The organism is Arthrobacter gyeryongensis, assembly GCF_039543785.1.
Taxonomy (GTDB): Bacteria; Actinomycetota; Actinomycetes; order Actinomycetales; family Micrococcaceae; genus Arthrobacter; species Arthrobacter gyeryongensis.
This window is the reverse complement of record NZ_BAABKK010000006.1, coordinates 338068-384625: the sequence shown is the minus strand read 5'-3', so window position 1 is coordinate 384625 and position 46558 is coordinate 338068. Positions and strand designations below refer to the sequence as shown.

The following is a 46558-nucleotide window of genomic DNA, read 5'->3' as shown; positions in this document are numbered from 1 at the left end:
CGTCGTTAACGGGTGGGTCCCCGACGCGCAACGGTCCGGCTCACAATCGCCAGGCACCCGCCGCCGTAACGAGAAGTTGGCTTCGAATTAACCGCTTGAAAGTCAGCTACCTGCCGGTAATGTTTGATCCACCATGTTCACGCTGACCATCAACCAACGCGACAGCCGCGGCGACGGAGACCTCGTACCGCAGCTGCTCAAAGACCTGCGCCACATCCCGGCGTGCTTGGACTTTGACCGCTCGGTGGAGGACGAAGTCCAGGGCATCGTGGAACTCCCGCATCAGGCCGTGGATTCGGCGCTCATCGCCTTGCGGAGCGGACAGTGGTACGTGGGAATCGGCGTCGGACCGGTCAACGAACCACTGCCCAGGCAAATCAAAGACGCCTCCGGACACGGCCTGGTCTACGCACGCCGCGCCGTGGACCGCTTGCGGAATGGCAAAGAGCGCGTCCCTGTGGCCGTCGAGGGGCCGATCGCTGCCCTCGCTGCCGAATCGGAGGCTGTACTTCGGCTCCTTGGGCACATTGTGCAGCATCGGAGCATCGCCGAGTGGCGTGTCCTGGACCTGCTGACGCCGGGCGTGCGTGGACAACAGAAGGCCGTGGCCCAGGAACTGGGGATCAGCACCCAGGCCGTGAGCAAGGCCCTGGCCCGCGCCCAATGGGTGGAGGAGCACGCCGCCAGGCCCGCCGCAGCGCGCTTGCTGCAATTGATCCTCGAGGTTTACTGATCTTGCGTCGGCACGCCTTCAGCCATCTTGTCCTCGACACACCCATTCCTCCCGGCCTACCTTGACTCCATGATCTCCAAGCAAAAGCTTGGGCGGCTTCTTCCCGCTCTCAGGCAGGCTGTCACAGGCCACCGCCTCCTGTTTGCCGCAAAGACGGCCGTCGCGGCCGGGCTGGCTTGGTACCTTGCACCGCTGATGCCCGGGACAGCCGCTTCCTATCCGTACTACGCGCCCTTGGGTGTCTTGGTCAGCATGCACCCCACCGTCGCGGCTTCCGCCAAGCACGGGCTGCAAAGCCTGCTGGGACTCGGATTGGGCATTGCCATGGCCTTCGCAGTGACCACAGTCACCACCCCGAACGCACTGGCGGTGGCCGTCGTCGTCGGCCTGGGCGTGGTGATCGGCGGCCTACCAAGGCTTGGAAGCGCCTCCGAATGGGTTCCCATGGCGGCGCTGTTCGTCTTGGTCCTGGGTTATTCGAATGCGCAGGGATTCTCTTTCGCGTACGTCCTGCAAATGGCTATGGGCGTGGCGGTCGGTTTCGCGGTGAACTGGCTGGTCTTTCCTCCCCTGCATCTTGAAGGCATCGATCCCGCCATCGACGGACACCAGCGGGCACTGTCAAAACAACTCAGGGACATGGCCAGCGCCATGACGGAGTCATGGCCGCCGAACCATGAGGATTGGGCTAGCCGCAGCGGCGAGCTCGCACGCACCGCGACCGCGGTACGGACGGCCGTCCAGGCGGCGAAGTTGAGTGCCAAAGCGAACCCGCGATCCCGCCGTCGAGCTAGGCGCCTGCCCGGTGACCTGGCCGGTTTGCGCACAGTGGAACGACTGACATTCCACGTCCAGGACGTCACTGACGTCCTGGCAAGCGTGATCTGGGAAGAGAACGCGGGAACGGTCATTCCGGAGGGTGTCCCGCCAAATTTGGCTGAGGCACTGGAGGACGTTGCGGCAATGATCCGGCAATGGAGGCATGGGGACGCCGAGGATTTCAAGAGCGCCCTGGCCGAAGCCCGGGACAGTGTGGCAAAACTAAGTGACACCGTCACCGAGGCGGCGTCCGGCAACGCGCCCGTTAACGCCACCGCGTCGGTGGCCATGAGCTTGCGGCGTATGATCACCGCGGTCTCCGAGGCCGACTGAGCTGCGACAAGCGGCCGCCGCGGCCGGACCGCCGCGCGGGTCTGTTACAGCAAGCGACCCAGGATGAGGGCAGCGCCGTCGTCGTACACCGAAGCGGTGACCTCATCCGCGACGGCGATGACTTCCTCAGGCGCCTGGCCCATGGCGACACCGCGCCCGGCCCAGCTGAGCATTTCGATGTCATTGCGGCCGTCCCCTACTGCCACCGTATGGCGGGGGTGCGTGCCGAGCCGCTGGCGCAACTGCTCCAAGGCGCTGGCCTTGGTGACCCCGGCGGCGGCGATATCCAGCCAGGCCGTCCAGCCTACCGAGTAGGTGACCCCGGACAGCCCGATCTTGCGAATGGCTGTGGAAAATTCTTCGGCCGTGTTCTCGCTGCTGAACACCACGACACGCACCGCAGTGGCATCGAGCATCGTCTGGAAATCGACGCCGATTGCCTCAACGCCGAAGCTGGCGTCCTGGAACCGCTCGGTGGAGAGGAAGTTCCCGTCCTCGTCCTCGAGCGCGTACTTGGCGGACGGAAGCTGCTCGCGAAGTGCCATCAATGCCGGAGCGGGATCGAAAGTGGCTTTGTGGATGATCTCGTAGCCTGTGTCCAGCTGGGGGTCGAGCCGCAACGTCACGCCGCCGTTGCAGCACACGGCATAACCGCTTTCCAGTCCGATCTGCTCAATGATGGGCAAGGTGGCGTTCAACGAGCGGCCGGTGGCGATCAGGACGTCGTGTCCGTGGGCGACGACTGCCCGTGCGGCGTCGCGGACACTTGGCGACATGTGGCCATCATGATCGACGAGGGTTCCGTCGACGTCCAACGCGATCATGAGTTTGTGATTCAAATTCCGCTGGTCATCGATGCCAGCGACTGAGGTACCAGTCAAAATAGTCATGCCTCCAGTGAAGCAGACCCCACACGACCCCAGCTAGGACGCAGACCACAGCAGCGGATTAACACGCGGTGAATACTCCCACGTTTGTCCACAGTGTGAGTGTTAACCTGAAGCCCTGGCGCGAGGCCGCAGTCCGGCGCGCACGAGCTTCCGCCGAAGACGGCCTGGCTGCTCCAAATCCGCCCAATTCCACCTGACGACGGTGAACCCCAGTGCACGGATGCTGTCCTCACGCAGCTTCTCCCGATGCACGACCTCTTCCGCGCTCCAATCCCCCCGCACGTCCTCGTCCGAGTACTTTTGCTTGCCATCGAATTCGCCCGCGATCCATTCCTCCGGCCACCAGAAATCGGTCCGGGCAACAAACTGGCCGGAATCAACAATCATGTGCTGTTGGAGCGGTTGCTCAAAGCCCAGCAGCTCGATGACAGCCCTGCTGAACGACTCCCCTGCCGATTCGGCCTTCGTGTTAGCCAAGCTCGCAATCCGGACGGCCCGGTGCTTGGTCGCATCAGCCACGATCCCGTCCAGCGCCAAGGCGATCCCAGGGTGTTCGATCAAGCAGGCATCCTGCCCTAGCAAACCCTGTTCCCAGAGCATTCGTGCGATTCCGTCAGCTACAACGAGCGCGCGACTGAAGGACGAGGAACACATGACATCCATGGCCGTCTGCACCGGACTTGTGCAGGAAAACTGGCCGGAAACTACGGGCTGCGCGTCGCGTCGAAGGACATAGCGCATGGGATGGTTGCCTGCATTCCGGGCCTTTTCGGCAAGCGCGCTGTTTCCGTGGACCACAAACGTTGCTGGCCGCCGTCCCGTGATCCGCTCCGAGGAAGTGGCTAGATCGACGAACTCCGGGGGGCGAAGTGTAGGAACGCCGAGCATGACGGCCGCGGACTCACCGCAAAAGACGGGCCGGTCGAATGCCAGCCCGACCGCTGCTGCGGACCACTCGAACCTCTGGGCAGGCGTCGCTTCCACCCAGGTGGAGGTTTTCACGTAGAACCCGCGCCTCAGCCGGACGAGGCGTCCTGCCCTGAACGGCCGGTGAACCACGGCCGTGGAGCCGGTGAGAGCCAGCCGCTCGGCGGAGACAATGAGCTGCGGAGGGATGTCCATGGAATTACTATCCGTGGATCGTTCCGCAGCGTCAGCCGCGCTTTGGCTCTATGTGGACAAGCCCGGCTGTGGAGGACGCGTCCGCACCAGTAGGCCGGTTACAGAACGGGGAGGACCTCGAGGCCGCCGATGTACTTCTGGAGCGCCTTGGGGACGTTGACCGAGCCATCCGGGTTCTGGTGGTGCTCGAGGATGGCAACGATCCAGCGGGTGGTGGCCAGCGTGCCGTTGAGGGTGGCGACGGCACGGGTGCCCTTCGCTACGCCGTCTTCATTGACCGCACGCTCGCGGATGTTGAGGCGGCGGGCCTGGAAGGTGGTGCAGTTGGACGTCGACGTGAGCTCGCGGTACGCGTTCTGGGTGGGAACCCAGGCTTCGCAGTCGAACTTCCGGGCCGCGGACATGCCGAGATCGCCCGCTGCGGTGTCGATCACGCGGTACGGGAGCTCGACCTTGGCCAGCATTTCCTCTTCCCAGGCCAGGAGTCGCTCGTGCTCGGCAGCGGCCTCTTCAACCGTGGTGTAGATGAACATCTCCACCTTGTTGAACTGGTGGACTCGGATGATCCCGCGGGTGTCCTTGCCGTGCGAACCGGCTTCGCGGCGGTAGCAGGAGCTCTGCCCGGCGTAGCGGATGGGGCCTGCGGAAAGGTCGAGGATCTCGTCCGAGTGGTAGCCGGCGAGGGCCACTTCCGAGGTTCCCACAAGGTAAAGGTCGTCTTCGGCGAGACGGTAGATCTCGGCGTCGTGCTTTACATCGAAACCGGTGCCCTGCATGATCTCCGGACGCACCAAGGTGGGGGTGATCATCGGTACGAAGCCGGCTTCGATGGCTTGGTCCATGGCCATCTGCAACAGTGCCATCTCCAGCCGGGCACCGACGCCGCGGAGGAAGTAGAAGCGCGCACCGGAGACCTTGGCGCCGCGTTCCATGTCGATCGCGCCGATGAGTTCACCGATTTCCAGGTGGTCCTTCGGTTCGAAGTCAGTGAATTCGCGCGGGGTGCCGACCGTCTTGACCACCACGAAGTCGTCCTCGCCACCCTCGGGCACGCCGTCCTCAATCAGGTTGGGGATGACGCGGAGCAGCTCTTCCTGCTTGGCCTGGGCGGCGTCGGCTTCGGCAGAGGCAGCCTTGACCGAGTTGGCCAGTTCCTTGACCTCGGCCAGCAGCGCTTGCTTTTCCTCGCCCTTGGCCTGTGCCACCTTCTTGCCAAAGGCGTTCTGCTCGGCACGGAGGTTTTCGTAGCGGATCAGGGCCGCGCGGCGGTCTGCATCGGCGGAAATGATCGCGTCCACCACGGACTCGTCGGCGCCGCGGGCGCGCTGGCTGGCACGGAACTTGTCCGGGTTTTCGCTGAGGTCTTTTACGTCGATCACCAGACAAGAGTATCGAATGAGGGCGCAACTCCGTGGCCAGCGTCCGACGGCGGCAGGCACCCCCTTCCGCCGTGCGCCGCCGCACCCGCAGCGGGATAGGGTTGAATCACCATGAGCAACTGGATCCTGTACGTGATTCTGGCTGGGGGCGTGGTTTTCGCCGTCTCCAGTTGGTGGGGCGTGCGCCGGCTCAGGGCCAGGCATACCCGCAGCGCTGTGCACGAAGACGCACACAAGCCCGAAGCCGGTCTGCAAAGGGTGGCCGTGATCCTCAACCCGGTCAAAGCAAAGGCCGAGGACGCGCGGAGGATCATCCGGGATGCCTGCCATCTTGCGGGCTGGGACGAACCCCGTTTCTTCGACACCACCGCGGAGGATCCCGGCCATTCTCAAACCAAGGCGGCACTCGCGTATAAGCCCGACGTCGTACTCGTCGGCGGCGGCGACGGTACCGTGCGCGTGGTGGCAGAGACCCTAGCGCACACTGACGTCGCGATGGGCTTGATCCCCCTGGGAACCGGAAACCTGCTGGCACGCAACGTGAATCTGGATGTCAACGATCTGCGTGCCAACGTCCACACGGCACTCTTCGGCCACCAGCGCTACATCGACACCGCCCGGATGGCGATCCACAACGAGCGGACAGGCGCCTCTTCCGAGCATGCTTTCCTGGTGATCGCCGGCATGGGCCTGGACGCCGAGGTTGTGGGCGATACCAACGACGGCCTCAAGAAGGCAGTCGGCTGGCTGGCCTACACCGAGGCGGGCGTCCGCCACCTACCCGGCCGGCGCAAAAAGGTCACCATTGCCATGGACGACGAGCCCGAGCAATCCCGGAAAATCCGAAGCGTCTTGTTCGCCAATTGCGGCCTGATTCCAGGGGGCATCGACTTCATCCCCGGTGCGATGATCGACGACGGGGTCCTGGACGTTGTGGTCATGAGCCCGCGCAGCGCCATCGGCTGGATCGCGGTATACACAAAGATCTTGTTCAAGCACAACCGGAACCTGCCGGTCATGAATTACTACCGCTCGGGCAAAGTGGTCATCAGCAGCAGCGAACCTATGGCCACGCAACTTGACGGTGATCCCTCGGGCGAAGCCACAAAGGTCACCGTCAAGGTGGAGCCGCGTTCGCTCCTCGTTCGCGTCCAATAAGCGGTGTGCGTGCAATAGCGCGGCACGCTACTTGGCGTTCTTCGCCGCTTCCGTTGCTTTGTGTTCGGCCAACTTGTGTTCTGCCAAGGCTTTGGCGGCTGCGCGCGCTTCCGATTGCTCGCGAATCATCGCCTGTTCTTCCTCAAAGCGCAGCCGATCGGCCCGGTCGGCGTCGTCGCCGTCCCAGTCCTGGTTGTCCGCCTTGGGCTTGGGGTTGACGATCATTCCCTGGCCGCTGGTGTCATTGCTATTTCCTGACATGGCCCGCTCCCTCCGTTAGGGGCATGCGTCCATCAATTGTGGATCAAGCAAGCATACGCACAGTTTTATCCACGCGATAGGGGTTGAAGAGTCAATTATCCAACGCTTTGCGGAGCGGATTCGGGCCGGTCAAGCACCCGGTTCCCCACCCAAAATGCCCCGAACCCAGGCATGCGCGGACGCGAACGCGGCGTCGGAGGTATGCGGGGCCACCAAGGCTTTCTGCTCGTCCGCGCGGGCGTAGGATCCGAGGAAGCGGGTGGCAGGGCTGATCCGGTGCAGGCCTGCCAAGGCATCGGCTACCCGCGCGTCGGAGGCGTGGCCGTCGGCATCGATACTGAAGAAGTAGTGACCCAGATACTGGCCGGTGGGCCGGGACTCGATGCGGCTGAGGTTGACTCCGCGCGTGGCAAACTGGTCCAGGATTTCCATCAGTGCGCCGGGGCGGTCTTCGGGAAGGGGCACGACGACGGTGGTCTTGTCCGCGCCGGTTCGTTCTGTCAGTGCACCGGGACGGCTGACCAGGACGAAGCGGGTAACTGCGCCGGGGTTGTCGCCGATGTTCTCGGCAAGGACATTCAGGCCCGGCCGTTCGGCCGCGACAAGGGGGGCGCAGATGGCGGCGTCGTAGTGCGCCTCGCCTTCGAGAAGTCCGACGGCGGCTGCCGCCGTAGAGGATCCCGGCACGTATTCCGCATTCGGGATATTTTCATCAACCCATAGCCGGCACTGGGCCCAGGCATGGCCATGCGTGGAGATCCGGCGGATGTCCGATATCTTCACGCCGGGGCGGGCAACCAGCACGAACGTGATGGGAACAAGGGCTTCACGGATGATCCGCAGTTCGGTTCCGGTGGCAATAGCATCCAGGGTGGCGGTCACGCCGCCTTCCACCGAGTTCTCGATCGGCACCATGGCCGCATCCGCTTCGCCCTGGCGAACCCTCTCCAAAGCCGTGTTCACATTGGTGCAGGGCACCCTTTTGGCATCGGCCGCGCCGGGGACCTGCAGGAGGGCAGCCTCGGTGAAGGTGCCTTCCGGACCGAGGAAGGTGTAGGTGAGCGCGGATCCCGACATGTATATATTCCTTAGGTGTTATGCGTTATGGCTACAGGACGACCGGCTTGAGGCCGTTCTCCGAAACCATCGGGCGGCCGGTCTCGAACCACATGTCCATGCCTCCGCCGATGTTGGTGGCGGTATAGCCCTGTCCCACCAGCCACTGGACCGCCCTGTAGGACCGTCCGCCCGTACGGCAGATCACATACAGGTCATCGTCGGGATCAAGCTCGTCAAGCCGGCCCGGAATCTGGTCAAGCGGAATGTGCAGCGCACCCTCGGCGTGGCCCGCCACCCATTCGTAATCCTCCCGGACGTCCAGGATTTTCGCGTCCGCCGGAACATCGCCGACAGGCACGGTCTCGAAATCGCTCACGTGGGTCCCTTCCAGTTGATTCAGATCTCCGAATCAAGCCTAGTCCCCACCGCTACCCTTACCTCGCTTCGCATCAACGCAGGAACCCTCGCGGCAGGTCACGGTACTTCCTCACTCCGCCGCTGCGGCACTAGTGTTGGCGCTAAATGTTCGCCGTTGTGGCGATCGAAACCACCCACGGGCGGAAAGGAGGCACCATGGCTGCTGGCGAGCCCACCATCCTGGCAACCTCCGGTGGCTATAAGTCCGGTCATCGCACCAGGCTGGAGTTCGACCTCCTGGTTCACCACGCCGTCGAACTCTCCGGGGTGAGCGGACGAGCGCCGCGAGTGGCGCATATCGGCACTGCCTCCGGAGACCAGCGTTGGTTCGCTGCGGAATTGGACCAAGCCGCGAGAGTTTCGGGCTTCGATTTCAGTCACCTGAACCTTTTCACGATGCCCAACTACGGCGATCCCGAAGCGTACCTTTTGGAACAGGACGTGGTGTGGGTCAACGGTGGTTCCGTGGTCAATCTTCTGGCCGTATGGCGTGCGCACGGACTGGACGGCATTTTGAGGCGCGTCTGGGAACACGGTGTAGTCCTGGCCGGAGTCTCCGCAGGCTCGATTTGCTGGTACCAAGGCGGCACCACGGATTCCTACGGCCCTGAATTGCGCGCCGTGACCAACGGACTGGGGTTCCTCCCCTACGCCAACGGTGTCCACTATGACTCCGAGCCGGGCCGCCGCCCGCTTGTCCACCAACTGGTGGCAGAGGGCGCTCTGGGGGAAACGCACTGCACCGACGACGGCGTCGGGCTCGTTTACAGAGGCACGGAACTTGTGGACGTGGTTGCCGAAGTCAGGGGCAAGGCTGCTTATCGCGTCACAGCTGCACCCGGCGATTCGGCCGACGCCGTTTCCGTCGCCGTGGAGGAGCGCTTGGAGTCCCGCTTCCTTGGCTGACATCCACGAACTCGGCGCGGTCGAGTTGCGCCAAGCCTTGGCCGCCGGTCAGCTCTCTGCAACTGAGGCGACTGAGCACTTCCTTGCGAGGATCGGCGAGCTGAACCATACGCTGGGGGCTTTCGTCACGGTGACGGCAGACCAGGCCCTGCGCGACGCCCGGGCCGCGGACGCAGCGTACGTTCGCCGGCGCAACGCAGGTCCCGAACTTCCCCTCCTGCACGGCCTGCCGCTGGCCTTCAAGGACCTCACCGATGTTGCGGGAGTCGTGACCACTCATGGCAGTGGAGCCCTGGACCGTAAGCCCGCCCCGGAGGACGGAGCGCTTGCCGCAGCACTCAAAGGCGCCGGCGCCATCTCACTGGGCAAGACTCAGGTTCCGGAATTCGGACTCACGGCCTACAGCGAAAACCGTATCGCACCGCCGTCGCGCAATCCCCACGCATTGAGCCGCAGCTCCGGCGGGTCTTCGGGAGGCAGCGCTGCGGCGGTTGCCGCGGGCTTGGTTCCCTTCGCGCCCGGGAGCGACGGCGGCGGGTCCATACGTATTCCCGCTGCGGCATGTGGACTGCTGGGGCTGAAGCCGGGCCGGGGCTTGGTGCCGGCCGGGGAAAGCGTCGGAGACGCGGCACGACTCGTGGTGGCCGGGCCCCTGGCGCGCTCCGCCGCCGACGCCGCTCTCATGATGGATGCCCTCGTCCCGCACGGAATCCGGCCGAACCGGGGCTACATCGCGGGCCTCGAGGAAGCGCCCACGGCCTTGCGCATCGGCGTGAGCCTCGACAGCCCGTGGTCCACCGCCTTTCCCTTCGCCCCTGAGCGGGAGGCCCTGGATGCCCTCGCCAAGGGCATCGAATTACTGATGGAAGCGGGCCATTCAGTGCTCGAGGCCGAGATCCGCTACGACAATCGCTATCCGGAAGCGTTCACGACCGCCTGGACCGCCGGCGTCGGGAGCGCCCGGATCCTGCCCCAGCGTGAAGCCCTGCTGACGCCGCTGACCCGGACCTTCCGGCGTCGGGCGCAACAGCGGAGCGCAGGCAAGGTCAACGAGGCGCTCAGCTTCCTGCGGCAGTTCACCCACGACACCGTCACCCAGTACGCGCAGTGGGACCTCGTCCTGACGCCGTCACTGGCACAGACGCCACGGCCCGTGGGCTGGTTCACCGGGACAATTCCCGGAGGCGAACAATGGCCGGCCCCAGACTGGCCGGGCGACGCAGACGACGACTACCGCAAGCAATGCGAGTTTGCGCCATGGTCCTCCATGGTGAACGTGTGCGGACTGCCGGCGATCACCGTGCCCGTTCATTGGACCGGCCCAACGCCTGGAACGGGGTTTCCGATGGGCATCCAGCTCATCGGAAAACAGGGTTCCGAGCTCCTTCTCCTGCGGCTCGCAAGGCAGCTTGAGGGGCAGCAAAAACCGACGCTCCACCCCGGCGAATAGTTGCCCTAGGCATCTAAATGATGTGACAATGCGCTAAGTCAATGTCACCATGGATCAGATGAGCACAACTCTTGACACGCGGACGCCCGCCAAAAACGCGGGCGATACGTCATTTTTCGGCCACCCAAAGATGCTGGCCAGCCTCTTCTCCGTAGAAATGTGGGAACGATTCTCGTTCTACGGCATGCAGGGCATCCTGCTTTACTACATGTACTTCACCGCAGACCACGGTGGACTCTCGATCGACAAATCGCTCGCCGCCGGACTGGTTGGCGCGTACGGCGGAGGCGTATACCTCTCCACGATCCTGGGCGCATGGTTGGCGGACCGGCTTTTCGGCTCCGAACGGGTACTTTTCAGTTCCGCCATCATGATCATGGCCGGCCACATCGCCCTTGCCCTCCTGCCCGGGATCCCGGGCCTGGTGGCAGGCTTGGTGCTGGTGGGCGTCGGATCCGGTGGCCTCAAGGCGAACGCGACCGCACTGGTCGGCACCCTATATGGGGAGAAGGACGAACGCCGTGACGCCGGCTTCTCGATCTTCTACATGGGCATCAACCTCGGCGCCCTCATTGGACCGCTTGTTACCGGCTGGCTGCAGGAAAGCAACGGCTTCCACTGGGGCTTCGGCGCAGCCGCAATCGGCATGGCTATCGGCCTGGTCATCTACGCACTCGGCCGAAACAAGCTCCCGGAAGAAGCGCACCGCGTTCCAAACGCCCTTCCGTCAGCACAGCGGAGCCGTTACGGGCTCATCTTCCTCGGCATCGCCGTCGTGATCGCCGTGCTGCTGATGACCGGCGTGGTGAATCCCGGCAACCTGGCCAAGAGCATGGCATACGCCGCCATTGTCGCCTCGGTCCTCTATTTCACGCTGATCTTCCGAAGCAAGAAGGTCACGCCGTTTGAGCGCAAGCGTGTTGTCGCGTTCATTCCGCTGTACATCGCGTCGGCAGCGTTCTGGGCACTCTTCCAGCAGCAGTTCACGTTCATTGCCGTGTACTCGGAGGAAAAACTGGACCGCAACCTCTTCGGATGGGAAATGCCGGCGGCCTGGGTACAGTCCATCAACCCTGTATTCATCATCGTCTTCGCAGGCGTCATGGCTGCCCTCTGGACAAAACTTGGTCCGAAGCAGCCGGGATCCCCCATCAAGTTCGCTGCCGGACTCTTCGTTATGGGACTGGCATTCCTGGCCTTCATCCCCTTGTCCGGCGCTGGAAAGACCCCGCTGCTTGCGCTCGTGGGAATCCTGTTCCTCTTCACCTTGGCGGAATTGTTCCTGTCCCCCATCGGCCTGTCCGTGAGCACCAAGCTGGCCCCCAAGGCCTTCCACACCCAGATGGTGGCCCTGTTCTTCCTCTCGGTGTCACTCGGCACCGCGCTGGCGGGCATCCTGGCCGGACTTTACAACCCTGACAACGAATTGCCGTACTTCCTGGGCGTCGGCGGCACGGCCGTGGTGATCGCTGTAGCCTTGGCAGCAGGCTCACCCGCCATCAAGAAATTGATGGGCGGCGTCCGCTAGTCACTGAATCGAGCTAAACCCGCGACGGCGGCCGGTGCGTTGGGTGGGATTCCCGCCAAACGCACGGGCCGCCGTCGTCGTGGCTAGTAGTTGTAGTTGTAGCGCGAAGCGGTAGCGGCAAGAATCGCGATAACGACCCAGAATATGACCGCTCCGGCAATGCCCAGGTAGCCCATCACAAGGCCCGCAATGGCCATGCCTTTGCCAGCCGGTTCCTTCTTGAGGGCCATGTGGCCGAGGATAACGGCGGCAATCTGGGGCAGGACGAAGAAGCCAAGGCCCACGAAGACCGCGATTCCGCAGCACATGCTCGCAATACTCAGGCCCTTGGGCTCGACCGGCATGCCGTAGTAAGCGGGCTGGCCATAGGGGCCGGCAGGCTGCCCGTATGCCGGCGGTCCTTGGGGAGATTGCCCATACGGCGAAGCAGGCTGTCCGTAAGGGCTGGCAGGCTGCTGGCCGTAGGCGGGCTGGCCGTAGGCGGGCTGGCCGTACGGAGCCGGACCGCCCTGGGACTGGCCGTACGGTTCCGGCGACTGTGGCGCTTGCGGCTGTTGCGGCTGCGGCTGGCCGTAGGGGCCGGAAGCCGCCGGCGAGGCAAACGGCTGCTCGCCGTACGGGTTTTCGCCGGGTTGGGATGCGGGCGGAATGTACGACGGCGGTTCATAGCCCTTGGGCGGTTCGTCGCCCTCGGGAGCGTTCTCGGGTTTGGCTGGCTGGTCAGTCATGGAATATCCCCCTTGCGAGTCTTTGTGCTCAGCCTACCGCCGAGCGAAGGCACACATAAGCTCCGGAGCCCGGCTTCCCAACCCCATGCCGCACTCCGGTAAACGGGCAGTGAATCTTCGTCGGTCTGGCGGAAATACGAAGTCACAGGCACCGCAATAGTGGGTTTTCTCTTCAAGCTCACCTGACGGTCTGGCATGCTGGGTCAATGGCTAGCCGTGCGGGCACTGTTGCCCTTCCCCAGGACCTTGTAGACATCACCGCTCTTCTTGACGCGTACTACGACGTGACGCCGGATCTGAGTGATCCCGCCCAGCGCGTTGCCTTCGGCACCTCCGGGCATCGGGGGTCGAGCCTCAAGGCCTCCTTTAATGAAGGGCATATCCTCGCCATCACCCAGGCGATTGTGGAATACCGCGCCGGGCAGGGCATTACCGGCCCGCTTTTCCTTGCCAAGGACACCCACGGGCTCAGTGAACCAGCGCAGAATTCCGCCCTCGAAGTGCTCGCCGCCAACGGCGTCAATGTGCTGATCGACGCGCGCCACGGCTACACGCCCACCCCGGCCCTGAGCCACGCGATCCTCAAGTACAACAACGAAGCCGGTCCCGGGCAGCCCCAGGCGGACGGCATCGTGGTCACCCCGAGCCACAACCCTCCGGCCGACGGCGGTTTCAAGTACAACCCCCCGCATGGCGGCCCTGCCGACACAGACGCCACCGGCTGGATCGCCAACCGCGCCAACGAGCTTCTGGAAAACGGGCTGCGCGGCGTCAAGCGGATTCCGTTGAACGACGCCCTCAAGGCGGATGGCACGGGCAAGTTCGATTTCCTGAGCAGCTACGTGGACGACCTCCCGTCCGTCCTGGACCTCGAAGCGATCCGCACCGCGGGCGTGCGCATCGGCGCGGACCCTATGGGCGGCGCCTCAGTGGACTACTGGGGTGAGATCGGCGAGCGTCATCAGCTCGATCTGACCGTGGTCAACCCCACCGTGGACCCGCAGTGGGCATTCATGACCCTCGACTGGGATGAGAAGATCCGCATGGACTGCTCCTCGCCGTCGGCCATGGCCTCGCTCATCAAGCGCATGTCCGACAGTGCTTCGGCCGGCACAGGTGCCTTCGATGTCGCTACCGGGAACGACGCCGACGCCGACCGCCACGGCATCGTGACGCCGGACGGCGGCTTGATGAACCCCAACCACTACCTCGCCGTCGCGATCGACTACCTGTACCGCAACCGCACAGGGTGGAATCCGGAGTCGGTGATCGGCAAGACCCTCGTGTCTTCCTCCATCATTGACCGCGTAGCTGCCGGACTGGGCCGCAAGCTCGTGGAAGTCCCCGTGGGCTTCAAGTGGTTCGTCCCCGGACTGCTCTCCGGCGAGGGCGCCTTCGGTGGCGAAGAATCCGCGGGCGCCTCCTTCAACAAGCGTGATGGAAGCGTCTGGACCACTGACAAAGACGGCATCCTGTTGGCCCTCCTGGCGTCGGAGATCACGGCTGTCACGGGCAAGTCGCCGTCCCAGCTTTACAAGGGCCTCACGGACCAGTTTGGTGCGCCCGTCTACGCCCGGATCGACGCCGCCGCCACGCGTGAGCAGAAGGCCAAGCTCGGCAAGCTCTCCGCCGCGGATGTCACAGCCACCACGCTGGCGGGCGAGGACATCACTGCCAAGCTGACCGAGGCTCCCGGCAACGGAGCCTCGATCGGCGGCCTCAAGGTTGTCACGGAGAACGCCTGGTTCGCGGCCCGCCCTTCGGGAACCGAGGACGTCTACAAGATCTACGCCGAGTCCTTCAAGGGTGCCGACCACCTCAAGCAGGTCCAGGACGAGGCCAAGGCGCTCGTGGACAGCGTGATCTCCTAGCCCTCGCTAGTTTGGCTCCGCCGGGAGGCGCCACAGCTTGAGGATCCGGCGAATGGTGTGGTTGCCTTCCGGCGCCATGTCCACCAGCGCGATCTGGTCGAGCACGACGGCGTCACCCGGCTTGGGGCGCTTACCGTCGTGGTGCGAAATATGCGGGCGGTAATGCTCCATGACGTAGTGCGGGGTTGCCACGCGGCCTCCGACGCTTGCCACGGCGTCGAACAATTCCTCGTGGAGGCCCTGCAAAATGGGATGGTGTTCCACGAGGCTGACCGGGATGGAACCTTGGTGGCCGAATCCGGCGTCGGGCCCTACGGTGAGATCCGCCCCCAAGGCGCCCATCGCGGGAGCCGTAACAAGCTCGGTGAGGCGCGCGGTGACGTCGTTGTCATCGGAGGGTTCGACGTCGAACCTCAACAAGGTGATGTGCAACGGCCAGTCACTGCGCGGGAAGACGAGCCCGTCAGCCACGGCTTCGACGAATGCCACCAGAATCAGGTTCCGCATAAGGAAATTTTGCCACCGTGACGCCGCTCCCAATCACAGTGGTGAGCGGGCGTCGGTCAAAAAGGCCCTAAAAGTGAGCGAGCGTTGGCAAAGGAAAACCCCCGCTCAGATATAACGCCTCAAACACGAACGCTCGCTCAGATATACCGCCTTAAGCGCGAACGCTCGCTCACAAGAGTGAGCGAGCGTTCGCCGAAAAAGCATTATAAGTGAGCGCGGGTTAGACGGTGCGGACGACGTCTTCGTACGCGAACTTCGGCTTGGCTTCGCCGAAGGCGTCCGGACCCGGCTGGCCGATGTTGACCACGAGGAAACTCTTCTGGTCCCCAGCCGGGAAGAATTCGGCGTCGATCGCGGCGAAGTCGGCACCGGTCATGGGGCCGGCGGCGAAGCCGAGGGAGCGGACGGCGAGGATGAAGTAGCCGGCCTGCAGGTGGGCGTTGTTATTGCCCGTGGTTGCGGTGAACTCAGGGTTGGCGTCGTACATGGCCTTCGGGGCGGAGTAGACCGGGAGGAACTTGTCCCACTGCTCGTGCCAGGCGGTGTCGTAGGAAAGCACAGCGACCAGCGGAGCCGAGGCGGTCTTGGCCTTGTTGCCCGGAGAGAGGGTCTCGACGAGCTTGGCGCGGGCCTCGTCCGAACGGACGTAGGTGACGCGCAGCGGCTGGGAGTTGAACGCCGTCGGTCCGAACTTGGTCAGTTCGTAGATGGCCTGTGCCTGCTCCTCGGAGACCTCGCCGGCAAAGGAGTTGGCAGTGCGGGCTTCGGCAAAGATGGCGTCGACTGCTGCGGCGTCAATCACTGCTTCTTCGTGGGCGATCGTCATTCGCGTACCTTTCGCTGTGCCCGCAGCCATGGACTGCCGGGCGCTTATGCTTTCCATGGTTGCAACTTCAACTTCCCTCCGCCTCTTCCCGTGAAGCCACGTGACGTTCCACACAGCGGAATCGGCAGGCCGTCCTGGCGGTAAGGTTGCACCCGGACAATCACAACTTTCAGGGAAGGCTCCCGTAGATGAGCATGCTCGGAACCAAATGGAAGCTGCACGGCAACGGCAAGACGATCCGGCCGGGACACGTGGTGGCACCCGAGGAACGGCTGGCGTGGCCATTGACCATCGGCATCGGCATGCAGCACGTCGTCGCAATGTTCGGAGCCACCTTCCTGGTGCCCATCATCACGGGCATGCCACCGGCCACCACGCTGCTCTTTTCCGGCATCGGCACGCTATTGTTCCTGGTCATCACGAAGGGCCGCGTACCCAGCTACCTTGGTTCGAGCTTTGCCTTCATCGCCCCCATCCTGGCGTCCCAGCAGCAGTTCGGCGTTCCCGGCGCGCTCGGCGGCGTGGCGCTTGCCGGCGTCGTACTGGCGCTTGTCGGCGCGGTGGTCCAGAAGTTCGGCGCGGAGTGGATCAACCGGACCATGCCTCCTATTGTCACGGGCGCAATCGTCGCCCTGATCGGCCTGAACCTGGCGCCAGCCGCAAAGGCAAACTTCGACAAGGCCCCGGTCACCGCCCTCGTGACGCTGGTGACGATCATCCTGGTGAGCGTCCTCTTCCGCGGTATTCTGGGCCGCCTGAGCATCCTCGTGGGCGTGGTGGTGGGCTACCTCACCGCCATGACGCGGGGCGAAGTGGACTACTCCAAGATGGACGCGGCGTCGTGGATCGGCCTGCCGCACTTCCAGACTCCCGAGTTCCACCTCGGCGTCGTGGGCTTGTTCGTGCCGGTCGTCCTGGTGCTGGTGGCCGAGAACGTAGGGCACGTGAAGTCCGTGGCCGCGATGACGGGACGCAACCTCGACGACGTCTCCGGGCGAGCGTTGATGGCCGACGGCGTCGCGACCGTCCTCGCCGGACTCGGCGGCGGCTCCGGCACCACCACCTACGCGGAGAACATCGGCGTCATGGCGGCGACGAAGGTCTACTCGACGGCGGCCTACTGGGTTGCCGGTGCCTTCGCCATCCTCTTGAGCTTCTCGCCCAAGTTCGGCGAACTCATTGCCACCGTTCCCCCCGGCGTGCTGGGCGGTGCCGCGACCATGCTCTACGGGATGATCGGCGTCCTGGGCGTGAAGATCTGGGTGCAGAACAAGGTCAACTTCTCCAACCCCATCAACCTGACCACAGCCGCCGTCGCACTGATTATCGGGATCGCGGACTATACGTGGACCATCGGCGAACTGAAGTTCACGGGCATCGCGCTGGGTTCGGCCGCTGCCCTGGCCGTCTACCACGGCATGAAGGGCCTGGCGCGCTGGCGCGGAACGGTTGCCGAGCCGGAGATGGAGCACTAGCCTCTCGAGTTTGTGTACAGATCGTGTCCCCTGATCGCACGTTTAAAGGACACGATCTGTACAGACTCCATTGCCGGCTATGAGAGGCGCGTGCGAACGATCTCGCTGAGCGCCTTGCCGTCGAAGCGGCCGCCGACTTTTTCGGTGACGGGCTTCATGACATAGCCCATGTGCATCAGGGACAGCTCCACGCCTTCGGCCTTGAGTGAGGCGATGACCTCGTCAATGATGGACTCGACTTCCTCGACGGTCAGTGGTTCCGGCAGATAGGCCTCGATTACCTCGGCATCCGCGATCTCCGTGGCGGCACGCTCGGACTCTCCGGCCTCCTCGTAAAGGCGGGCGACCTCGTGATACTGGGAAGCCTCCTTCTGCAACATGGTGGTGATCTGGGCGTCGTCCAGGTGGATCGGCGTCTGGCCGGCTTTCTCACGGTTGTCAATCTCGCTGAGGACGTTGCGTGTGGCGTTCAGGGCGATGCGGTTGCCATCCTTCATATGGCTGACGACGTCTGCGTGCAGCCGCTCTTTCAAGGTGGACATGGTGTGCTCCTCGATTCGATGGTGCCGCGCTGGCCGGCTGCCAGCCCGGCGGACGGTGACGGCGTCCCGGGCGGGGTCGTCGCATCGTAGGTGCATGGCAGAGGTCAAAGCCATGCTTTGTAGGTTAATTATCTGCCCGGACGACGCCGAGTAACCCCGCTGGGCATGTCCCCTGGTGGACGGGGAGCTTAAGCCCCTTCCAGCACCTGGCTCGTTGCCCACGCCAGGTATTTGGCGGCATTCGCTACGGCGTCCGCGGCATCGGGCACGCCGTCCCGACGCTGCGCGACGTCGAGCAGCTGCGCCGCGGCCACCACTCCGTGGCCGGCTAGTTCCTCGGGGGTCACGAGGATCCTGCCAGCGACCACAATCACCGGAATGCCTTGACCGTGCGCTGAGTCCGCGAGAGCGATGGGTGCCTTGCCTGTCAGCGACTGCGAGTCCATGGACCCTTCGCCGGTGATCACCAGGTCCGCGCCGTCGAGCTGCTCGGGCAGCCCGGTCAGTCCCGCCACGAGTGCGAACCCGCCTTCCAGCGTCGCTTGGGTGAAGGCCAGGAACGACGCCGGGAATCCGCCGGCCGCCCCTGCTCCGGGAACGTTGACATCCTGTCCGCCCGCGTCACGCAGCAGGGACGCCCAGTTGCGCAGGCCGGCGTCGAGCAGTTCCACCGCGTCCTGGTCCGCGCCCTTCTGCGGGCCGAAAACATGCGCGGCACCGTCGCTGCCAAAGAGGGGATTCTGGACGTCGACGGCGATCCGGAACCTCACCGCGGTCAGCCTCGGATCGAGACCGGAGACGTCGAGGGACACGACCTCGGCGAGCGAGCCACCGCCGAGCGGAACCACGTTTCCAGCCGCGTCCAGGGGCTTGAGTCCGAGCGCACGAAGCGCGCCGCTGCCGCCGTCGGACATCGCGGAACCGCCCACGCCAAGCACAATCTCGGTGGCTCCGGCGTCGAGGGCGGCGGCGATGAGCTGGCCGCAACCATAGCTGTGGGCACGCAAGGCGTTTTCCGGCGTCGGCTCCATGTGTGCCAGTCCGGACGCCTGCGCAGTTTCGATCACAGCAGTGGCTCCGCCGAATGCATTTTGCCGGATGGCCCACGCGGCGCCCACCGGCTTGAGGATGGGGCCGACGACGGCATTCATCCGCTCTTCGTAGCCTGCCGCCACGGCTGCCTCCAGCGTTCCTTCGCCCCCGTCGGCGATGGGAAACTGCGTCACCACGGCATCCGGATAGACGCGCAGTGCCCCTTCGGCCATCGCCGAAGCCGCTTCGGCGGCGGTGAGGGAACCTTTGAACTTGTCCGGGGCAATCAGGATGCGCATGCTCCCATCCTGCCAGCGGGGCTAAGCTTTTCGCAGATTCGTGCGCGGAGATGTCGAAAACAGCCCACGCCGTTCGTATAGAGGGTGAGACGCGGGCACGGTGCCGGCGCCACATCCCAAGGAGGAACAGTCATGTCACGCTATCTGCTCAGCATCTACCAGCCCGATGGCCCCACCCCGGAGCCCGAAGTCCTCAACAAAATCATGGCCGACCTTGACGTCCTGAACCAGGAGATGCGCGACGCCGGCGCCTGGGTTTTCACGGGCGGTCTGCACCCGGCGACCACCTCCACGGTGGTGCGTGTGAACGACGGCGAAGTACTCACCACCGACGGCCCCTTCGCAGAGGCCAAGGAACACGTGGGCGGCCTGTGGGTTATCGAAGCCCCGGACCTGGACGTGGCACTTGGCTGGGGACGAAAAGCCGCCCAAGCCACCACACTGCCTATCGAGGTCCGGCCGTTCGCGGGCTACCGGGAATAGTTTCCCCATGGTCCATATTTCTGAGATCGGACAAATATTCCGCGAAGAGTATGGACGCTCCGTGGCTGTCCTGGTCCGCGTTTTGGGCAGCATCGACGCCGCCGAAGACGCGGTCCAGGACGCTTTCGCCGAGGCCGTAGCGCGCTGGCCCGACGCCGGGTTGCCGCCAAGCCCGGCCGGCTGGATCATCACCACCGCCCGCAACCGCGCCATCGACCGGCTCCGCCGCGAGGCCTCCGGCAGGGAGAAACTAGCCCAGGCTGCCCTCCTGCACGACGATGAACCCCGCGATGAAAGCAGCGATGAACCCGAAGGAATCGAGGTGGACGCCGTGCAAGACGACCAGCTCCGCCTGATCTTTACGTGTTGCCACCCCGCCATCAACCGGGCCGCGCAAGTGGCCCTGACGCTCAAGCTCCTGGGTGGCCTCAGCACCGCCGAAATCGCCCACGCTTTCCTGGTCCCCGAGCCAACCATGGCCCAGCGGCTGGTGCGGGCAAAAGGAAAGATCCGCGACGCCCATATCCCCTACCGGGTACCGAGTGGCGCCGAGCTGCCGGAACGGCTGAAGTCGGTGCTTACCGTGGTCTACCTGATCTTCAACGAGGGTTACACGGCGAGCTCGGGCGCGGGGCTGGTGCGCGAAGGCCTCTGCCACGAGGCCATACGCCTCGGCCGGCTCATCATGGAACTCATGCCTGATGAGCCCGAAGCCAAAGGGCTCCTGGCCCTCATGCTTCTGCTTAACGCCCGCCGCGCGGCCCGGACGACTCCCGACGGCGGCCTGGTGCTCCTCGCGGACCAGGACCGCAGCCACTGGGACTCCGGTCTAATAGCCGAAGGGCAGTTGTTGGTGCGGCAATGCCTGAAGAGGAACCAGCCCGGACCGTACCAATTGCAAGCTGCCGTCAACGCGGTGCACAGCGATGCCGCAGGACCAGCGGAAACAGACTGGCGCCAAATCCTCACGCTCTACGAACAACTCCTGGCCATGGAGCCGACGCCGGTGGTCGCGTTGAACAGGGCCATTGCCCTCGCGGAGGTGGAAGGACCCGCCGCGGGGCTTGCCGCCGTCGACGTCCTTGAACTAGGCAACTACTACCTCTTCCACGCCGTGCGGGCGGATCTGCTCCGGCGCCTCGGCCGCAACCAAGAAGCTGTCGCCGCCTACCGGGCAGCGCGAGAGCGCACAAATAACGACGCCGAGCGCGCCTTCCTGGCGGCACGCGCCCGTGCGCTCACCACCACTGGCCCCGGAGCTGCAGCACCGACTTCAGACGATCCGCACGGTCGGTGACCAGGCCGTCGACACCCATGTCCAGCAGCCTGGCCATCTCGGCGGAATCGTTGACCGTCCAGACGTGAACCTGCAGCCCAAGCCGATGCGCGCGCCGCAGGAAACCGGGCGTCACTACCGTCAGGGGTCCGTAGCGGACCGGCACCTGGAGGGCATCGACGTCGTGCAGGATCTTCCGCAGCCAGCGCTCCGGAAGAAGCGGTCCCAAAAGAGTAAAGGCGGCGTTGCAGGCGATTCCAGCTGAAGACGCCGTGCGGCGGCGGAGCAGGCGCAGGACCCTCCGACGACGTCGATCGGAGAAGCTCGCGATCAGCACCCGGTCGTGGGCATTGAGTTGGTCGATGACTGCGGCAAGGGGTTTGACGGTATGCCAATCCTTGACGTCGACGTTCAGCCGTGCCCCGGGGAATTCCGTCAAGACGTCTGCCAAACGGGGAATTGCTTCGCGGCCGCCAATCCGGGCCTTGGCAATCTCGGCAGCGCTAAGACTGGAGATGGGGCCGTGGGAGTCTGTGACGCGGTCCAAGGTGTCGTCGTGAAAAAGGAGCACCACGCCGTCGGCGGTGGTGCGGGCATCGGTTTCAAGGTGCGTGAAGCCAAGCCCAAGCGCGGCCGTGAACGCCGCGCCCGAGTTCTCAAGGCCGTCCGGTGAAAATCCGCGGTGCGCGAAGGCAAGCGGAGCGGATAGTCCGTCCGGGCGGCTGAAGAAAGGCAAATGCGGGCTCACACGGGTAGCGTAACCCGGCTGTGCCTCCCGCGAGCCCGTCAGGATTCCTGCGGAACGATCTCCACGCCGTCGCCGCAGTGCACCAGCGTACGGCCACGGCCGCCGTCGAGGTTTACCCAGACCACGCTGTGGTCGCTCGACACGGCGTCCACCTGGCCCGGGTTCTCAAACCCCGGCGCAAGCTTGACGCTCACGCGGTCTCCACGGCGCAACTGCTTCCAATGTTCGGCCGGCACTGCGCGGCGAACGGGGGCCTCGGGCCACCCCGTCGTCTTTCTCTTGGCCATCATGTCCCCTGTGATCGGCATCGAATACCACAAGAGACTACGGGGAGTAGTTGAACGGCAGTTGGACTGAAGCTGTGTAATGGGTGAGCGGTCCCAACTAGCTCGCATTTGTTGTCGTTTAGAGGCCTGAAAACGACATTAACTGCGTGCCCACGCCGCCAGGGTTCCCTGGCCGAGCTTGCGAGGCGAGGGTGGCGGTGGGCCCACGCCGCCAGGGTTCCCTGGCCGAGCTTGCGAGGCGAGGGTGGCGGTGGGCCCACGCCGCCAGGGTTCCCTGGCCGAGCTTGCGAGGCGAGGGTGGCGGTGGGGATTAGTTGGGAGCGCCCGGCCGGAAAGTGGGCTCACGAACAGAGGCCATTGCCTTGGCGCACAGCCACGGATTACGGGCGCCGAACTAACGGCCGGTGCACGGCGGGCCAGGTACAGGGCTAGACCCGCAGGGAAGCGAGCTTTGCCTCGAGGATCTGGGCCACGCCGTCGTCGTCGAAATGGGGCGCTTGCTGGCCGGCGGCGCTGATCGCCTCAGGGTGGCCACTGGCCATCGCGTAACCATCGCCAGCCCAGCGCAGCATCTCGACGTCGTTGGGCATGTCACCGAATGCCACCACCTCGGCGGCCTCGATGCCCCGGGATGCCGCATATGCGGCGAGCGTGACGGCTTTGTTGATACCGGGGGCGGACATTTCCAGGAGTGCGGTCCGCGGCGCGGAGTGGGTGGTCTCCACGAGATGCGCGACGGCGGGCTGGACCTTTGCCAGGAAATCATCCGGGGTACCGCTGCGCGTCACGGCAAGGAACTTCACGACGGCGTCGTCCGCGGTCAGCGTTTCGCCCAACCATGCGGGAGTGAACTCGGCCAGGAGCTCGCTGGTCTCGTTCTCGATGAACCCGGGCTCGAGATGGAATCCCGTGAGTGTTTCGGCCGCGAACAGCGCGTCGGGCCGGAGCTGCTTGATGATCCGGCGGGCCTCGAGCACAGACTCGATGCTCAAGGCATTGGCCGATATCAGCTTGTCCGCCTCAAGGTCCCACACCACGGCCCCGTTCGAACAGATAACGATGCCGCTGTGGCCGATCTGCTCGCGGAGGGGGTAGAGCCAGCGCGGCGGCCGCCCTGTCACGAAAACCACCTCGATGCCCGCGTCGCGGCAGGCATGGAATGCGCGGATGGTGCGGCTGCTGACCTTGCCGTCATGGCCGAGGATGGTGCCGTCAATGTCACTTGCTACGAGCCGCATTATGTCAGTCTACGTGGGACGGTCGACGGCGGGTTTGCCCCAAAGCTAGCGCCGCTCGAAATGGCCCGTGATGACGGCCCGGCCCAGCGTGTGGGCTGCCAGCTTGCGGACGAGCGCTTCCGTGGAGGCGCTCGCGTCGAGACCCAGTGGTTCGACGTCGACCGCGTGCACGGCCACGATGTACCGGTGCCGGCCATGTCCAGGCGGAGGCGCGGCACCCAGATAACCGGGGAACCCGGCGTCGTTCTTAAGTTGAACCGCACCGGCCGGCAAGTGTGAACTGCCCTGAACGCCGGCGCCTGCGGGCAAGGAGTTCGTCCTGGCGGGGATGTTGACCACGGCCCAGTGCCAGTAACCGCCCGCCCTGGGGGCGTCGGGGTCGAAGACGGTGACGACGTAACCCTTGGTGCCCTCCGGGGCTCCGCTCCAGCTCAACTGTGGGGATTCGTCCTTGCCGCCGGCCACGCCGAAGCGCTTGCTGGTCTGGGCCGGACTGAGTGCGTCGCCGTCATTCAGAGAGCCGCTGGTGACATCGAAGGATGGGACATGTGGAAGGTCGGCGTAGCTCATGGCTGCCTTTCGACGCTTGCCTTCGGTTCCGGGACGCCCAGGGCGTTGAGTTCGGCACGCGTCGGCGGATTCGCGCCTGGCCGGGAGACCGTGATTGCCGCGGCGCGCGCCGCATGGTTGAGGAGTCCTTCGAGCACTTCGGCGGGCATGGCGTGAAGTTCGTCGCGGTTCTGGGCCCCTGCCAGTCCGCGGTCAACGATCCCGGAGAGCAGGGCGGCCATGAAGGAATCGCCCGCACCCACGGTGTCCGCCACTTCTACCTTTGGGGCGTCCACGTGGGCCTCGCCCGCGGCCGTGACACCCCAGGGGCCGTCTGCGCCTCGCGTGACGACCACTACGGCGGGTCCCCCACTGCCGCCGAGGCCGAGCCAGCGCCGGGCAGATTCCAAGACGTCGACGCCGGGGTAGAGCCACTCGAGGTCCTCGTCGGATGCCTTGACCACGTCTGCAAGCGCCACGAAACGCTCCACTTGGGCCCGCGCATAGTCGCGATCCTTGATGATGCTGGGCCGGCAGTTGGGATCGAAGCTGACGGTCGCGTTCGGATGGGCATGCTCGACGGCGGCAAGGACATCCGCTGCGCCCGGCTCCAACATCGTGGCAATGGAGCCCGTGTGCAGGAGTGACGTCCCCTGCAGCATGAAAGGGAGGCGCGCGGCGAGGCCGGGAAGCTCCCAGGCGAGATCGAAGGTGTAGCTGGCAGCGCCGTCGTCGTCGATCAGGGCGGTGGCCACGCTGGTGGGACTATCGTCGGGCGGCAGCGGAACCATGACGGAGCTGGAGCGAAGATGGGCCGCGATCGATTCCCCGTAGGCGTCTTTGCCGAAGCGCCCAATGAACTGGACTGCGTGGTCCAGCCTGGCAAGGCCCACGGCAACGTTGAGCGGACTTCCGCCCACGTGGGCGTCGACTCCCGAGGAACGCTGGACGACATCAACCAGCGCTTCACCTATGACTGTCAGCATGGGACAACTCTGCCACGCGGATGTGGTGCGCGTCTCGCGATGACAGCCCGTGACTTTGTCGCAAACCGTCAAACGAGCAGCCGCTGCACCAACTCCCGGCACTTCTTGTACGCAACGGCCCTGGGGTCGATCAGGTCGAAATGGTCGCCGGGCACTTTGAGGAACTGGGCCGCGCCCCCGGAAGCCGTGGCTGCGGCAACATAAGCCTCGGACTGGCTGCACGGGACATCCTCGTCCGATGCGGCGTGGACCGCGAAGACCGGAACGGCGATAGGCAGCGACCTCATGGGGTCGGCGTAGATATGCCGTTTGGGGTATCTCACCGAGTCGCCACCCATGAGGTTGTCGACGGCGCCGTTGCTCAGGTTGAGCCGCTCGGCGTCGGCCAGGTTCAGCAGACCGGATTGGCTCACGACGCCGGTCAGCCGCACTGCCGCGCCGTTGTCATGCCGATGGAGCTGCCGGTCGGCGTCCGGGGCGCCAATCTTGGAAAGCTTTTCCCGCCCCGCCGCCCAGACCGCGAGATGGCCGCCCGCGGAGTGTCCCAGCGCCACCACTTTGTTCAGGTTGAGTTCATGCTTGCCGGCGATCTCGCCCAGATGGTCAATCCCGTCGAGGACATCTTCGAACGTATGCGGCCAGCCGCCACCGTTTCCGGCCCTCCGGTATTCAAGGTTCCAGGCGGAAATTCCATGCGCAGCGAGGTCCCTGGCGATCGGCTCACCAAGTTCAGCGCCGTACTGGGAGCGCCAATAGCCTCCGTGGATCACCACCACCACTCCGTCGGGTCGAGTGCGGTGTGGCTGCAGCGAATCTGGTACGAACAGCTCACCCCATTGGCTGGAGTGCTGGCCGTAGTAGTACTTGTGCCGCTTCATCGTGTCCTCCTTTGTGCCGAGCCTATCGCGGAGGAGCGCTGCGAAGCGGGAGCAATGGTCTGAGGATCAACGCGGAGCCTTCCTGAAGCCACAGCCCGAGCGTACCCTCAGGGATGAAGCGCGACCCGCGCTTCACTCCCGTGTTTTTGCGGGAACGCTTCTTTATCCGGAGGTGAATACAATGATCCGTCGTATCTCCGCGTCGGTTCTTGTGGCATTGATTTTGAGCGTGCTGGCTGTGGCTTCGCCGGCTTCGGCGGCAAACCCGCCTGGAACTGGAAAGCCCAATCAGTCCTGTCAATCGCTCGAACCGAACACGCCCGGCAACGCCGCCAATAGCCTAGGATCGCCCTTCAACGAGCCGGGCATCAACAGCATCAACGGTGGCGTGGGAGGACAGCATTACTCCCCCACTTCCCAATACGACGTCGCCTGCTTCCAGGTGTCGAACCGGTAACGCCAGCGGGTCCGGCTCCGCTTCACTGTCGTCCCTCCACCGTAAGCTGGAGGCATGGCTAGCAATTGGGACAGCTTGGATCCTCAGCTGCGCGAATCAGTACAGGCGAACGTGGAGCTTTACGAACGCGTCCGTCCTGCCCTGAAACTCGTCACCCGCGACGTCCTGTTGACCCTGCGGGACATGCTCAAAAACAGCGAGTCCGTGCCCCTCTTCGTCACGGGACGCACCAAGACGGTCGAATCTTTCCGGGAGAAGATTTCCCGCACCGAGGTGCCTCTGGAGGGGGGCCCACGGGTGCTGAAGTTCCCGGACCCGTTCCGGACCCTGAACGACATGGTGGGGCTGCGCGTCATCACCAAGCTTCCGGCCGAGAACGCCGCGGTTGCCAACTTGATCAAGCGCCAGCGTCAGCTTTTCGATTGCCGCGGCGACCTTGAGAAGGACATCGGCTCCATCGAGTCCGGCACCTACGGATATTCGAGCCGACACCTTATCCTCCGTACCATCCAGAACGAGTCCGTGAAGGCGTACCAGCAGGTCTTTAATCCGGACATTCCGCCGAACGGCAGCTACTTCTTCGAATGTCAGATCCGTACGGTCTTTGCGCACGCCTGGAGCGAAATCGAACACGACATCCGCTTCAAGGCCGAGGATCCGCGCGCTTGGACGCCGCATTTCGACCGCCAGTTCACCGCCACAGCGGCAATGCTGGAAACCGTGGAGAGCGCCTTCGCCGACCTCCACGAACGCTACGAGGAAGTCCGCGGCTATTGGGATCTCGATGGTGAAGGTTCCATGCCCCTCACGCCCAACCGTGTGCGGGACGTTTGGCGGACGCTGCTTCCCCATGTTGACCGTAAAGTTGATGACGACTGGGGTTGGGCTGCGGAGCTTCTTGCGGCCCACGGACTGAACAAGACCGTGGAACTCGCCGGGCTTCTCAGCGCCAACCGGATCACCGAGGTCCGCAAAGCCCTGGACCACCGTTACTCCCCCGGACCGGACCGCCTCCTGGATGACCTCCTGCTGTGGCAGTACGGCACTGAACACATCGACCTCACCGCTGAGGCGCCCGACGTCGTCCCGCACCCTCGGCGGGACAGCCTCCAGCGGCGTCTCAAGCAGATTGAGCGGTACCGCCTGACCAACAGCTAAGGACCCATGACACCCGAGCAGCTCCAGTCCCTCCGTTTCACCTTGCGTTCGCCCCGCAGGCTCAAGACGGAAGCATTGGCCGGCTTGGTGGTGGCGCTTGCGCTCATTCCAGAGGCCATCGCGTTCTCCGTGATCGCCGGCGTGGATCCTCGGATCGGGCTCTTCGCATCTTTCACCATGGGAGTCACCACCGCGATCGTGGGCGGCCGCCCCGCCATGATTTCCGCGGCCACCGGCGCCGTCGCGCTCGTGATCGCCCCTGTCATGAAGGATCACGGGATCAACTACCTGATTGCAACGGTCATCCTGGCCGGGGTCTTCCAAATCGTCCTGGCGGTCCTGGGTGTCACTCGGCTCATGCGCTTCATTCCTCGTTCGGTGATGATCGGATTCGTGAATGCTTTGGCCATTCTGGTGTTCATGGCCCAGTTGCCCGAGCTGATCGGCGTTCCCTGGATGGTCTACCCGATTGTGGCCGTGGGGTTGCTGATCGTCTTCGGTTTGCCCAGAATCACGACGGCGGTGCCCGCGCCATTGGTGGCGGTCGTCGCCCTCACCATCGTCTCGGCGCTGGCCGGCATCCGCGTCCCCACTGTGCATGACAAGGGCGAACTCCCCAACAGTCTTCCCGGCTTCTTCCTGCCCAACGTGCCTTTGACCTGGGAAACCTTCCAGACGATTGCCCCGTTCGCGTTGTCCATGGCCCTCGTGGGCCTCCTGGAGTCCCTCCTGACGGCCAAGCTCGTGGATGACATCACGGATACCCGCTCCAACAAGACCCGGGTCTCATGGGGCCAGGGGATTGCCAACATCGTCACCGGTTTCCTGGGTGGCTTGGGCGGCTGCGCCGTGATTGGCCAGACCATGATCAACGTGAAGGGTTCGGGTGCCCGCAGCCGGCTGTCGACGTTCCTGGCCGGAGCGTTCCTGCTGGTGCTGGTGGTAGTCCTCGGGGACGTAGTGGGCATGATTCCCATGGCCGCTTTGGTGGCCGTGATGATCTTCGTCTCCCTCATCACCTTTGACTGGCATTCGCTCCGGCCGGCAACGCTCAAGCGACTACCGAAGTCCGAGACCGGCGTCATGCTCGTGACCGTGGCAGTGGTGGTGGCGACGCACAACCTGGCCATCGGAGTTGGAGCCGGCGTGCTCACGGCCATGGTGCTGTTTGCCCGCCGAGTGGCCCACTTCGCCACGGTCGAGCGGAGCGAACTCGAGCTCAACGGCCGGACCGTGGCGAGCTACACGGTGGATGGCGAGTTGTTCTTCGCTTCCTCCAACGACCTCTACACGCAGTTCGACTATGCGAAGGATTCCTCGGAGGGAATCGACCTCGTGGTCATCGACCTGCACGCTTCGCACATTTGGGATGCTTCCACCGTTGCCGTACTGGATTCCGTTACCGAGAAATACCGCAGGCACGGCCGGGAGGTGGAGCTGATTGGCCTCAACGCGGCGAGCGTCCGGATGCGCGAACGGCTGGCAGGCAAGCTCAACGCAAACTAACGTCGCTGGCCCACCCAACTGACTCGGCCCCCAAGTAGTCCCCACCGCCACCCTAGCCTCGCAAGCTCGGCCAGGGAACCCTGGCGGCGTGGGCCCACGCATTTGTTGTCGTTATGAGCCGTCAAAACGACACTTAATGCGACTCAGTTGGGCCGCGAAACGACGGTCATCTGACATATTCGCTCGATTCGGGTCACGGATTGGGCGCATGTCCGATCACGATGCCACGATAGTCAGATGCTTGAGGCAACAACCAACCCCGTCGAAACCCCTGTCCTGAATCCGGCGCTGGCCGCGGAAGCCAAAATCGCCAGGATCGCGGTCACGGTCTTTCCCCTCCTCGTAGTACTTGCCGGGGTGGCCGGTTTCCTGCTTCCTGATGCCTTCAAGCCGCTGGCGCCAAGCGTGCCATTCCTGCTGGGCATCATCATGTTCTGTATGGGCCTCACCCTGACGCCTCCGGATTTCGCCTCGGTGGCCAAGCGCCCTTGGGCCGTAGTTTTGGGCATCGTGGCCCACTACGTCATCATGCCGGGTGCCGGTTGGCTGATCGCCGTCGCGCTCAACCTGGAACCCCAGCTGGCCGTAGGCCTGATCCTGGTGGGCTGTGCTCCGTCAGGCACGGCCTCCAACGTGATGGCTTTCCTGGCCAAGGGCGACGTTGCCCTGTCCGTGGCCGTCGCCTCGGTTTCCACCCTCATTGCCCCGATCGTGACCCCGCTGTTGGTGTTCTTCCTCGCGGGATCATTCCTGAACATCGATGCCGGCTCCATGGTCCTGGACATCGTCAAGACAGTCCTCCTCCCGGTCATCGGGGGCCTGGCGGCTCGCCTCTTCCTCAAGAAGCTCGTCAGCAAAGTACTGCCGGCACTCCCCTGGGCATCCGCCGTCGTGATCTCAGTGATCGTCGCCGTGGTGGTGGCGGGCAGCGCCAGCAAGATCGTTGCCGCGGGCGGCATCGTATTCCTCGCGGTGGTCCTCCACAATGGCTTCGGCCTTGGCCTCGGGTATCTGGCGGGCAAGCTGGGCCGCCTCGATGACAAGGCACGCCGGGCCCTTGCCTTCGAGGTAGGCATGCAGAATTCCGGTCTTGCCGCCACTCTGGCGACCGCGCACTTCACGCCGCTGGCAGCGTTGCCGTCGGCCGTGTTCTCGCTGTGGCACAACGTTTCCGGCGCCATTGTCGCGGCCTGGCTGGCCCGGAAGCCGCTCACGGAGAACTGACTGCTACGAAGTCTTGAACTCCCAAGGCGCGGCCGTGATGGTTCCCGCGCCAATGGTGCGGCCGGCGAGCCGATCCAGAAGCAGGGTGATGGCGCCTTCGAGGGCTTCCGGTTCCGGAGTCCCACCCGCGGATCCAGGTGCCAGGACATCGAATCCGGCAGGCTGCATGGTGTCCGAAATGATGACTTGTGCTACTCCACGCCGGGCCAGCTCGCCCACCGTGAGGTCAAGGAGGGTCCCGGGCGGAAGAGCCCCGATGATGGCGCCGTCGGCACCGCCGGAGAGCATGAACCGCCGCCACCCTTCGCCGATGAGGATCACGGGCAGGTAGCCGTGCTGGGGCAAAATGCGTGCAGCGGCCGTTGCCAAGGCCCGGTCCCACGGCCATTCCAGATCGCCGATGGCAATCGCCACGAGGTCGGTCTTGCCGCGGCGCATTCCGCGGGCCGCCTGGTTCGGTACGTAACCCAGTTCCTTGGCCGCGGCCTGGACACGCTCTTGTGTTGCTTCGCTGATCCGGGTGGTCCCACCAAGACGTCCGGACAAGACGTAGGACACCGTGGTGAGGGAGACGCCGGCGCTCTTGGCGACGTCCCGGATGGTCGGCTTCGCTCCAAGTCCCATCGCCTAGCGCTTTCCTTTCTTGCGGGAGCCCTTGCCCCGGCCCTTGTCGGGGTTCGGCGCATAGCGCTGGGCCACCGCCGGCTTTTTTGCGCCGGTGCCGCGCCGGTCCGGCTTGGGTGCCTTCTTGGGCTTCTCCTGCTGCGCCGAAGGCTGCCGCGAGCTCTGGGCGGTCCGGCCCCGGACAATGCCGATGAATTCCTCGATGACCTCGCTCGTGGAGTCGCTCGGCCAGGCAAGGGCGATCTGCGTCCCTTCGGCCCCGGTGAGGCGCCGCGCCACCGTGTCCTTGACGTTGAAATGCCGGGCCACGGACATCGGCAGGATCACGAGGCCGGCACCCGAAGCCACCACTTGCATGGCCATCTCCGGCCCGCCCATCGCGGCGACATCCAGGAAGTTCTCCTCCGCGAGATCCTCCAGCGCCACCTCTTCGAACACTGAGATTTCGTGACCCTTCGGGGCCACCACCACTGGCTGCTCTTCGTAGAGCGGAATGACGTGGAGTCCATCCCGATCTACGGGCAAGCGCACAAAGCTGAGATCCGCGGAACCATCGCGCAGAACCTCCAGCTGCGCGCCGTCGTCGGACATGAAAGAGTGCAGCGGAACATCGGGCATGCGCTCTTCCCAGCGCCGGATCCATTTCCCGGGCGTCACCCCGGCGACGTAAGCGAAAGTCAGCCCCTCGGGAGCGCTTGTTTCAGCTTCGGAGGCGTCGGGGACACCGACGGCGGGCAGGGATTCTTGATCGGATGGCACCCGTTCACAGTACCGCGCGGGCGGTAGCCAACGCAGCGCCGGTCCGGGCTACGCCGCGTAGACCTGGACCGCCGTGGCCTTGACCACGAAGTAGACGCGCGAGCCGGGTTCGAGTCCCAGCTCGGCGGAGGCTGAGGGCGTGATGTCCGCTGCCAAATCGCCGGCCCGGACCCTGATGTGGTCCCCGTGCGGTTCAAGATCCGTGATTGCAACGGGGAACGAGTTGCGCGGGCTACCGTGGGCGGCGTCCAGGAAGATGGAAACGGCCGACGGCGGGAAGGCCGCGACGCCGGGCTGGCCCGGTTCCGCTTCGTCATCGAGATGTCCCGCGACGTGCAGTCCGGGAAGCTCGTCAGTGGCGAACGTCCTGAGTCCGTCCTCCGTGACGGTGCCCGCCATGAGGTTCACCCCGGCCAGGCCGGCTGCGAACTGGCTACGCGGACGCCGGAACACCTCACGGGTGGCGCCTTCTTCCACAATCCTGCCCTTTTCCATGACGATCACGCGGTCCGCGAGCATGAGGGCATCCAGGACGTCGTGGGTGATGATCAGGGCGCGACGTCCGGACAGGACGCGTTTGAGGAGCCGACGCAAGTGCGGAGCGGCGTGGATGTCCAGCGCGGACATCGGCTCGTCGAGGAGCAACAACTCGGGACCGGCCGCCAGCGCGCGGGCCACAGCAACACGCTGGGCTTGTCCCCCGGACAACTGCCCGGGCTTCCGCCCGGCAAACTCCGTGACGTCGACTTCGGCAAGCCAGTGCCGCGCAGTCTCGCGTGATTCCGCCCGGGAGGCGCCTGCGCTGCGCGGGCCGAAAGCCACGTTGTCGAGGACACTCAGGTGCGGGAAAAGCAACGGTTCCTGGGCCAACAGCGCCGTACCGCGAAGGTGCGGAGGGGTCCACACCCGGCTGCCGCCGTCGAGATTGAACAGAACCTGGTCCCCCAATCGGGCGGAGCCGGCGTCCGGCCGCAAGAGCCCCGCCGCAACGGAAAGGAGCGTCGACTTTCCGGCACCGTTGGGTCCGAGGATCGCCACGGTTTCCGCCTGGCCGAGGCTCAAGGAAACGTCCAGGTTGCGGGCGCGGACGGTGGCGTCGATGTGGAAACTCATGCGGCTGCTTCCGCGGGAATGTCCGCGCGGTGCGGACGCCGGTAAGACAGCCCGACGACGGTCACTGCCACGGCGACGAGCACGAGCGAAAGGGCGACGGCGGCGTCCGCGTCGGTCTCGCGCTGCAGGTAGATTTCCAGGGGCAATGTCCGAGTGACACCTTGCAAGCTCCCCGCGAAAGTCAACGTAGCCCCGAACTCTCCCAGGCTGCGGGCAAAAGACAACACCGCCCCCGACGCGAGACCGGGAAGGACCATGGGTACCGTCACGCGGCGCAGGATGGTGGTGGGGCGGGCGCCGAGCGTCGCGGCAACGGCTTCGTAGCGGCTGCCGGCCGTCCGCAAGGCACCCTCGAGGCTCACCACGAGGAACGGCAAGGCGACGAACGTCTGGGCCAGGACCACCGCCGTCGTCGAAAACGCGATCTGGATGCCAGCGAGCTCAAGGCTTTTGCCCAGCAGACCCTGCCGCCCGAACGTGTAGAGCAGCGCGATGCCGCCCACCACCGGCGGCAACACCAAGGGCAGGAGGACGAAGGCGCGGAGTAGCCGCTGCCCGCGGAAGGGCCGGCGGGCAAGGACAAGCGCCAAGGGGATGCCCAGGACAACGCAGAGCGCGGTGCTCGCGGCAGAGGTACGAAGGCTGAGTCCCAACGCTGTAATCGAGGACTCGGAGGTCACCAGCGGGATGAATTGCGCCCAATTGACCTTTGCGACCATGGCAGCCAGCGGTAGCAGGACGAACAAACCGCCCAGTACCGCAACGCCATAGACCCACCGGGGAATCCCGCTGAAGTTCATCAACGCCCGCGGTACGCGGAGGCTTGCGTCACCGGGACCTTCCGGGCGGCCCCGGCGACTCTTATGTACGGCATGGATTCATCCTAGAACAGGGGCTGTGCCACTTCGCTGCGGTGGCGGATACCCTTGAACCATGACCTCTGCAAACTCCCAGTCCATGAAGCCGGCCACCGTTGCCAAGAAACTTGGCATCTACCTGCCTGCAACACCCCCGGAGTTCCAGGATTCGGAAATCACCCGCGCCGATTTCGCCGAGCTCCAGGCCAACGCGCCGGAGTGGCTCGCCGAGCTCCGCCGGACGGGTCCGCACCCGCGTCCCGTGGTGGCGCAGAAGCTGAATATCTCCATCAGCGGCCTAGCCCGCGGCGGAATCACCGAACCTCTGACGACGGCGGAAATCACCGAACTGCTGGAAGCTCCTCCGCAGTGGCTCGTCGTCGAGCGCGCCACGCACGCAGCCGTACGCTCCGAGGCAAAGCGCATCAAGGAAGAAGCTGTCAAAAAGGAAGCTACGAAGGAAGCCAAAACCAACGCCACTGCCAAGCGGGACGCGCCCAAGGCATCCAAGCGGGACCACGCTTAAGCTCCAACCGGACTTCCGCAGGAAGGCAGGTCACCCCCACCGGGGTGTCCTGCCTCGCTGCTTTTACGCCCAAATCGGGCCCTCGCCTCCGGGCCTTCCTCGGCGCATACTGATTTCAAAGGGGTGCGCATTCGCGTGGAGGTGGTCCGATTGCCCGCCACAACTGGAATCCAGCTGACGGTCTGGGAGATCGGACTGTGGGCGATTCTACTCATGTGCGCTGTGGCCTTTACGGTCAATGCCGTTCGGAAAGCAGTGATCCATGGAGCCTCCGACGGCGGCCACGTCGCCTTGCAGGGGCATCGCGACCGGGACCTCGTCAAAGAGCCGGACGCGACCTTCTGGAACATCTTCGCCGGACTCGTGGTGATTGTCCCCGCAGTCGTCATCCCCGCGTTGGCCTCACCCGCCGTCGGGCTCTTGATGCTCTTCCTCGGCATGGGTGCCGCTGCTGCTGCCTTTGCTGCCGGCCGGAAACTGGAGCAGAAGCGTCAAAATCGGAGCGGTTTCACTGAAGCGGCAGCCCGTCACGACGCCCTCCTGGCCCGCTGGCAACGGTATGAACTGGATCCCGCCAAGGGCATCGACTTCCCCGGTATGAGCGACGTCAACGTTCCTCAAACTGCCGCCCTGGTGCGCGCGCTGCAGGAAGCCCAACGCTGCCGCCTGACAGCGGGGACGGACTATGCCCACGCCGTCGAGCAGTTGGATGTTGCGATGGCCGAAGCCGAAGCAGCGGCGGGCGTTTCTGCTCCGTAACTAGCTGATGACGCTCGCCTCCGGGAGGCGCGCAGCACGCCCGAGGGCGGATTTTGAGCTGGCCAGGTTGAAATGATGGACATTCCTCCGGACAGCGGGTAATCCCGGCGCTTCCCCACAATTCAGAGTCATTCAACTAGATAACGATCTTTGCGTTCGATATTGCTTGTGACGAATTTCCCAAGCATCTCACCCTCAAGCCGCCGACACTTGCCCGCCGGTAATTGAATCAACGGCGCGGCTTAACCGGGCCATCTCTGTGTGAAAACCGGCCTGGGGCACCTGGTTTGATGACCGATCAGACCCGAGCCACAAGAGGCATCCGGACCGATTCGCGTTGGCTCAATTACTTAACTTTCTACTCGCAAGGAAAGCAAGGAGCCAGACGAGTAGCATCCAGAAAATCATCCAAGAAGTGAAAATTCGGCGCCGCGATTGCGTGACGCTTTTCCCCTAAAACGAGTGTCCCGCACTCGTGATTCGCGGCCAATTCAACCATAGGATCAACTGCGCGAGGGGGCGTAGTCAGTGAAAGGAAATGGAGCCGCCCGGCTCACAGAAACACTATCGGTTATTCGGAAGTGAGCATTCCCATGAGAAACAAAACACTCACACATCTCGGGGCGGGAACCGCCTGTCTGGCCCTCATTCTCGGCGGGGCCGTCGCCGCACAGGCAACCCTTAGCGGCACGACCTTCGAAGGCAACGACGGCAACCTGATTCATGCAACAGGCGGTACCGACTGGGATAACGTGGCCGGCCGGAACACGGGCATTGATGTTCCCTCAGGCAGCAGCGACAACGCTTTCGGCCAAGGAACCAAAGAAGACAATTCTGCAGTGAGCGTGGTGGACGGTTCCATCCCACCCAACAAGAACGACCTCACCAGGTTCTACGAGGCATCCGAGCTGGGGTCCAACGGCCACACCTACCTGTATCTGGGATGGGAACGCCTGGTCAACATCGGCAACGCCAATCTCGACTTCGAAATCAACCACGCCGGTACCGCAGGTTTCACCTCATCAACCACAGGCCCGGTGACCCTCAACCGCACGGCAGGCGACCTGCTGGTCAACTACGACTTCGGCGGTAGCGGCACCCCGACCCTCAGCATCAATACTTGGCTCACAGCCGCGGCGGGCAACACTGTAAGCCAGTGCTTCTCGGCCAATACCTTGCCGTGCTGGGGCAACCACACGACTCTCGGATCCGCGTCGGCCGAAGGCGCCGTCAACACCGTTCCGGTTCTCGACCCGATCCAAAACGCAACCCTCGGCGTCGGCCTCTTCGGCGAGGCATCGATCGATCTGACGGCTGCCGGCGTGTTCCCTCCAGGGATTTGCCAGGCGTTCGGCAGCGCGTTCGTCAAGAGCCGCTCGTCGTCGTCCTTCACTGCTGAACTCAAGGACTTTATCGCACCCATCGCCGTCCAGATCAACAACTGCGGCAGCATCACGATAAAAAAGGTGACCCAGAACGAACCCGTCCCGGGCACGCAGTCGTTCTCCTACACCACATCGTCCAACCTGACCGCCTTCAGCCTGACCAATGGCGGGTCCAAAACCTTCAGCGCTCTCCCTGCAGGCAATTACAGCGTGACGGAAGGCAACCAGAGCGCACCTTGGAACTTCGTTTCCCTGACCTGTGACACCACCTCAGGAGTGACGATCAGTGGCCAACAGGTGTCAATCGCCCTCGCTAATTCACAAAACGTGACCTGCACCTACACGAACCACTACACCAACAGCCCAAGCATCGCCACGACGTTGTCCGGCACCACGGTACCTGTCGGTAGCTCTGTGCATGACTCCGCGGCCCTGACCGGGGCCACCTCCACAGCGGGCGGCACCGTGACGTACACCGTCTACAGCGACACCGCATGCACCGCAGGGGCCAGGGATGCCGGGACCGTGACCGTGACGAACGGCATCGTTCCCGATTCGAACGCCCTCACCTTCAACACAGCAGGGGATTTCTACTGGCAAGCGGTATACAGCGGTGACGCCAACAACAACGGCGCCACAAGCGTCTGCACCTCCGAGCACGTCGTGATCACCAAGGCGCAGCCGTCCGTATCCACCGCCCAGGACCTGATCCCGAACGACAACTTCACGCTGTCAGGCGGATCCAGCCCAACCGGGACCATCACTTTCAAGCTGTACGCCCCCACCGACACGACCTGCTCGCAGGCTCCAGCCCTGACCCAGACGGTGACTGTAACGAGCGGCAATGGCACCTACGGCACCACCAACACCACGTTCCACTCCACCGCCCCCGGGACGTGGCGCTGGATGTCAAGCTACTCGGGAGACAGCAATAACCAATCGGCATCGTCTGCATGCGGTGTTGAAAGCTTCACCATCAGCAACGGCTGACCTGGCCTGAATTTCCACTGGCAGGGAGAAGATCCCCGGCCTGAACCGCCGGGGATCTTCTATGCGTTTGCGTCAAAAAACCAGTGTCGAAGACCTACGGAATCGCCCCGATATGCACCAGGAGTTCGTGCTCGGCACCATCGAGGTAGCGGCGCAATTCGGCGGCAGCCTCTTCACGCTGTCCGCTACGGATCTGGGCAACCAAGACGGCGTTGCGTTCCACGTAGTGGCTGTGGAAGTCGGGAGTGGTGGCCATGGCGTGGAAGACCAATCGCATCTCGGCCAGCACCTTCTCCATCAATGCGTCCAGGGAGGCGCTTCCGGACAACGACACCAAGGCCTTGTGCAGCTCCTGGTTGGCATCCGCCATCCCGGCCACCGATCCCTCGGCGAGGGCAGCCCGGGCTTTGTCGACGATGGCGTCCATGGCGTCCAGGGCTCCAACCGGGACATCGCCCCACAACACCGCAGCCGGCTCGATCAGGCGGCGCACCCGGTAGATTTCGCGGACATCGTCGGCTCCGGGGGCGGCCACGAACACGCCGCGGTTGGGAATCCGCTGGACCACGGATTCACCCGCAAGCACCGTAAAGGCCTCCCGCAGGGTGTTCCGGGAAACGCCGAGCGCCTCGGACAAGGCCTGCTCGGAGAGCTTCGTGCCGGGCGGCAACAAGCCATCGGAGATGCGCTGGCGAAGCTGGGCGGCAACCCACGCTCCAGTGTGGGCGTGGGTTGCGTGGCCGGCGTCGGCGATTCCTTGAAGCGCAGCGTTCATGGGCATGCCCCAAATCTACCGAACGGCGACGGCCCGCCGGACCTCAGCCGATGCTCGCGAGCACCTCTCCGCGCCCGACGGCGGTGCCCGGCCCGTGCGGACCACGCGCCACGGTGCCGGAACGGTGGGCCGTGACAGTGGTTTCCATCTTCATCGCCTCCAGCACGGCCACGGGCTGTCCGACTTCGACGACCGCACCGTCCTCGACCAGCCACTTCACCAGCGAGCCGGACATCGGCGATGCCAGACCGGATTCGTCGGCCACCACCGGAGCCGAAACAGCAGCGACGGAACCGCCACCTCCGCTCATCAGCGCTTCGAACAAGCGAAGGGGGAGCCCAAGCTGCACCGCCTTGCCGTCCAGTTCCACCGTGAACCTGCTGCGTTCGGAGCCGGGGGCCACGCGGGCGATCTCCGGGGACGCGGCCAGCTCCTCGGCGAACTCGGTCTCGATCCACGTGGTGTACACGCCGAGCTTGTCCTCTGAGGTGAAGGCCTCGTGGCGGACCACGGCCCGGTGGAAGGGAAGCACGGTGGGCAAACCCTTGATCTGCATCTCGTCCAAGGCGGCCCGGGCGCGGCGCAGGGCCTGCTGCCGGTCCTCGCCCCGGACGATCAGCTTGGCCAGGAGGGAATCATATTCTCCGGGAACCACCGAGCCGGAGCGAACCCCGGAGTCCACGCGGATACCAGGACCGGTGGGTGCTTCGAAGACCTCCACCGTGCCGGGCCCCGGCAGGAAGCCGCGCGCGGGATCCTCGGCGTTGAGACGGAACTCGAAGGCGTGTCCTTTGGGCTCAGGGTCTTCCTTCAGGGAAAGCCTGCCGCCCGCGGCAATCCGGAATTGTTCGCGGACCAGGTCCACCCCGGACGTTTCTTCGGTGACGGGATGCTCTACCTGCAGACGTGTGTTGACCTCCAGGAAGGAGATGGTGCCATCCACGGCCACGAGGTATTCGACGGTTCCGGCACCGTAGTATCCGGCCTCGCGGCAAATGGCCTTGGCCGATTCGTGGATGAGCATGCGCTGTTCAGGGCTCAGGAAGGGTGCCGGGGCCTCCTCCACAAGCTTCTGGTTGCGACGCTGCAGCGAGCAATCGCGGGTTCCCAGGACCACCACGTTGCCGTGCATATCCGCCAGGATCTGAGCCTCGACGTGGCGTGGCTGGTCCAGGAAGCGTTCCACGAAGCATTCGTCGCGTCCGAAGGCCGCCTTGGATTCACGCACGGCCGATTCGAACGCGTCCTCGATGTCCTCCAGGCGCCGCGCAATCTTGAGCCCCCGTCCGCCGCCGCCGAAAGCAGCCTTGATCGCCACCGGCATTCCGTATTCCAAGGCAAATGCAAGTACTTCAGCGGCGTTGGCCACCGGACCGTCGCTGCCAGGAACGAGCGGAGCCCCGGCGCGGACGGCAATCTCGCGGGCGACCACCTTGTTTCCCAGCTCCCGTATGGACTGCGGTGCCGGGCCGATCCAGGTGAGGCCGGCGTCGATCACGGCTTGCGCGAAATCCGCGTTCTCCGAGAGGAAGCCGTATCCGGGGTGCACGGCGTCGGCACCGGCGCGGCGGGCGACGTCGATCAGCTTGGCGATGTCCAGGTATGTCTCCGCGCCGGTGGAACCGCCCAGTGCGTAGGCCTCGTCGGCAAACCGCACGTGGAGGGAATCGGCGTCAGGATCCGAATACACGGCGACAGACTCCAAGCCCTCGTCCGAGCAGGCGCGGGCAATCCGCACGGCGATCTCGCCGCGGTTGGCGATCAGGACCTTCTTCATGGCTGGTTTCCTTCGGTGACAGCGCCGGCAGCGGCAGATTCAAGTGGTTCAAGGGTTGCGGGGTCCACGATCGTGAACCGAACGCGGTGGCCAGGCGGCAATTGCGCCGCCGTCGGCAGGTCTTCGGGTACGACGACGGCAATCACCGGATACCCGCCGGTCACCGGGTGGTCGGCCAGGAAGAGGACCGGGTGTCCGCTGGGTGGCACCTGGAGTGCGCCGGCAACGGCCCCTTCGCTGGGGAGCTCGCCGGCTCCGCGCTCGGGGTTTCGTTCGAGCGCACGGTTGCTTCCGGGCCTGAGCCGGACACCGATCCTGTTCGACTGCACGGTGGTGATCCAGTCCTCCCCCGTGAGCGCCTCCAGCGCACGGGAACCAAACCAGTCGTCCCGAGGGCCTAAGGTGATGCGCAGTTCCGCGGACGACACTCCTAGCCGCAGTGTGGATTCCTCGGGCGCCCCGACCATCTGGAAAAGCGGCGCTCTTCCCACGGGGAGGCGCGTCCCGGCCGACAGTGGTGCGGGACCGATTCCGGACATCGAGTCGCTTGAGCGGCTTCCGAGCACCGGATCAGCATCAATCCCGCCGCGGACAGCAAGGTAACTGCGGGCCCCGAGCGTCGGCTCTCCCAGGCTGAGGGTTTCGCCGTCGAGGAGAGCGAAAGGCGCGCACATCGCGGCGCGGCGGGCCGGAGCCCCCGACGCATCGCGGGTTTCCAAGGGCACCACCGCTCCGGTAACTGCGACTACCTGGTCACCGACGGCCCGGACCGAGAGTCCGCCCAGCACCGTTTCCACAACCGCCGCACCGGGTTCGTTGCCCACCAAGCGGTTGGCTTGGCGCGTCGATTGTTGATCCACGGCGCCCGCGGCTGAAACTCCCAGATCTCCCAGTCCGGGGCGGCCGAGGTCCTGGACCAGCGATTGCAGTCCGGGTGAGTCCACCACCAGCGCGGGTCCGGTCACTTCGCGGACCGCGTGCCCAGTGGGAGTCAGCGCAACGGCCTCGCGGACGGCAACATACCGGACTGCGTCTCCGGGTCGAACAAGCGCCGGTGACTCGCGCCCGAGATCCCAGAGGACCGCCGTCGTACGCCCGATCAGCTGCCACCCGCCCGGGGATTGCCGCGGGTAAACGGCAGAAAACGTTCCACCGAGCGCGACGGAACCGGCCGGAACGGCGGTGCGTGGCGAGCTCCGGCGCGGAACGTCGAGGGTGTGGTTCTCGCCGAGCAAATACGTGAAGCCCGGGGCGAAACCGCCGAAAGCCGCGGTCCAAAGCTGTCCAGTGTGCGCGGCCACGACGCCGTCCCGGCCCAGACCAGTGAGGATGCCCACCTCGGCGAGGTCCTCGCCGTCGTACACCACTTCGATGGTGACATCGCGGGAACTGTCGCGTGGCACCGCGCCAAGGTCAACATGCCCGACGGCGGTGCGTGCCGCGAGTGCCTCGGCGTGCGTGCCGAACTTAAGGAGTACGGTGGCTGCCGCGGCGACCGTATCGAGCTGGCCGGGCAGGGGCTCGGCAAGCAGCGTGGAATGAAACGCCAGCACGGAAGGGAGATCGGAAAGTTCCACCAGCAGGGCGCGAGGGCCCGCCCATCGTATTCCCGTGAGGCTCACGCGAAGCTCCGTACGGTGACGCCCGCTGCTTCGAGTCCTTCGCGGACGGCGGCTGCCATGGCCACGGCTCCGGGAGTGTCTCCGTGTACACAGATGCTTTCGGCGTGGACGTTAAGCACAGAACCGTCGCGGGCCACGATTTTGCCCTCCGTTGCCAGGCGCACCATGTTCTCGGTGATGGCGGCGTGATCGTGGAGCACGGCGCCTTCTTCGCGGCGCGATACGAGGGTGCCGTCCGCGTTGTAGGCGCGGTCGGCGAATGCCTCGGCCACTCCGCGGAGCCCCTTCGCTTCGGCTTTGGCGAGTGCGACGGAGCCCGGCAGGAGAAGCAGCGGGAGTCCGGGACTGAAGGCATGGACGGCGTCGGCCACTGCCTGGGCATGGACTTCGTGGTGGACGATCGCGTTGTAGAGGGCGCCGTGCGGCTTGACATACTTGATCTCGGAACCGGCCGCGTGGGCCAAAGCCTGGAGTGCGCCGAGTTGGTACAGAACGTCGTCGGCCAGTTCCGTGGCGGAGCAGTCCAGGAATCGTCGGCCGAAACCCGCGAGGTCCCGATAACCCACGTGGGCACCGATGGTCACCCCGGCAGCGACGGCCTCGCGGCAGGTGCTGGCGATGGTGCTGGGATCTCCGGCGTGGAATCCGCAAGCGACATTGGCACTCGACACGTAGCGGAAGACGGCAGCGTCATCGCCCATAGTCCAGTTGCCGAACGATTCTCCGACGTCGCTGTTGAGGTCAATAAAAGGCATTGTGATCCCCGTCTCAGGTTGAATACCTCACCATCATGCCTGAAACTTCAAGATTGTTCAACAATCTTGGTAATGGGACCAGTTGCCCTGATTCCAGGAGTGAGGTCTCGTCCCTTTCAACGAGCGAAAGAGCCGAGACCTCACCTTGGGATTGGATCGACTACGCCACCGGTACCGCAGCGACGCGGCTGTTGGCGGTGACGATCCTGGCGGCCGTTGCCTGGCCCATCCGGACTGCTCCGTCAACGTGCTGGTAGCCTTCCGCAGCCAGATCGGAGGAGGACCAGTAGATGGGTCCGACGTTGGCGTGCTGGTCCTTGCCGTAGCGGTGCAGACCACCCAGGTCATAGCTGGCCGCATAGGCTCCGCGGGTCCATTCCTCGGAACCCCAGTCGGATTCGTAGTAGACCTCGGGATCCAGGGCCTTCTCGCCCAGGAAGCCCGCGATGGACTCAAGGACCTTCTTCTTGCGGTCCTCGGCGCTGAGCTCGAAGACGGCGTCTGCCTTTTCGTCCGAAATGAAGCCCACCAAGGTGCCGCGCGCGTCCCCGTGATTGGTGTTGTCGTAGACCTCCTGGACCAGGGCGTCGGCGCCGAAGCCCGTGCCGGACAGTCCGTCTTCGCGCCAGAACGGCGTGCTGTAGACAGCGTGGACCTTGATGACGAGGCCCAGGGACTGGTGCTGGTGCATCTGGTGCTGGCGGCGCGGCAGCGGCGGGTTGTAGGACACGCGGGAGTACAGGTTCGGCGGGACAGCCATGATCACGAATCGCGCGTTGACGGTTGCACGCTCGGACTCAACAGTGACGCGATGGCCTTCACCGGCCGGCTCCCAATTGATGGTTCGCACCGGGCTGTTAAGTACGACGTCGTCACCCAATTCCGCGGCGATCAGCAGGGAGACCTGCTGCATGCCGCCGATAACCCGCTTGTCCAGGATGAAGTCTTCGTCCGTCAGGTTGGAGAACGAACCCGCCGAGGCCGCCATCAGCACCGCTTGCAGCGCAGAGAAGGCATGCGCTGGCTTGGTGAGCATGCCTCCGGCGATGAAGAGGCCTATGTTGTTGCAGGCTTCCTCGTCCGTGGAGTTCTGGCGCAGCCAGTGGTGGAAGGAAATGGTGTCCAGTTCACGGGCTTTGGGGTGGGCCCAAGGTTCCTCCGGGCCGATCTCGGCAGCGAGGCCGTCCAGGATGGCAATGAGCTTGTCCATCTCGGCTGCAGTGGTTTCGCTCACCGGGAAGGAAGCCCCGGTGTAGCGGGTGCGGCTGCCGTCCGGCGCGAGGTACACAGATTCGCCGTCGCGGTAGCGGGAGTACATCTTAAGGCCCAGTTCGTCCAGGAGCCCCATGAGGGCGGTCTGGTCCGGGGACACCCATTGTCCGCCGATTTCCAGCATGGCCCCGTCAATGGTGTCGGTCCACGTGCGGCCACCGACGCGGTCGCGTGCTTCGAGCACGGCAACGCTGAGTCCGGCCTTCTTCAATTCGCGGGCGGCCGTCAACCCCGATGGACCGGCACCGACAATTACGACGTCGCGATCAAGATTCAACATGATGTCCTTTCTGTGGCCGTCCCCGTTGGCTGACCAATAAATGAATGACGTTCATTTATCTCAACTGTAGCTGGCTTGGCCCTGACTGTGAAGACCCAAATGGAATAATGCATTGACACAGCCTCCAGAAAGGTCAGCGATGCCTGAACCCACGCCCGCCCCCGGCGAGACCAAAGCGCGCCGCAGGGCAGGACGGCCAATGGCGGCGGTCCTGGACCAGGACGGCATCACTGCAGCGGCCCTGGAACTGATCAGCAAGAAGGGCTACGACGGCCTCACTATGGCGGCCCTCGCGCGATCCCTGGGTGTGGCGCCGTCGGCCCTTTACAACCATGTGTCCTCCAAGGATGAAGTCCTCAAGCTCGTGGAAGAAGACCTGATGTCCAAGGTCGATTTCGGCGGTTTCAGCACGCTCCCCTGGGAGGAGGCCGTCAGGCAATGGGCATATTCCTACCGCGGTATCTTCGCAAGGCACACCCCGCTGATCTCGGTGATTGCGGTCCTTCCCGTGACGGACGCCCCGCAGACGCTCGCGATGTACGAAGCCGTCACGGAGGGATTTCTCCGTGCGGGTTTCCCGGAGAAGCAAATCATCCCGAGCATCGTGGCCCTCGAGGCCTACATTTTCGGTGCTGCTTTCGACGCGAACGCGCCGGCGGACATTTTCGATTCCGGCCGCTTGGCCGACTCCACGCCGCACTTCACTTCGGCGGTCCGCAGCCTTGGACCCGAACGGAACAACTACCCGTCCGACCTCGCGTTCAGCATGGGCCTGGATGCGCTGATCACCGGGCTCGGCGCGCTCCGGGTGAGTTAAACAAAGGAACCCCGATCAGAGACCGGGGTTCCTTGAATTGCGTGCGCGAGGGGGGATTTGAACCCCCACACCCTTTCGGATACTGGCACCTGAAGCCAGCGCGTCTGCCGTTCCGCCACTCGCGCGCAACTTCCTTCGCCCGGGCCGTACCAGGTTTCCCCGGCCTTACCCCTGCGAAAGCAGCGAGATCAAGCATAACGGACAACCCGTTGAAAACACCAATCGACCAAGGATGAGGCCGTAAAACCCCGGGACGCCACGGATTGCCGGTTGCCCACAGGATGCGGAAATCCCGCGCGGAGCGTCCCGAAATGATGCAGGCCGGCGAACTTTTCCGGCGTTCCAGCCGTTGTGGAATAAGGCCATTCACAGTCTTGCCCAGTAGTATCGGGGTTGAAGACAGGCTTCTCGCGTGCGCTCCGGCCACTGCGGGGATTCGTCTTGGCTACTGATATTGCAGGGTCAACGAAGCGGAAGGAGAAAGACCATGGGCTTGCTTGACAGGGTTGAGCGTGGCATCGAAAAGGCCGTCCGCGGCGTCTTCTCCACCGGTTCGCGGGCACGGGTGGAGCCGGTGGAGATAGCGAGCAAACTTCGCCGCGAACTGGACAACCAGTCCATCACTATTTCGGCCGGCCGTACCTTGGCTCCCAACGTCTTCGATGTCCTCTTGAGCGATCAAGACTTCGCGCGCGCCCAGGACTGGGGAACTCCCCTGGCCGAAGAATTGTGCGACGTCGTCATCCAGCACGTGCGCAGCCAGGGTTACATCCTGCAGGGTCCGGTACGGATCTCCTTCCGTCACGACGAAGCCCAGCGCGAGGGCCATTTCGAAATAACGTCCCGCACGGAGAAATCCGACGGGGCTGCCGCGCCCGCTGCTCCTCGGCCCGTTGTCCCCGCGGCGCCGAGCCGCGAGCCCACCCGGCTCCAGCCTGTCCTGGACATCGGCGGACAACGCTATTCCCTTAACGCGCCTTCCATCGTGCTGGGCAGGTCATCCGAGGCCGACATCCTGGTGGACGATACCGGCGTCTCGCGCAAGCACTTGGAAATCCAGACGGCGGACGGAGTCATCCGCGCCGTCGACCTCGGTTCCACCAACGGAAGCTACGTCAACGGCCATAAAGTGGACGGCAGTGTGGAACTTACTGACGGATCCACCATCACCATGGGACGGACCAAGATCATCTTCAGACTTCTCCCCCAGCCCTCTGGTGGGCGCCCGTGAGCGACATCAGTGAACTAACCATCACCGCACTCCGCTTCGGCTTCCTGCTGTTGCTGTGGATTTTGATCTTCAGCATCGTCTCGACCATGCGTCGTGATCTCGTGATCGGCCGCAAAGCAGCCATGGGAACTCCGACGGCGCGCGAAGTACGCAAGCACCCGGAACTCGCCCCCGCGCCACCCCAGCCCGTGAAGCAGCAGGCGCACCAGCTCGTCGTCGTCGAAGGCCCGCTCAAGGGGACCACGCTTCCTTTAGCCGCGAGCCCGATTCTGCTGGGCCGCGCACAAGAGGCCACGTTGGTCCTCGAGGATGATTATGCTTCGGGCAGGCACGCGCGCTTGTTCCCCCAGGGCAGCCGATGGTTCATCGAAGATCTTGGCTCCACCAACGGCACCTACCTCGCCGATCAGCAACTGACCCGCGCCCTGCCGGTGGAGCTTGGTGTCCCCGTGAGGATCGGCAAGACGGTCATCGAATTGAGGGCGTAGCCCATGGCTTCCCCCCAAGCTTCCGAGGGCAAGGCTCTGCCCCCGGAACTCCCCCTGATCATGCGTTACGCGGCGCGGTCCGACGTCGGGCGTGTCCGCTCGAAGAACGACGACTCTGCGTATGCCGGCCGGCATCTTGCCGTCGTCGCGGACGGAATGGGCGGGCACGCGGGCGGCGACGTCGCCTCGGCATCCACCGTGCTGGACATGATCCACCTCGATCACGATTCCTACCCGGACGGCGCGGAAACAGTCCTGGCAGACGAAATCCAGACCGCCAATTCCCTCCTCTCCGAACTCGTCCACGTAGACCCGAAGCTCGCAGGCATGGGAACCACGGTCACGGCCCTGCTGCTCGAAGGCAGGCGGCTGCACTTCGCGCACATCGGCGATTCCCGCGCCT

Annotated in this window: 47 protein-coding genes and 1 tRNA gene (1 of these 48 cut by a window edge); 21 read left to right on the top strand and 27 right to left on the bottom strand. The window is 64.5% G+C overall.

The genetic code is table 11. The annotated features are described in order from the left end of the window. Window positions 1-133: 133 nt before the first annotated feature. Window positions 134-733, top strand: coding sequence for a hypothetical protein (locus ABEA18_RS05755; protein ID WP_345448333.1), 600 nt, complete (start codon window positions 134-136; stop codon window positions 731-733). Window positions 734-802: 69 nt separating this feature from the next. Beyond that, the gene (locus tag ABEA18_RS05750; RefSeq protein ID WP_345448332.1) at window positions 803-1885 is read left to right on the top strand and encodes an FUSC family protein; all 1083 of its coding nucleotides are present in this window, start codon (window positions 803-805) and stop codon (window positions 1883-1885) included. Between the two features lie 44 nt (window positions 1886-1929). On the opposite strand, the gene ABEA18_RS05745 is transcribed toward ABEA18_RS05750, so the two are convergent. The 3 genes from ABEA18_RS05745 to serS all read right to left on the bottom strand — a co-directional run bounded on the left by ABEA18_RS05745 (window position 1930) and on the right by serS (window position 5276). Beyond that, window positions 1930-2775, bottom strand: coding sequence for an HAD family hydrolase (locus ABEA18_RS05745; protein ID WP_345448331.1), 846 nt, complete (start codon window positions 2773-2775; stop codon window positions 1930-1932). 102 nt (window positions 2776-2877) lie between these two features. After that, window positions 2878-3897 carry a hypothetical protein gene (locus ABEA18_RS05740; RefSeq protein WP_345448330.1) on the bottom strand — a complete coding sequence of 340 codons (1020 nt, stop codon included), beginning with the start codon at window positions 3895-3897 and terminating at the stop codon, window positions 2878-2880. 98 nt (window positions 3898-3995) lie between these two features. Next, window positions 3996-5276, bottom strand: a complete 1281-nt coding sequence (gene serS, locus ABEA18_RS05735; protein ID WP_345448329.1) for a serine--tRNA ligase — start codon at window positions 5274-5276, stop codon at window positions 3996-3998. 111 nt (window positions 5277-5387) lie between these two features. Between serS and ABEA18_RS05730 the strand changes: the two genes are divergently transcribed. Beyond that, window positions 5388-6434, top strand: coding sequence for a diacylglycerol/lipid kinase family protein (locus tag ABEA18_RS05730; RefSeq protein WP_345448328.1), 1047 nt, complete (start codon window positions 5388-5390; stop codon window positions 6432-6434). 27 nt (window positions 6435-6461) lie between these two features. Here ABEA18_RS05730 and ABEA18_RS05725 read toward each other — a convergent pair whose 3' ends face one another. From ABEA18_RS05725 to ABEA18_RS05715, 3 genes are all read right to left on the bottom strand, one after another. Further along, window positions 6462-6695, bottom strand: a complete 234-nt coding sequence (locus ABEA18_RS05725) for a hypothetical protein (RefSeq protein ID WP_345448327.1) — start codon at window positions 6693-6695, stop codon at window positions 6462-6464. Between the two features lie 129 nt (window positions 6696-6824). Continuing rightward, entirely contained in the window at window positions 6825-7772 is a 948-nt protein-coding gene (gene pheA / locus ABEA18_RS05720) for a prephenate dehydratase (protein WP_345448326.1), read from the bottom strand. 31 nt (window positions 7773-7803) lie between these two features. Next, window positions 7804-8130, bottom strand: a complete 327-nt coding sequence (locus tag ABEA18_RS05715; protein ID WP_345448325.1) for a rhodanese-like domain-containing protein — start codon at window positions 8128-8130, stop codon at window positions 7804-7806. Window positions 8131-8327: 197 nt separating this feature from the next. Between ABEA18_RS05715 and ABEA18_RS05710 the strand changes: the two genes are divergently transcribed. From ABEA18_RS05710 to ABEA18_RS05700, 3 genes are read left to right on the top strand one after another with little or no spacing between them, the layout of a single operon-like run. Next, window positions 8328-9077 carry a Type 1 glutamine amidotransferase-like domain-containing protein gene (locus ABEA18_RS05710; protein ID WP_345448324.1) on the top strand — a complete coding sequence of 250 codons (750 nt, stop codon included), beginning with the start codon at window positions 8328-8330 and terminating at the stop codon, window positions 9075-9077. Continuing rightward, window positions 9070-10527, top strand: coding sequence for an amidase (locus ABEA18_RS05705; protein WP_345448323.1), 1458 nt, complete (start codon window positions 9070-9072; stop codon window positions 10525-10527). The genes ABEA18_RS05710 and ABEA18_RS05705 overlap by 8 nt, the downstream gene beginning before the upstream one ends. A gap of 49 nt (window positions 10528-10576) precedes the next feature. Then, window positions 10577-12055, top strand: coding sequence for a peptide MFS transporter (locus ABEA18_RS05700; RefSeq protein WP_425550477.1), 1479 nt, complete (start codon window positions 10577-10579; stop codon window positions 12053-12055). A gap of 83 nt (window positions 12056-12138) precedes the next feature. Here the strand turns inward: ABEA18_RS05700 and ABEA18_RS05695 are convergent, their stop codons facing one another. Continuing rightward, window positions 12139-12783, bottom strand: coding sequence for a DUF4190 domain-containing protein (locus ABEA18_RS05695; RefSeq protein ID WP_345448321.1), 645 nt, complete (start codon window positions 12781-12783; stop codon window positions 12139-12141). A 206-nt stretch (window positions 12784-12989) separates the two neighbouring features. Between ABEA18_RS05695 and pgm the strand changes: the two genes are divergently transcribed. Next, window positions 12990-14654 (top strand): phosphoglucomutase (alpha-D-glucose-1,6-bisphosphate-dependent), encoded by a 1665-nt coding sequence (pgm, locus tag ABEA18_RS05690; protein ID WP_345448320.1) that lies wholly within the window; start codon window positions 12990-12992, stop codon window positions 14652-14654. Window positions 14655-14660: 6 nt separating this feature from the next. On the opposite strand, the gene ABEA18_RS05685 is transcribed toward pgm, so the two are convergent. Next, on the bottom strand, window positions 14661-15161 hold the full coding sequence (locus ABEA18_RS05685) for a 2'-5' RNA ligase family protein (RefSeq protein ID WP_345448319.1): 501 nt from the start codon (window positions 15159-15161) through the stop codon (window positions 14661-14663). 220 nt (window positions 15162-15381) lie between these two features. Next, complete coding sequence (locus ABEA18_RS05680; RefSeq protein WP_078107055.1) at window positions 15382-15987, bottom strand: malonic semialdehyde reductase; 606 nt, start codon at window positions 15985-15987, stop codon at window positions 15382-15384. A 188-nt stretch (window positions 15988-16175) separates the two neighbouring features. Between ABEA18_RS05680 and ABEA18_RS05675 the strand changes: the two genes are divergently transcribed. Then, entirely contained in the window at window positions 16176-17462 is a 1287-nt protein-coding gene (locus tag ABEA18_RS05675; protein ID WP_345448318.1) for a uracil-xanthine permease family protein, read from the top strand. A gap of 77 nt (window positions 17463-17539) precedes the next feature. On the opposite strand, the gene ABEA18_RS05670 is transcribed toward ABEA18_RS05675, so the two are convergent. Then, window positions 17540-18004 carry a GatB/YqeY domain-containing protein gene (locus ABEA18_RS05670; RefSeq protein ID WP_345448317.1) on the bottom strand — a complete coding sequence of 155 codons (465 nt, stop codon included), beginning with the start codon at window positions 18002-18004 and terminating at the stop codon, window positions 17540-17542. Window positions 18005-18192: 188 nt separating this feature from the next. Further along, window positions 18193-19335 (bottom strand): glycerate kinase, encoded by a 1143-nt coding sequence (locus tag ABEA18_RS05665; RefSeq protein WP_345448316.1) that lies wholly within the window; start codon window positions 19333-19335, stop codon window positions 18193-18195. 132 nt (window positions 19336-19467) lie between these two features. Here ABEA18_RS05665 and ABEA18_RS05660 point away from each other — a divergent pair, with 132 nt between their 5' ends. Further along, complete coding sequence (locus ABEA18_RS05660) at window positions 19468-19818, top strand: YciI family protein (RefSeq protein WP_345448315.1); 351 nt, start codon at window positions 19468-19470, stop codon at window positions 19816-19818. A gap of 7 nt (window positions 19819-19825) precedes the next feature. Next, entirely contained in the window at window positions 19826-21115 is a 1290-nt protein-coding gene (locus ABEA18_RS05655) for an RNA polymerase sigma factor (RefSeq protein WP_345448313.1), read from the top strand. Here the strand turns inward: ABEA18_RS05655 and ABEA18_RS05650 are convergent. From ABEA18_RS05650 to ABEA18_RS05625, 6 genes are all read right to left on the bottom strand, one after another. Continuing rightward, a complete protein-coding gene (locus tag ABEA18_RS05650; protein ID WP_345448311.1) occupies window positions 21057-21842 on the bottom strand; it encodes a glycerophosphodiester phosphodiesterase family protein in 786 nt (261 codons plus the stop codon). The genes ABEA18_RS05655 and ABEA18_RS05650 overlap by 59 nt on opposite strands. Window positions 21843-21880: 38 nt before the next feature. Next, window positions 21881-22036 carry a hypothetical protein gene (locus tag ABEA18_RS05645; RefSeq protein ID WP_345448310.1) on the bottom strand — a complete coding sequence of 52 codons (156 nt, stop codon included), beginning with the start codon at window positions 22034-22036 and terminating at the stop codon, window positions 21881-21883. 521 nt (window positions 22037-22557) lie between these two features. Beyond that, entirely contained in the window at window positions 22558-23367 is an 810-nt protein-coding gene (locus ABEA18_RS05640) for an HAD family hydrolase (protein WP_345448309.1), read from the bottom strand. Between the two features lie 45 nt (window positions 23368-23412). After that, window positions 23413-23937, bottom strand: coding sequence for a YbhB/YbcL family Raf kinase inhibitor-like protein (locus tag ABEA18_RS05635; RefSeq protein WP_345448308.1), 525 nt, complete (start codon window positions 23935-23937; stop codon window positions 23413-23415). Continuing rightward, entirely contained in the window at window positions 23934-24902 is a 969-nt protein-coding gene (locus ABEA18_RS05630) for a carbohydrate kinase family protein (protein WP_345448307.1), read from the bottom strand. Before ABEA18_RS05630 ends, ABEA18_RS05635 begins: the two co-directional genes overlap by 4 nt. Before the next feature lie 68 nt (window positions 24903-24970). Further along, entirely contained in the window at window positions 24971-25780 is an 810-nt protein-coding gene (locus tag ABEA18_RS05625; RefSeq protein WP_345448306.1) for an alpha/beta hydrolase, read from the bottom strand. Window positions 25781-25961: 181 nt separating this feature from the next. Here ABEA18_RS05625 and ABEA18_RS05620 point away from each other — a divergent pair, with 181 nt between their 5' ends. From ABEA18_RS05620 to ABEA18_RS05605, 4 genes are all read left to right on the top strand, one after another. Further along, window positions 25962-26237, top strand: coding sequence for a hypothetical protein (locus ABEA18_RS05620; protein ID WP_345448304.1), 276 nt, complete (start codon window positions 25962-25964; stop codon window positions 26235-26237). Between the two features lie 54 nt (window positions 26238-26291). Next, window positions 26292-27395, top strand: a complete 1104-nt coding sequence (locus ABEA18_RS05615) for a GTP pyrophosphokinase (protein ID WP_059388901.1) — start codon at window positions 26292-26294, stop codon at window positions 27393-27395. A 6-nt stretch (window positions 27396-27401) separates the two neighbouring features. Next, window positions 27402-28901 (top strand): SulP family inorganic anion transporter, encoded by a 1500-nt coding sequence (locus tag ABEA18_RS05610; RefSeq protein WP_345448303.1) that lies wholly within the window; start codon window positions 27402-27404, stop codon window positions 28899-28901. Window positions 28902-29138: 237 nt separating this feature from the next. Then, window positions 29139-30125, top strand: a complete 987-nt coding sequence (locus ABEA18_RS05605; RefSeq protein WP_345448302.1) for a bile acid:sodium symporter family protein — start codon at window positions 29139-29141, stop codon at window positions 30123-30125. Between the two features lie 3 nt (window positions 30126-30128). On the opposite strand, the gene ABEA18_RS05600 is transcribed toward ABEA18_RS05605, so the two are convergent. The 4 genes from ABEA18_RS05600 to ABEA18_RS05585 all read right to left on the bottom strand — a co-directional run bounded on the left by ABEA18_RS05600 (window position 30129) and on the right by ABEA18_RS05585 (window position 33421). Beyond that, window positions 30129-30749 (bottom strand): LacI family DNA-binding transcriptional regulator, encoded by a 621-nt coding sequence (locus ABEA18_RS05600; protein WP_345448301.1) that lies wholly within the window; start codon window positions 30747-30749, stop codon window positions 30129-30131. 3 nt (window positions 30750-30752) lie between these two features. Further along, window positions 30753-31487, bottom strand: a complete 735-nt coding sequence (locus tag ABEA18_RS05595) for a LysR family transcriptional regulator substrate-binding protein (RefSeq protein WP_425550484.1) — start codon at window positions 31485-31487, stop codon at window positions 30753-30755. A 69-nt stretch (window positions 31488-31556) separates the two neighbouring features. Next, window positions 31557-32621: a sulfate/molybdate ABC transporter ATP-binding protein gene (locus ABEA18_RS05590; protein WP_345448300.1), complete on the bottom strand. Its 1065-nt coding sequence runs from the start codon at window positions 32619-32621 to the stop codon at window positions 31557-31559. Continuing rightward, window positions 32618-33421, bottom strand: coding sequence for an ABC transporter permease (locus ABEA18_RS05585; RefSeq protein ID WP_345448299.1), 804 nt, complete (start codon window positions 33419-33421; stop codon window positions 32618-32620). The genes ABEA18_RS05590 and ABEA18_RS05585 overlap by 4 nt, the downstream gene beginning before the upstream one ends. A gap of 133 nt (window positions 33422-33554) precedes the next feature. Here ABEA18_RS05585 and ABEA18_RS05580 point away from each other — a divergent pair, with 133 nt between their 5' ends. The 3 genes from ABEA18_RS05580 to ABEA18_RS05570 all read left to right on the top strand — a co-directional run bounded on the left by ABEA18_RS05580 (window position 33555) and on the right by ABEA18_RS05570 (window position 37138). Further along, the gene (locus tag ABEA18_RS05580; RefSeq protein ID WP_345448298.1) at window positions 33555-34004 is read left to right on the top strand and encodes a DUF5997 family protein; all 450 of its coding nucleotides are present in this window, start codon (window positions 33555-33557) and stop codon (window positions 34002-34004) included. 150 nt (window positions 34005-34154) lie between these two features. Continuing rightward, window positions 34155-34763: a hypothetical protein gene (locus ABEA18_RS05575; protein WP_345448297.1), complete on the top strand. Its 609-nt coding sequence runs from the start codon at window positions 34155-34157 to the stop codon at window positions 34761-34763. Between the two features lie 593 nt (window positions 34764-35356). After that, entirely contained in the window at window positions 35357-37138 is a 1782-nt protein-coding gene (locus ABEA18_RS05570) for a hypothetical protein (RefSeq protein WP_345448296.1), read from the top strand. Window positions 37139-37232: 94 nt separating this feature from the next. On the opposite strand, the gene ABEA18_RS05565 is transcribed toward ABEA18_RS05570, so the two are convergent. From ABEA18_RS05565 to ABEA18_RS05545, 5 genes are all read right to left on the bottom strand, one after another. After that, entirely contained in the window at window positions 37233-37919 is a 687-nt protein-coding gene (locus ABEA18_RS05565) for a GntR family transcriptional regulator (RefSeq protein ID WP_345448294.1), read from the bottom strand. A gap of 37 nt (window positions 37920-37956) precedes the next feature. Next, window positions 37957-39690: an acetyl/propionyl/methylcrotonyl-CoA carboxylase subunit alpha gene (locus ABEA18_RS05560; RefSeq protein ID WP_345448293.1), complete on the bottom strand. Its 1734-nt coding sequence runs from the start codon at window positions 39688-39690 to the stop codon at window positions 37957-37959. Further along, window positions 39687-41312 (bottom strand): 5-oxoprolinase subunit B/C family protein, encoded by a 1626-nt coding sequence (locus ABEA18_RS05555; RefSeq protein WP_345448292.1) that lies wholly within the window; start codon window positions 41310-41312, stop codon window positions 39687-39689. The genes ABEA18_RS05560 and ABEA18_RS05555 overlap by 4 nt, the downstream gene beginning before the upstream one ends. Continuing rightward, window positions 41309-42067 (bottom strand): LamB/YcsF family protein, encoded by a 759-nt coding sequence (locus ABEA18_RS05550; RefSeq protein WP_345448291.1) that lies wholly within the window; start codon window positions 42065-42067, stop codon window positions 41309-41311. Before ABEA18_RS05550 ends, ABEA18_RS05555 begins: the two co-directional genes overlap by 4 nt. Window positions 42068-42227: 160 nt before the next feature. Beyond that, the gene (locus ABEA18_RS05545) at window positions 42228-43619 is read right to left on the bottom strand and encodes a flavin monoamine oxidase family protein (RefSeq protein WP_345448290.1); all 1392 of its coding nucleotides are present in this window, start codon (window positions 43617-43619) and stop codon (window positions 42228-42230) included. A 139-nt stretch (window positions 43620-43758) separates the two neighbouring features. Between ABEA18_RS05545 and ABEA18_RS05540 the strand changes: the two genes are divergently transcribed. Beyond that, a complete protein-coding gene (locus tag ABEA18_RS05540) occupies window positions 43759-44436 on the top strand; it encodes a TetR/AcrR family transcriptional regulator (RefSeq protein ID WP_345448289.1) in 678 nt (225 codons plus the stop codon). A gap of 42 nt (window positions 44437-44478) precedes the next feature. Here ABEA18_RS05540 and ABEA18_RS05535 read toward each other — a convergent pair. Beyond that, window positions 44479-44561, bottom strand: a tRNA-Leu gene (locus ABEA18_RS05535). A gap of 362 nt (window positions 44562-44923) precedes the next feature. On the opposite strand from ABEA18_RS05535, the gene ABEA18_RS05530 reads away from it, so the two are divergent. The 3 genes in view from ABEA18_RS05530 to ABEA18_RS05520 are tightly spaced (at most 5 nt apart) and all read left to right on the top strand, a layout consistent with a single transcriptional unit that may run on beyond the window. Next, window positions 44924-45667, top strand: coding sequence for an FHA domain-containing protein (locus ABEA18_RS05530; RefSeq protein ID WP_345448288.1), 744 nt, complete (start codon window positions 44924-44926; stop codon window positions 45665-45667). A gap of 5 nt (window positions 45668-45672) precedes the next feature. Then, on the top strand, window positions 45673-46155 hold the full coding sequence (locus tag ABEA18_RS05525) for an FHA domain-containing protein FhaB/FipA (protein ID WP_059390255.1): 483 nt from the start codon (window positions 45673-45675) through the stop codon (window positions 46153-46155). Between the two features lie 3 nt (window positions 46156-46158). Further along, on the top strand, window positions 46159-46558 hold the 5' end (the start) of the coding sequence (locus tag ABEA18_RS05520; protein WP_345448287.1) for a protein phosphatase 2C domain-containing protein. It continues 1280 nt past the right edge of the window; only the first 400 of its 1680 coding nucleotides appear in the window; the start codon lies at window positions 46159-46161; the stop codon falls past the right edge of the window.

Bases quoted from the DNA above. Each gene is read 5' to 3' on its own strand.
- ABEA18_RS05755 (WP_345448333.1), top strand. From the start codon at position 134: ATGTTCACGCTGACCATCAACCAACGCGACAGCCGCGGCGACGGAGAC.
- ABEA18_RS05750 (WP_345448332.1), top strand. From the start codon at position 803: ATGATCTCCAAGCAAAAGCTTGGGCGGCTTCTTCCCGCTCTCAGGCAG.
- ABEA18_RS05745 (WP_345448331.1), bottom strand. From the start codon at position 2,775: ATGACTATTTTGACTGGTACCTCAGTCGCTGGCATCGATGACCAGCGG.
- ABEA18_RS05740 (WP_345448330.1), bottom strand. From the start codon at position 3,897: ATGGACATCCCTCCGCAGCTCATTGTCTCCGCCGAGCGGCTGGCTCTC.
- ABEA18_RS05730 (WP_345448328.1), top strand. From the start codon at position 5,388: ATGAGCAACTGGATCCTGTACGTGATTCTGGCTGGGGGCGTGGTTTTC.
- ABEA18_RS05725 (WP_345448327.1), bottom strand. From the start codon at position 6,695: ATGTCAGGAAATAGCAATGACACCAGCGGCCAGGGAATGATCGTCAAC.
- pheA (WP_345448326.1), bottom strand. From the start codon at position 7,772: ATGTCGGGATCCGCGCTCACCTACACCTTCCTCGGTCCGGAAGGCACC.
- ABEA18_RS05710 (WP_345448324.1), top strand. From the start codon at position 8,328: ATGGCTGCTGGCGAGCCCACCATCCTGGCAACCTCCGGTGGCTATAAG.
- ABEA18_RS05700 (WP_425550477.1), top strand. From the start codon at position 10,577: ATGGATCAGATGAGCACAACTCTTGACACGCGGACGCCCGCCAAAAAC.
- ABEA18_RS05695 (WP_345448321.1), bottom strand. From the start codon at position 12,783: ATGACTGACCAGCCAGCCAAACCCGAGAACGCTCCCGAGGGCGACGAA.
- pgm (WP_345448320.1), top strand. From the start codon at position 12,990: ATGGCTAGCCGTGCGGGCACTGTTGCCCTTCCCCAGGACCTTGTAGAC.
- ABEA18_RS05685 (WP_345448319.1), bottom strand. From the start codon at position 15,161: ATGCGGAACCTGATTCTGGTGGCATTCGTCGAAGCCGTGGCTGACGGG.
- ABEA18_RS05680 (WP_078107055.1), bottom strand. From the start codon at position 15,987: ATGACGATCGCCCACGAAGAAGCAGTGATTGACGCCGCAGCAGTCGAC.
- ABEA18_RS05675 (WP_345448318.1), top strand. From the start codon at position 16,176: ATGAGCATGCTCGGAACCAAATGGAAGCTGCACGGCAACGGCAAGACG.
- ABEA18_RS05670 (WP_345448317.1), bottom strand. From the start codon at position 18,004: ATGTCCACCTTGAAAGAGCGGCTGCACGCAGACGTCGTCAGCCATATG.
- ABEA18_RS05665 (WP_345448316.1), bottom strand. From the start codon at position 19,335: ATGCGCATCCTGATTGCCCCGGACAAGTTCAAAGGTTCCCTCACCGCC.
- ABEA18_RS05660 (WP_345448315.1), top strand. From the start codon at position 19,468: ATGTCACGCTATCTGCTCAGCATCTACCAGCCCGATGGCCCCACCCCG.
- ABEA18_RS05655 (WP_345448313.1), top strand. From the start codon at position 19,826: ATGGTCCATATTTCTGAGATCGGACAAATATTCCGCGAAGAGTATGGA.
- ABEA18_RS05640 (WP_345448309.1), bottom strand. From the start codon at position 23,367: ATGCGGCTCGTAGCAAGTGACATTGACGGCACCATCCTCGGCCATGAC.
- ABEA18_RS05635 (WP_345448308.1), bottom strand. From the start codon at position 23,937: ATGAGCTACGCCGACCTTCCACATGTCCCATCCTTCGATGTCACCAGC.
- ABEA18_RS05630 (WP_345448307.1), bottom strand. From the start codon at position 24,902: ATGCTGACAGTCATAGGTGAAGCGCTGGTTGATGTCGTCCAGCGTTCC.
- ABEA18_RS05625 (WP_345448306.1), bottom strand. From the start codon at position 25,780: ATGAAGCGGCACAAGTACTACTACGGCCAGCACTCCAGCCAATGGGGT.
- ABEA18_RS05620 (WP_345448304.1), top strand. From the start codon at position 25,962: ATGATCCGTCGTATCTCCGCGTCGGTTCTTGTGGCATTGATTTTGAGC.
- ABEA18_RS05615 (WP_059388901.1), top strand. From the start codon at position 26,292: ATGGCTAGCAATTGGGACAGCTTGGATCCTCAGCTGCGCGAATCAGTA.
- ABEA18_RS05610 (WP_345448303.1), top strand. From the start codon at position 27,402: ATGACACCCGAGCAGCTCCAGTCCCTCCGTTTCACCTTGCGTTCGCCC.
- ABEA18_RS05605 (WP_345448302.1), top strand. From the start codon at position 29,139: ATGCTTGAGGCAACAACCAACCCCGTCGAAACCCCTGTCCTGAATCCG.
- ABEA18_RS05600 (WP_345448301.1), bottom strand. From the start codon at position 30,749: ATGGGACTTGGAGCGAAGCCGACCATCCGGGACGTCGCCAAGAGCGCC.
- ABEA18_RS05590 (WP_345448300.1), bottom strand. From the start codon at position 32,621: ATGAGTTTCCACATCGACGCCACCGTCCGCGCCCGCAACCTGGACGTT.
- ABEA18_RS05585 (WP_345448299.1), bottom strand. From the start codon at position 33,421: ATGAACTTCAGCGGGATTCCCCGGTGGGTCTATGGCGTTGCGGTACTG.
- ABEA18_RS05580 (WP_345448298.1), top strand. From the start codon at position 33,555: ATGACCTCTGCAAACTCCCAGTCCATGAAGCCGGCCACCGTTGCCAAG.
- ABEA18_RS05570 (WP_345448296.1), top strand. From the start codon at position 35,357: ATGAGAAACAAAACACTCACACATCTCGGGGCGGGAACCGCCTGTCTG.
- ABEA18_RS05565 (WP_345448294.1), bottom strand. From the start codon at position 37,919: ATGCCCATGAACGCTGCGCTTCAAGGAATCGCCGACGCCGGCCACGCA.
- ABEA18_RS05560 (WP_345448293.1), bottom strand. From the start codon at position 39,690: ATGAAGAAGGTCCTGATCGCCAACCGCGGCGAGATCGCCGTGCGGATT.
- ABEA18_RS05550 (WP_345448291.1), bottom strand. From the start codon at position 42,067: ATGCCTTTTATTGACCTCAACAGCGACGTCGGAGAATCGTTCGGCAAC.
- ABEA18_RS05545 (WP_345448290.1), bottom strand. From the start codon at position 43,619: ATGTTGAATCTTGATCGCGACGTCGTAATTGTCGGTGCCGGTCCATCG.
- ABEA18_RS05540 (WP_345448289.1), top strand. From the start codon at position 43,759: ATGCCTGAACCCACGCCCGCCCCCGGCGAGACCAAAGCGCGCCGCAGG.
- ABEA18_RS05530 (WP_345448288.1), top strand. From the start codon at position 44,924: ATGGGCTTGCTTGACAGGGTTGAGCGTGGCATCGAAAAGGCCGTCCGC.